Raw genomic sequence first — 57671 nt, 5'->3', positions numbered from 1 at the left:
TTGCGCCTGGATTTTCGATTTTGATGATCGGCCGTATCATCCAGGCTTCGGGAGCGGGTATTATGATGCCGCTGACCCAGACCATTTTCTTCGTCATTTTTCCGATTGAGAAAAGAGGGCAGGCGATGGGCTTGTTCGGCCTCGTCATTTCATTCGCGCCGGCCATCGGACCGACGTTGTCGGGCTGGATTGTGGGGCAATATCCATGGCGCGCATTATTCTATATTGTCATTCCGATTGCCCTGATTGATTTGATCTTTGCTTATTTCTTCCTCAAGAATGTCACAAAGCAGACTTTCCCGAAATTGGATATTTTGTCGGTTATGCTGTCGACATTCGGTTTCGGCGGTATACTGTACGGCTTTTCAAGTGCCGGCACGACCGGATGGGGAAGTTTACCGGTTCTTGTGTCAATCGCCATCGGAGCGGTTTCACTGTTCCTTTTCATTCAGCGGCAAGGCCGTTTGAAGGAACCGCTGCTTGAATTCCGTGTTTTCAAATATAAGATATTCACGTTGTCTACGATTCTCAGCGTCATCGTTTTTATTTCCATGATCGGAAGTGCCACCATCCTGCCGATCTATATGCAGGATATGCACGGTTTCACTGCGCTCGAATCCGGCCTGATGCTGCTGCCGGGCGCCATCATTATGGGAATCATGAACCCGATCACCGGCCGCGTTTTCGACGCGTTCGGCGGCAAATGGCTGGCCATCATCGGCCTCTCGATTGTTACCCTCAGTACTTTCCAATTTACGGTGCTGACTGCTGAAACTTCCTTTACTTATTTAACGGTGATGCATGCCATCCGGATGTTCGGCGTTGCCATGGTGATGATGCCGGTGACGACCGCTGGACTCAATCAGCTGCCAGAAAGGCTGATTCCGCATGGCACTGCCATGAGCAATACGATGAGACAGGTTTCGGGTTCGATCGGAACCGCCTTGCTTGTCACCATCATGACCAGCACTGCGCTCGATCCTGAACAATATGGGGTACAAGGGCTGATTCGCGGTGTGAATATCTCCTTTATCGTAGCTGGAATTCTGAGTCTTATCGGTGTATTTCTTTCCTTTTTCCTTAAGAAAGCAGCGCCGGCAACTGAAGGCGAATAAAACCGGGAATGACGGCAACGTCAACATTTCCCGGGAAATATCAATTCAATTATGAATTTTCATCCGATTGGAAATACGGTTAAATTATCGTTTTGTAACATAATGTACATTTACTTATTCGATTTGCTTTGGTAAGATGTCAGACGACGGATGAGTTAGACATTTATTAGCCTAATTTTCTGATAAAATACTATTTATGAGGTGAAGTTGTGAATATATTATGGGGCATCTTCGGCATTTTCGTCGTTCTGGGACTTGCCTTCCTTTTATCCGACGGGAAAAAATCCATTAAGCCACGGACAATTTTAGGTGGATTAGCGATTCAAATCGGCTTCGCGTTCATCGTACTTGAATGGCAAACAGGACGTAAAGCATTGCTTTGGCTATCTGAGGTAGTCAATAATGTAATCGGTTACGCGGGGGAAGGGATTGCCTTCGTATTCGGTCCAGCAGCCGACACAGAAGGGTTTGGCTTCGTTTTCGCTTTCCAGGTGCTGACGATCATCATCTTCTTCTCTTCTTTAATTTCTGTGCTGTATTATCTTGGCATCATGCAACTCGTTATCCGTTTTCTCGGCGGCGCGATTTCGAAATTGCTTGGAACAAGTAAAGCGGAATCGATTTCCGCTTCGGCGAACATTTTCGTTGGCCAGACGGAAGCACCGCTTGTTGTGCGTCCGTTCCTTGCAGGAATGACGAAATCAGAATTGTTCGCAGTTATGACGGGTGGACTTGCCTCGGTCGCAGGTTCTACACTTGCGGGTTACGCACTTCTTGGCGTTCCTCTTGAATATTTGCTTGCGGCAAGTTTCATGGCGGCTCCAGCCGGATTGATCATGGCGAAAATCATGATTCCGGAACAAGAGGAAATTGAGGAAAAAGAATTCAAGCTTGAAAAAGACAGAGAATCTGCAAACGTAGTGGATGCTGCCGCACGCGGAGCATCTGACGGCTTGCAATTGGCATTGAACGTCGGCGCGATGCTCTTGGCATTTATCGCGCTCATCGCTTTACTCAACGGATTGCTTGGCTTTGTCGGAGGTGTTGTCGGATTCGAAGGTCTGACTATCCAGCAAATTCTTGGCTTCGTCTTTGCCCCGCTTGCTTTTGCAATCGGTGTACCTTGGGCTGAAGCAGTCCAGGCAGGAAGCTTCATCGGACAAAAACTCGTATTGAACGAATTTGTCGCTTACGTTTCCTTTACTGCGGAAATGGCAGACTTGTCACCAAAAACTGTCCTTATTGTCAGCTTCGCACTATGTGGTTTCGCAAACTTGAGCTCCCTGGCAATCTTGCTGGGAGGACTTGGCGCACTTGCACCAAGCCGCCGTCCACAAATAGCAAAACTCGGTATGAAGGCAGTAGCTGCCGGAGCACTCGCTTCACTTTTGAGCGCTTCGATCGCTGGTATGTTCTTCTAATCAATAAAATAATCGGCCACACGCATTTTTGCGTGTGGTTTTTTTGATGGGGAAATTTTGGGGAAGTGATGATAGGTTAGTGGGTTTATGGTTTGTGGGTTTTCGCTTTTCGCCGGGGCGGAAAGCATCCGTTCGAGGGTTTTGGGTGTGCGATATTAGATGATGGATTGTGGCGAATTCAGCGGGCGTGCGGGTAAATCGAAAACCGTTGAATGGATGGCATTTCGCTGGGCGAAATGCGAGGAAGGGCGGGATGGTGATGGAGAATTGGGTTTTTTAGGGGGAATTGGGTTGGAATGCGATGTTTTTTGTATGAGAAGAAGCTGTAAGGGGAAATGCGAGGCTTTTCGCTCGGCGAAAAGCTTCTTTTTGGGGTTATTGGGTGGTGGTGAGAGGTGGAATTGGGTTGGTGGAATTAGGATACGGGCGATTAATTTACTTTGTGGGCGATTAAAAATTTTTGCAGGCGATTAATAGGAAATGCGGGCGATTAGAAAAAAATGCGGGCGATTAAAAAAGTTTGCGGGCGTTCCGCTTAAATTTCCATAAAAAAAGGAAAAGCTTGTCACTTTTCCTTCTTTTTTAAACTATATTTCCAAGCTTTGCTTTCTCCAGAAGTCTCTAAGTCAAATTGAGCCAAGAGTCTTTTAGCGACGGAACTCGATTCCACACCACACCACTCACGAAACGCCTGATTCGTAATATGGGTGTCGATCAGTGAAAAATATTCTCGCAACGCAAATTTATGCGCCTGACGATCCCGGTGCCCACAATCAGGGCATTGCCAGCTTTTCTTTATTCGTTTCATGCCGTACTTCTGACATTCTGTACATTGAATGCCGCGGCGGATTTCATTCGCTCCAATATAATATTTGCTGCATAAAGGGGTTCTCAGATAAGGGGAATTCGCGCTGATAAGCTGCTTTTTGATTTTCGGCAGTTTCGGCGGTTCGGCTTCAAGGGGGAAAGCCTTTAGGATTTGCAATAGATATTCAGGCATCTGGTAGACTTTACAGATGTGTTTGCTTTTTGGCCTGACAATGAATTCACAGCTCTTCGGGGTGAAAATGATAAGTCCGCTGACAGGCAGTTTGATTTTCTTCAGCTGGAACCATGCCGATAGGAATCGGATATTCTTGTTTAACTGGATACGGGGATCCTTCATTACATTTTTGACGTTTTCGTCGTCGAAACGGTAGAATTCACCGGTCTGCTCATCAAAATGGATTTTGCCGCTGATGTTCTTTGAATCCATGATGATGGCGCAGCGTTCGGTCAACAGCAAGCCATCCATCTGTATTTTCCAGTCGTCCATCTCAAGACTGACGTCCCAGAGTACATGGAATTCTTCATGCGAATGAAATTCAACAAAGTGTTTCCTCATCCGATCTTCTCCTCGGACACCTGCTGCAATTTGCCGCTGCTCGCCTGCAAGATAATGTCGCTGTGGGTGTGCATTCGGCAAGCGGCCAATCAAAAATCCGATCGCATCTTCCGTGCACAGCAAATCCAAGCATTCTTTTTCCATATAACACCTCTTTTCCAAATATTACTTGAAGTATAGCATTTGTCTGCGAGAATGAATCGCCCCTTTAAAAATATAGTTGAAAGCAAACCGAAACCGTTGCTCGGATGGCATTTCACTGCGCGAAATGCGATTAGACCCAAAACCACAGAATGCCCTGCATTTCACTGCGCGAAGCACGATAAAACTCGAAATCGACTTTTGCTCTTACCTTCTCAAGACCAACCCCAAACCCTTGACGCAGCGGTGTTTTTGGATTACACTTCTATCTTGGCTTACCTGAATTTATTCAGGCAGAGCGGGTAGGGAGAGGGCTAATTTAATAGAAGGTTATCGATATGTATAATTGGATGGATCGTTTTTTCGGTCTTAAAGAAAATGGTACATCGGTTAGGCGCGAGCTATTGGCTGGGCTGATCGGCTTTTTCACAGTAGTGTATATCATTGCGGTCAATTCGCTGATCCTGTCGGAATCCGGCATGCCGATTGAAGCGGCAATCATTGCGACGATCGGGGCATCTGTTTTTGGTGCGCTCGTCATGGGATTCTGGGGCAATGTTCCGATCCTGCTGATTCCGGGCATGGGCATCAACGCACTGTTTTCGTATACACTGGTGCAGGCGATGGGCCTTACCTGGCAGGAAGCATTAGCGGTCGTGTTCGTTTCCGGCGCGATTTTTGTCGCTGTGGCGTTTACGCGTTTTGCCAAAGTGCTTAGTGCTGCGGTGCCGCATTCGCTAAAAGAGGCGATTACAGTAGGTCTGGGTTTATTCCTGATGCTGCTGGGCCTTGAAAAAGGCGGAATCGTCATCAATGGCGAAGGTTCAATTTTGGCGCTTGGATCGGTTTCCGATCCGCTGGTGCTGTCGACCGCTTTGACGTTCGTAATCGCCATCGTTTTGTTCATCCGCAATGTGCCGGGGAATTTCCTCATCACGATTGTGGCCGGGACAGTGATCGCCTTTTTATTCGGCATGATCGATCTCAGTCAGTTGAATGAACCGGCGATGAGCGCATCAGAAGCGTTTGCCGGATTCGGCGCGTTAAGTTTCACCAGCTTCCTGACCATGGGATTTTGGGTAGCGGTTTTCTCGCTGACAATGGTCCTGGTGTTTGAGAACATCGGACTTGTCCACGGACAGGTCAATTTCATCGAACGTCCGGAGAAATACAAGCGTGCATTCCAGGCAACATCGATCGGCTCGATGGCTTCCGGTGTTTTCGGAACCAGTCCGACAGTTGCCAGCGTAGAAACTTTAGCAGGCATGGCGGCAGGCGGACGCACAGGTTTGACGGCTATTACAACCGGCTTGCTGTTCCTTGGCGCCGCGTTTTTCATTCCTGTCATCAAATTGATCCCGGACAGTGCGATTGCACCGATCCTGATCATCATTGGCGCGTTGATGCTGCAGAACATTAAGGATCTCGACATGAAAGATATGAGCGAGAGCATCCCGGCGTTTCTGATCATCGTCCTTATTCCGTTTACGTACAGTATCGCTGACGGCATCGCCATCGGCTTTATCATGTATCCGTTATTGAAGGTCGGTCTCGGCAAATGGCGCGAAGTCACACCGGCGCTGTATATTATCGCCGCATTATTCCTCGCGAATTATATTTTCCAGTTCATCGGCTGATTAAAGAAAAGCGACGTCACCCGTTCAGCTCTGAAAAGCATAAGACGGATCAGCGTAGCGGCTTTGGCTGCGGAGCTGAGCTGGCTTATGACTCGAAGAGCTGGGTCGCCGGAGTCTGGACAAGGAAACACATTTTTTAAGGATTTTCATACTAGAAAAGTTATCTACTTTCTTGTCCAATAAAAACAAACGCACTTGCCCGATGCAAGTGCGTTTTTTCATTAAATGGAGTTAGAGATGTTACAATAAAACCAATAGCAACCGAAAGGAGTGACCCGTTATGAAATACACGAAATCGAAGATGGAAACTCTTGTGAGTGAAAATCCGGAATTGAAAAAACGCCTGAAAACACTCATGAAGGATATGGACCTGGAAAAGAATTTCGCTTTGAAAGCACTTTACCATTCAGAAGTGACAGACAATGGGCCTTACCAGTCCGCCTATCAGGACCTTGACTTGCTCTAAGGAGCGGGTCTTTTTTTTATGAGCTGAATCTGCGGCGCTGCAGCTCACTCGAAAATCGCTTTTTCCATCCATAAATTCAATTGCAGATTCGTCACAGTCACCGCGACTTTGTCAACATCTTCCGCAGGAGCATCCAGGTAAAATCCGAAATGGTCCCCGTCCTTATAGCTTAATCCGGTCGCGGTGGATGGGGACAGTTGATGAGCGTCCTTACCGGCGGTTGCTTCCGCTTCGATGGAATGCGTTGTACCATCCTGAGTATAGTCATGGGCAATGCCTGAAACCAGGACGGCTCCATCAGGAAGTTCATTTGCGTGTGAGCGGAAAACCACTTCATACCCCATTTCTTCCTGTTCGACTACTTTCATTACGGAAATTTGGCTGTCTCCGTCATCATAGAGGATCTTGCCTTCATTATTTTCCAAATTATTCAGATCGAGTTCAACCGTATATTCCCCTTCAACGGGTTCTGTAATTTTATAATAGTCTTCCGTTTGATCAGCGATATAGGAGATGCCATTCAGGTGCAGATTGACCGCTTCAATGACACGCGGCAGCATAAAAGCACTGACTGCAATAATGGCGGCAGCTAGATACAAAGTATTCATATTCAAATATTTTTTCATAAGAGCCCCCTTCTGGAACAGAAAATTCTGATAACTAAATTTTACCATAAGTTAAAAGAAAAATATCAACCAACACAAAAAACCTTGTCAGGCATAATACCTGACAAGGTCATTTTAATTTCTGGACTTTTGGGTATCTTCGAGCCAGCGCTCCCAATCCTCATACGTAGTACCGATATAGTATTGGTTGGAGGTGTTTTCAAGGTGGCCAAGGCCGCGTCCGCCGATGACGAAATGCAGTTCGGGTTTAACAGCAGCCAACGCGTCTATATATTCATGGGCAATTGGAAGAAGCCGTTCGTGTCCAATGGACATGCAGGCCAATCTGAAATCCTGTTTGCCGACAAGTTCGGGCAGGCCTTCGAGCGGCGTATCGGGTCCTATATACGCGACCGGGTATCCGCGTTCCCGGAGGAATAGCGTAAATAGAAGCAAGCCAAGCTGGTGATGTTCGCCGCTCGGACAGAAAGCCAAAGTTTTCGGCAGCGTTTCTGATGTCGGGAAAATACGGAAAAACTGAGTGAAGCGCTGCAGCACCATATGGCTCAGCATATGTTCATGCGCTACGGTGATGGTGCCATTCTCCCATTCTTCACCGATCCGCACCATCAAAGGCGCCAATATGGAAAAGAATACAGTGCGGTAATGGAACATGGAAAAGTTCAAATCCAGCAAGTACTGGAAACGCTCACTGTCCATTTCAGCTCCGGCATTATAAAGTTCTTCAATCTGCTTCTCGTACTCGATGGAGCCTTCTGGAGATTGAGGCAGCTCAGCAGCTGTCTTCACGAATTTTTTGCGGGAAGCATGGAGTTGTTTGACAGCTTCGCTGATTTTGACGCCGTTTTCCTGAACCTGGATTTTAAGCCACTTCAAATCCTCCAGATTCTGATCAGAATACAGGCGGTGGCCGGATTCTGTGCGAGCTGGAGTAATCGCATTATACCGTGTTTCCCAAGAGCGGATCGTCACTTTGGGCATATCAAGGATCTTTGCAGCAGCTTTTATATTGTACATGGCAGGACCCACATTTCTATAAGTTAGTTGTATATTTATTATACAAGTACTTATACAATGCGTAAAGCTTTAGGGGTCAAGGGTTTTAACCAGTAAAAAAGAGAAAGAGCCAAAGCCCTTTCCCCTCTGCGCCATATTAAGCTGCTGCCGCTTTGACGGCGCGTGAACGCTGCCAAACCAGCGTAATGGAGATCGTGATCATCAGCATAATCAGACCCAGGATGAACGGGAAGATGATGTTGACGTCATAAAGCAAGCCTGCAAGCAGAGGCCCGGCGACATTGCCGATACTCATATAGGCGTTGTTCATGCCCATCGCGAACCCGACTTCGCCGTCCGCCATTTTGGAGATCAGCGTATTCAATACGGGACGCAGGATCGAAGTTGCCAGGAAGATGACAAGTGAAACACCGAAAAACATAGCGTAGCTGCCCGCAAACAACGACAGCAGGAAACCGAAGGCGGCGACACCCAGGAACGTCACAAGGATCGCGACTTCGCCAAAGCGGCGGACGATCCGGTCGACGATGAACAATTGGACGATGACACTGACGACGCCTGTCGCTGTTATCATGAACGCGATGTCTTTGGCGGTTGAATTGAATTGATTGTCCAGGTAGAGTCCGACCACGGATTCATAAGCAAGCAGACCGAAACTCATTACCAGCGTGATGACCAATGGGATGAAATACTGCTTTTTGGTGGAAGACGCAATTTTAGACAGCATCGATTCCGTTTGGGTCATGTCGATCGCAAGATTTGCATCTGCGTTTGCCGCGTCGCTGTCTTTTAACAGGACCAGTGAAAAGACGACAGCGCCGAGTGATACCAGAGCAGACACTAAAAATGGCAGTTTGATGCTGTAATCGGCTAGGAATCCGCCGATTCCGGGACCGACGACAATTCCAAGCGACATCGCCGCTGATACAAGACTTGTGCCTTTTGCCCGCTGATCAAATGTCGTGATGTCAGCGATGTAGGCGAAAATGGCAGGCACCAGCATAGCTGCACCGATTCCCCCGATGACACGGGAAAAGTAAAGTACCCAGATAAAGTCGGAAGCGTAGAAGACGAACATTGACAGGGTTAGGCCGATAAGTCCGTAGATGATCATTTTCCGGCGGCCGTACTGATCCGCCCATTTGCCGGCAATTGGTGAGAACAGGAATTGGGCTGCCGCGAAAATGGCGATCATCAGCCCTGCGGCCATGCCGCCCTGGTTGATGGATTCAAGGTATGAAGGAAGGATGGGGATGATGATCCCGAAACTGGCGATGGCAATAAACATATTGATCATCAGGATGATGATCTTTTTGCGTTGATCTGCTGACATGGTGTTCCTCTTTTCTTATTATGGGTGGAGTTGCCTGGTGGAGTTTCTTCTATATGTATGAAAGGGAAGGGAGAAAGTTCCCGATTACCATTCATTGCCTATAAACTTTTTACACTCAATTTTACATATTATGCCGGCTCCAAGGTGTTGTCAATTACTTGGACCTCGTTCAAATAAAAAACTGAACCTTTATGTCAAAGGTTCAGCTTCAGGGGTTTCATTGGCGGAGTCAACAACCACAGATTTCGCATTATTCGTTTTGCGCCAAGCCATGGCAATCGACAGCGTGACTACCAAAAGACCAAGGCCCAGGATGAACGGATAATTGATATTGATATCATACAGCATACCTGCGGAAATCGGGCCAAGGACATTGCCAAGGCTCATGTAGGCAGTTGCCATACCCATGGCAAAACCTATTTCGCCAGCCGCCATTTTCGATACCAGGATGTTAAGAACCGGACGCAGGATAGCCATCGCCAGGAAAATCACAAGGGAGACGCCGAAGAAAGCGCCATAGCTTCCTGCGGTCAGTGAAATCAGGAATCCGACCGTTGCAAGACCCAGGAATGCAATCATTGTTTTGACTTCACCGAAACGGCGGACAAGACGGTCGACAATAAAGAATTGAACCGTTACGCTGACAATTCCGGTAGCCGTAATCATCATGGCAATATCGGCTGAAGTCGAGCCATATTGCGTCGTCAGGTACATGCCGATAACAGATTCATAAGCAACAAGGCCGAAGCTCATGATAAAGATGATGAGCAACGGAATGAAATATGGCATGCGGGTGGAGCGGCCGATCTGTTCCAGCATCGACTCGTCTTTTGAAAATTCCTCCGCCTGCTTTTTGCTTTCTGCATTAGGGGCAATTTCCTTCAGCATGATCAACGAGAAAACCATGGCGCTGAATGTCACTCCGGCGGCGATCAAGAACGGCAATTTCAAGCTGATGTCAGCGAGGAATCCGCCGAAGCCAGGTCCGATAACAAGTCCGAGCGACATGGAAGCCGTCACAAGGCCGGTTCCTTTAGCGCGCTGGGCTGCAGTGGTGATGCCGGCTACATAAGTGAAGACGCCCGGGATAAGGAAGGCGTCACCGATACCGCCGACAACGCGGGAAGCGTAGATGACCCAAATTGAATCGGTCGAGTAGAACATGAGCATCGAGATCGTCAGTAGCGCAAGACCAAGGATTATGACTTTGCGGGGACCGTATTTATCGGCCCAGTTTCCGCCAAGCGGAGAGAACAGGAGCTGTGCTCCTGCGAAAATCGCGATCATCAGGCCGGCTGCTGTGCCGCCTTGGCCGATGGATACAAGATAGGCAGGGAGAATAGGGACAACAATTCCGAAACTTGCTATAGCAATAAACATATTGATCATCAATATGGACATTTTTTTACGTTGGCTGGTAGACAATTAAAAAAGCCTTCTTTCAATTTAAAATTATTGTACAAACGCTAATCGTTTTGACAACTTTTCATATATTATGATAGAAAAAACGTAAAGTCAATGAGAAAAACTCACATTTTTATCACGAATTTCATAGATAATATTATTGTATAAAAGGAATTTTCTCATAATTTCAGAAACCTTGATTTCAAGCCTTTTTTGATTTCTTCGGGACTCTAAGTTATAGGGAAATACTTAAAAGTTGTTGCGAATTTGTGAATGGGAAGGGTAATCGAGGGGAGATGCCGAAGAGTTTATTTAAACAGCGTTATTTGGGGTATAGGTAAACCGTCTAACGCTATTCAATTCAGTAAGTGAAGGGGATGAAGATATGGATAAACGATTCGAACGCATCAAAGCGACAGCATTGCAGGAACGGGTGGTCAGTGCTGAAGAGGCGGCTTCATGGATACAGGACGGCATGACCCTCGGTTTAAGTGGATTTACACAGGCCGGAGATGCAAAAGCGGTGCCTTTGGCGCTGGCGAAACGTGCGGAATCCGAGAAATTCAAGGTGAATGTCTATACGGGAGCTTCTCTCGGTTCCAATATCGATACAGTGTTCGCGCAGACCGGCATCGTCAACAAGAGACTGCCTTTTCAATCGGATCCGGTGATGCGCAGAAAAATCAATGAAGGGGAAATTCTCTATACCGACCATCATCTGTCCCACACGGCTGAATGGATCCGTGATGGGATCATCACGCCAATCGATTATGCCATTATCGAAGCGATCTCGATCACAAAAGACGGCATGATCATTCCGACGACCTCTGTCGGCAACTCGGCTATTTTTGCCCAATACGCAAAGAATGTCATTGTAGAAATTAATACGGAACAGCCGGAGCGCCTTTACCGGATACATGATATATATGACACAGGCACACACGAAGGCCGCAATCCGATTCCGCTGTCGCATGTTGCCGACCGCATCGGAACGATGGGAATTCCGGTTGATATGGAAAAGATAAAAGGCATTGTTTTTACAGATCAGGTAGATTCGCCGTCGACGATCGTTCCGCCTGACAGTGAAACGGAAGCGATCGCCAGCCATCTGCTGGAGCTGCTGCGATCGGAAATCCGTGCTGGTCGGCTGACGGAAAAATTGGCGCCGATCCAGTCGGGAGTCGGTTCGGTTGCCAACTCGGCTCTGCGCGGGCTCATCGGTTCTGAATTCCATGACCTTGAAATGTATTCGGAAGTGCTGCAGGACGCAGTGTTTGATTTGATCGATGCAGATGTCCTCCGTTTTGCTTCCGGTTCAGCGATTACATTGTCCAAAGAGAAAATGGCACAGGTCTATTCCGATTTCCGGAAATACGAAGATAAGATTATTCTGCGGCCGCAGGAAATCACGAATCATCCGGGGCTTATACGGAGGCTCGGTTTGATTGCGGTTAATACAGCTCTCGAATTTGATATTTACGGCAATGTGAATTCCACGCATGTATCCGGAACGAAGATGATGAACGGCATCGGTGGATCCGGTGATTTTGCCCGCAACTCAAGGTTGTCCATCTTCGTTTCAAAATCGACTGCCAAAGGCGGCAATATCTCAAGTGTCGTGCCGTTTGTTACGCATGTCGATCATACGGAGCATGATGTGGACGTACTTATTACTGAGCACGGCTACGCTGATCTCCGCGGACTGGCTCCAAGGGAACGCGCCGGTCTGATCATTGAAAATTGTGCTGATCCGGCCTACCGGGATCAATTGCGGAATTATTACGAAGAGGCGCTGACTCGCGGCGGACAGACGCCGCACGTACTTGAAAAAGCATTCTCCTGGCATCAGCGTCTGGCTGAAACCGGAAGCATGCTTGAAAAATAATCTCGGCATCCTTCTGCACCCTTGATTGCCGAAAATACATTATAATGAAGCAATCAGTTTGGACAGGAGGATTCACATGGAAAAATTCACTTTCGGTTCGCTGCTGGATGTCATGGGGGAACTGTTCTCCGATGAAATTTCAATTGCAGTAGCGGACACGGAACAGTATATCTATTACAGGCCGAGCAAGCGCATCGATCTGAAGATCAAACCGGGCGATCCGGTGAAGGAAGGGACCATTGCGCATAAAGCGCTGATGACGAATCAGAAAGCTTCCGAGTTCATCGACCGCGAAGTATTCGGCGTTCCCTATCACGGCATGGCTGTTCCGTTTGAAGTAAACGGGGAACCGCAGGGCTGTGTCATGGCGATTTATCCTTCCTATACCGAAGGGAAATCAGTAGTGACAGTAAAGAGCCCGGATGGCTGGAAGCCGGTCCCTTTTGACGATGTCGTCTGTCTTGAAGTCAAAGACCGGAAGACACATGTTCATGCCGCGGGCTTTTCAGGCACCAATAAAAACTCGCTCCAGGAATTCGAATATTCACTGCCGCGGGAAACGTTCATCCGCTGCCACCGGTCGTTCATCGTGAATGTCCATCATATAGAAGAAATCTATCCGGACACCCACTCGACATTTGTGCTCGCAATGGATAACGGCAGCCGCATCCCGGTCAGCCAATCCTATTCGAGTTATTTCAGGAAGCTGCTTGGGTTTTGATAAGTAAATAATTTTCTCGGTTTGGGGAGAATAAAAAAGATAATCGATATTACGTAAAACAGCTTCGAAGGCATTAGCCGTGTCTTGCACGGAGAATGCCTTTGCGACGAAGTGCGCAGCACTGCAGGAGCACATTTTTTTAGGCTGCTCCTGCATCGCTGCGCTAGCTTCGTCGCAAAGCGCTGGCCGGAGGACCTTGGGCCGCGCTTGGCTTGCACTGAGCTAACTCGGACTCGCTACCCTTCGTCCGAGTGGATCTCAGCACTTCGCTCGAAACACATTTGGAAGCCAACTGTGTTTCTAATCCCCTGGGAGTCTTCGCTGTTTTACTCCATATCTAAGCTAGATTTCTATAAGTTCATCTTTTATGAATCTGTATTAAAAAGAAGTTAATTCGACATTCTGTGAAAATCCCTTGCTCAGGCAGGGGATTTTCTGCTTTAGCGCAATAACTGCTTATCCATACATAAATCACTCAAAACGCTCTCTGAATAGTTTAAAATTATCTAATAATTAACACCGGAATCTGCCTTCATTTTCTTCCATACAATGAAAACGCTTTATTTTTCTCGGCAGACGGACTTTATCAGATAAAAAACCTTCCAGAAAGAGAGTGATTGATATGACGAACAACAATAACCGGATCAAAGCAGCAGAACTTCAGGACCGTGTGGTTTCCCCGCAGGAAGCGGCTTCGTGGATACAGGACGGCATGACGCTTGGACTTAGCGGCTTTACACGCGCTGGCGACGTGAAAGCGGTTCCTTTCGCGTTAGTGGAGCGGGCGGAGTTTGAAACTTTTAAAGTGAATGTATTCACAGGTGCTTCACTCGGTTCGGATATCGACCGCCTGTTTGCGGAAGCGGGAATCGTCGGCAAGCGTTTGCCGTTCCAGGCTGAACCTGCCATGCGCAGCAAAATCAATTCAGGTGAAATGTTCTTTGTCGATCACCATCTTTCCCATACAGCTGAATGGGTGCGCTCCAATGTTATTGAACCGATCGATTTCGCCATCATTGAAGCGCTGTCGATTACTGCTGACGGCATGATCATTCCGACCACTTCTGTCGGCAACTCGGCTGTTTTCGCGAAACACGCGCGCAATATTATCGTGGAGATCAATATGGCACAGCCGGAACTGTTCGAAGGATTGCATGACATCTACGATACCGGTAAACAGGGTGAACGCGATCCGATTCCGTTGACGTCTGTTGAAGACCGCATCGGAACAATCGGCATTCCGGTGGACATGGAAAGGATCCGCGGCATCGTCTTTACGGAACAGAAGGATTCCCCATCGAATATCGTGCCGCCAGATGCTGAAACGAAGATCATGGCTGACCATCTGTTGGAATTTTTCCGTTCGGAAATCCGCGCCGGCCGCCTGACTGAAAAACTGGCACCGCTGCAGTCCGGCATCGGTTCTGTTGCGAATGCCGTGCTGCACGGCATGATCGACTCTGAATTTGAAAACCTCGAAGTCTATTCCGAAGTGCTGCAGGATGCGGTATTCGACTTGATCGACGCAGGCAAAGTGGACTTCGCTTCCTGCTGTTCGATTACATTGTCCGAACAGAAAATGAAACAGGTTTTCAGTGAATTTGAAAATTACCGTGATAAAATCGTCATGCGCCCACAGGAAATTTCGAACCATCCAGAGCTGATCCGACGCCTCGGCTTAATTTCCATCAATACAGCGCTTGAATTCGATATTTACGGCAACGTCAATTCGACGCATGTGTCCGGTACGAAAATGATGAACGGCATCGGGGGTTCCGGCGACTTTGCCCGCAATGCGCGCCTGGCTATTTTCGTTACGAAGTCCATTGCCAAAGGCGGCAAGATATCGAGCGTCGTACCATTCGTTTCGCATGTTGATCACACGGAACATGACGTCGATGTGCTCGTGACTGAACAGGGCTATGCGGATCTTCGCGGCCTGGCACCTCGCCAGCGTGTCGAAACGATTATCGAAAACTGCATCCATCCGGATTACAAAGCGCAGATGCGCGAGTATTACGAAGAAGCGCTGACACGCGGCGGCCAGACGCCGCATGTCCTTGAAAAAGCATTCTCCTGGCATACTGCACTTGCGGAAAAAGGTTCAATGCTGCAGGAAAAAGAGCAATTGGTGTAAGCAGAATATATATAATCAAAAAAGAGCCAGCTCCCTCTTAAATAGAAGGGAGCTGGCTCTTGCTATTGGCTATTGCCATAGATTTCGGCAGTGCTGCGGGTATAAAGCTCGATGATATGGCCGAAAGGATCTTCGGCATAGACCAGGTAATGCGGCTTGCCTTTATTGATGTTCCAGATTTTGCTGCGCTGTTTGCCGCCGTGGAGCACCACTTTCTCAATCGTTTCTACGATGTCTTCGACGATCAGGCAAATATGGAAGAAGCCGGCATGCGGATATGATTTTTCATCAGCGAATTCAGGCTGCTGGAATTCGAATAATTCAAGGCCCACGCCACTATTGGTCATCAAATGGACGTTGCGCATCTGTTTTACTTCAGGTCCTTGCAGATCCTGGGTCATCGTAAAGAGCTCTTCATTTCTTTCATCGAATTCGAAAGGGCCGGCCAGTACGTAGAAGCCGAATACTTTACTGTACCAGTCGATGGCCCGGTCCAGATCAGGCACCGCCAGGCCGATATGCGTGACTACAGAAGTCATATGTAAAACCTCCTCTTTAATTTTTCATACCCGCAGGTATAGGCTTTTAAGCCTTCTAAAAGGCAGACTTTTCTGTTTAAACGAAAATAGTTGTTGTAAACATCTATTTTTAGTATTATAATAAGCAATTGTGAAATTCCGAAATGAGGGTTCTAAAATGAAAAATTCCATATATGGATTAACGATAGACCAACTAAAAGAATGGTTCCTGGAAAATGGACAGAAAAAGTACCGTGCTGAACAAGTATGGGACTGGTTATATATCAAACGCGTATCCCAGTTTTCTGAAATGAACAACTTGAGCAAAGAAGTCATTCAGCTGCTGGAAGATAATTTCGCCATCCGTACGCTGGAAGAAGCGGTGAAACAGGAATCTGCTGACGGTACGATTAAATTCCTGTTCCGTCTTCAGGACGGCAACTTGATCGAAACTGTATTAATGCGCTTTAAATACGGAAACTCGGTCTGTGTAACAACTCAGGTCGGCTGTAATATCGGCTGCAGTTTCTGCGCGAGCGGACTTTTGAAAAAGAGCCGCGATTTAAACGCGGGCGAAATCGTCGAACAGATCATGCAAGTGCAGGCGCATTTCGACGCTCAGCAAAAAGAGGAGCGCGTCAGCCATATCGTGGTTATGGGTATCGGCGAACCGTTCGATAACTACACCAACCTGATGGACTTCCTGCATGTGGTCAACTCGCAAAAAGGCCTTGCCATCGGCGCACGCCATATTACAGTCTCCACAAGCGGAATCGTTCCGAAAATCTACGATTACGCAGATGAAGGCCTGCAGGTCAACTTGGCTATTTCGATCCATGCACCGACAAATGAATTGCGTTCGCGCATCATGAAAATCAACAAAGCGTATCCGATTGAAAAATTGATGGATGCCATCGATTACTATTTGGAGAAATCAAACCGACGCATCACGTTTGAATACATTTTGCTGCGTGACGTCAATGACCATGTCGAAGAAGCCAATAAATTGGCGAAACTTCTCGAAGACAAACGCCATCTTTCGTACGTCAACTTGATTCCGTACAACTCGGTCAGCGAACATGACCAGTATCAGCAAAGTACACCGGAAGCGATTTCGGCTTTCTACGATGCATTGAAGAAAAAAGGCATCAATTGCGGCGTGCGCCACGAGCAAGGCGCGGACATCGACGCTGCTTGCGGTCAGCTTCGAAGCAAGCAAATCAAAAAAGAGAAAAAGCCAGCTACAGTTTAATAGCATGAAAAAACAGCCCCCGAATATTTTTTTTTCGGGGGCTGTTTATGTTCAGTATGCAGAATAAGAAGCGCTTTTCTTTATTTCCCTCCAGAAGAAAGGTTAATTCCCTGGATAAAGTATTTCTGGAAGAAGAAGAACAGCAGGATGACGGGCAGCAGAACAAGCAGCGATCCGGCCATCAGATAATTCCACTGCGTGCTGAGCTGTCCTTTGAATACGGCAAGCCCGAGTTGCAGGGTATAAAGATTTTCGTCATTCAAATAGAGCAAGGGGCCGAGGAAATCATTCCATGCACCGTTGAATGAGAAAATCGCTACCGTAGCAAGAGCTGGCTTCGTTAACGGGAGGCCGATCTTCCACCAGATATAGAAATGGCTGGCGCCTTCGATTTTCGCCGCTTCAATCAATTCAGTGGGAATCGTCATATAGAATTGACGCAGCAGGAAAATATAGAAAGCACTTCCGAAGAAATGCGGGACGATCAGCGGATAGTACGTATTGACCCAGCCCAGATTCGCGAACAGCACATATTGCGGAATCAGTGTTACGAATCCTGGAATCATCATCGTCGACAAGACGATTGCAAACCAGATCCCTTTACCGCGGAATGGGATTTTCGCAAACCCATACGCGATAAAAGAGTTGGCGAGCACGCTGCCGATTACAACCAGTGTCGTGATAGTGATGGTGTTGATTGTATAAGTTGTAAATGGAGCTGCCTGCCAGGCTCTGATGTAATTGGTCCATTCCCAGGATTCCGGAAAGAAGGAAGGGGGATAGGACATGACTTCCCCCATCGTTTTAAGCGAAGTGGCAAACATCCACCAGAGCGGTGACAGAATCAGCAGGCTGCCAGCCGCCAATAAAACGAAATTAAACAAACGCCACATATTGTTGCGGTTTCCGCGATGTTCCCAATACCGCGGCTTCGTATTTAATGCAGATCGGCTTTCCGCTTGTTCTGCGTCAGTTAAATAATCTGAACGATCATCTGTCTTAGCCATTTACTTCTCCTCCCCTTCATAATGCACCCAGCGGGGAGCGAGTTTCAGGTTGATGAGGGTAAGCACGAAAACGATGACGAATAAAATCCACGACATGGCCATGGCGTAACCCATGTCAAAGTTTTCAAATGCCTGATTCCACATATAAAGGTTGTAGAATAACAGTGAATTTGCCGGGCCGCCTTCACCGTTGCCGGACATGATATACGCTTCCTGGAAAATTTGGAAACCGCCAATGAGGCTGGTTACGACATCAAAGAAGATGACGGGCGTAATCATTGGAATGGTGATGTGGACAAATTGGCGCCACCGGCTGGCACCATCAATTTCCGCCGCTTCATAAAGGGATTTGGAGACCCCTTGCATACTTGCCAGATAGAGAAGCATGGAACCGCCGACACTCCAAAGTTTCATCAGGATCAGTGAAGGTTTCGTCCAATCCGGATCATACAGCCAATTGGGTCCGTCGATGCCGACCCACCCAAGCAGCAGGTTCACCATACCGGTCCCCGGTTCAAGCAATTGCATCCATAAAAGATAGACGCCGACGCCTGAAAGGACGGCAGGCAGATAATACAATGTCCGAAAAACACGGATGCCTGGAACATCCTGGTTCAGCAACGCTGAAATGAAGATGGCACCGAGTGTCGTCAAAGGAACTGAAAAAGCGACATAATAGATTGTGTTCCAAAGGGAAGTCCTGAAAAGACCATCATCAACGATGAGCGTTTGATAGTTTTCCACTCCGACGAAATCCATTCTTGATGTAATATTATAATCTGTGAAACTTCCGGCTAAAGAAAACAATAATGGCCCAGCGGTGAAAGCGAAGAAGCCGACAATGAACGGCATGATGAAAATATAGCCGTAGATGCTTTCCTTACGCCTGATGGTCAATCTTTTTTTCCCCAAAGGACTTCCCCCCTAGTTTACTGGTTTTTCTGGATCAGATCTTCAACATCCGCCTGTGCCTGTGCCAAAGCTTCTTCGGCGGTCATCGATCCGAGGAAGAATTCATCGACATGCGGATTGATGTAATTATAAAATCCTGGAGCTTCCACCGGTGCTGGCGTCAGCAAGGTGTTTTCCATGCTTTCGACGGCCATCTGATAGACCATCTGCCCTTCTTCAGACAATTCGTCGTTTTCTGCTGCGGCTTCCGCAGCTTCAATATTCGCTACATTATCAAAGTTTTGGACTGCCCAATATTCCTGAGCTTCAGCACCAGTCAGATATTCGATGAATGCCCAGGCAGCTTCAGGATCGCTTGAACCTTCCGGAATTTCTGCGACAAACCCGCCGCCCCAGCTCGTATGGCCGTTTCCTGGTTCATATTCAGGAAGCGGTGCCACACCGAAATTCAGATCTTCGGCATATTCACTGATTTGTGTATAGAAAGTCGGCTGCTGCACCAGCATCGCCAGGTCGCCGCTGAAGAACGGATTGCCTTGCTGGCTGTCGATTTGAGCCTGATATGAATTGACGACATCTTCGCCGATACGGTCTCTCCACGATTTGAGCCAGTTCAACACTTCAGCATTCGTTTCTGTATTGATATTTACGTTATCGACATTATTATCTTCACCGAAATAGTTTTCGCCATTCGCATTTAAGAGCCATACATCATAGCCGACGCCCCATAAAGGATAGAAGCCGAGACGATCATAATCATCGCCGTTTTTCACATCAAGCTTAGCTGCATATTCCTCAAGTTCGGCCCAAGTTGACGGTGGATCTTCAGGATCAAGGCCGGCTTCTTCAAACGCGTCTGTATTATAGAAAAGAACCCGTGTATCCGTGTTGAAGGGAATGCCATAAGAGTCGCCTTCGTAAAGGGTGGCATTCCATAGCTCAGGGTAGAACTTCTCAGAAAAACTGTCATCCATGAACTCAGAGAGGTTCATCGCCTGATTTTCTTTTCCTCGGATGGCGGTGGCGTTGATATCGTTGATGACGACATCAGGAGGATTTCCCGCAGCAATCGCCGCAAGCTCCTTGGTCCAGATGTCACCCCAAGGGCTGTATGTGTGCTTCACTTCGATTTCATCCTGTGAAGCGTTGAAGTCGGCTACGATCTTATCGATGACCGGGCGTCTAAGTTCAGAACCCCAGAATGACCAGAAGTCGACAACGGTTTTGCCCTCCTCATTCGTTTCTTCCTCGCTGCTGTTATTTGTCTGGAAACCTGCACAGGCACTAAGCATTAACGTGGTGCTGGTCAAAACCAGCAGAGGCATACGCAGTTTTTTCATTTGCTCGACACTCCTTCTTTAGTATTTGAAATGGAATCTGAAAAACTTCGCCTTTCGAAGTGATGGTCCTGCGACTTTCTTTTCAGGAAAGTAAAGCGACAATAACAATAATTATGACTAATTAACTAAAAATTCAATTTACTTATTAACGAGAAGTATACAGTACTTCTCTTTCCATTTTCAACCCAGATTTGTAATTTACAAATAACTCTCTATAATTAAAATAAAAATGAGTTAAGGGGAGTCGCATATGGCTGAAATAAAAATCAATAATCTGGGCAAGAGATATGATAAAGGCGCTTTAGCTGTGACCGATTTTAATCTTCATATAAAAGACGAGGAGTTCATCGTTTTTGTCGGACCGTCCGGCTGCGGTAAATCAACAACATTGCGGATGATTGCAGGACTGGAAGAAATTACGGAAGGCGAATTCTTCATCGACGGCAAGCGCATGAATGATGTTGAACCCAAAGAACGAGATATTGCGATGGTTTTTCAGAACTATGCTTTATATCCCCATATGACCGTATATGAAAACATGGCTTTTGGACTAAAATTAAGGAAATTTAAAAAGGCCGAAATAAAAAGTCGTGTGGAAGAAGCCGCTAAGATCTTGGGGCTCGAAGATTATCTCAACCGGAAACCGAAAGCGCTGTCAGGCGGGCAGCGGCAGCGTGTAGCTCTAGGCCGTGCAATTGTGCGGGACGCGAAAGTCTTTTTAATGGATGAGCCTTTGTCGAATCTGGATGCAAAACTTCGGGTGCAGATGCGCGCGGAAATTGCAAAACTGCACCAGCGCCTCAAGACGACCACGATATACGTAACACATGACCAGACGGAAGCGATGACGATGGCTACACGGATTGTCATTATGAAAGACGGTGTCATTCAGCAGGTGGGCACGCCGAAAGAAGTCTATGATTTTCCAGCCAATCGTTTCGTGGGCGGATTTATCGGATCACCGGCCATGAACTTCTTCGAAGGCACCATTTCCAACGGAAACTTTCTTGTCGATGATAAATCAGTGGCGATTCCGTCAGAAACTGCAGCTCTGCTGAAAGACCTGGGCTATGACGGCAAACCGATTGCGCTGGGGATCCGTCCGGAACACATCCATGTGAACAACGAAGACCTGAGCGGTGTGCCGGCAAGTGAATTCGAAGCGGAAATTACGGTGTCGGAGCTGACCGGAGCGGAAACGATCCTCTATGCCGTATACGCAAATCAGGAATTCATCGCTCGTGTGGACGCGGATACTGCTATTGAAGCAGGCCATACCGCCACGCTGGCTTTTGATATGTCGCACGTCCATTTCTTTGATATCGAAACCGGAGCGCGGTTGAAAGCCGGAGAACTGCAAGCGGCTGGAGAAACTGTATAACTCCCTTTGTTGAGCCATTCCTTTTAGAGGAATGGCTTTTATTGATTACATAGAGATATTCCGCCATTTTTAAAAGAATTTTCAAACAATAAAGGGTAACGTGTTTAACTTTTATTCTTTAGGGAAAATAAAGTAATAGACATTTTTGGAAAAGGAGCAGTGATATTGATGGTAAAAATCGCAGTTGAAGAACCGTTTACATCCGTGCAGCAAGCTTTATTGAAAAAAGGGTATAAAGCAGACATGATTGAGGATAAAACCGACGCTACAAGCTATGATTGTGTCGTTGTTCGCGACAAAGAGGATTTTGCCGACTTCCATATGAACGCTCCATTGGTGGAAGCGAAAGGCCGCACGCTTTTCGAAATCGTTGAAGAAGTCGAAGAACGTCTGGTGCGCAGCGGAAAAATTATGCCTCCATCTCCGATCACATCTGATAATAAGTCTGGTGGCGGCGGAGGATTTATCGCCGGCGCAGCAACTGGCGCATTGATTGGCGCAGCTGCCGGTTTAATGCTGGCACCGAAGAGCGGCAAGGAATTGCAGCAGACAGTGAAAGATAAAGCCGCTGAAATGAAAGAAAAGAAAGAGGCGAAAGCGGAATCCGGTGAAAATTCCGGTCCCGGCAAGCTGGACCAAGTAAAAGATAAGCTTGGCCAAGTGAAAGAAAAAACAAACGGCGTGACTGAAAAAGCAAAAGGCAAAGCGGATGAGCTAAAAGCGAAACGCGAAGAGAAAAAAGAAGATAAAGAATTGAAGAAGCAGCAAAAAGCTGTTGAAAAAGAAGCGAAAGAAGAAGAAAAAGCTAAAAAAGAACATGAAAAAGCTGTGAAGCAAGCTGAAAAAGAAGAAAAGAAAGCTGAAAAAGAAGAGAAGAAAGAAAGCGGCGGCATCGAAGTCGTCGAGTTCGGCAGCTCAGCTGTCGAAAAAAATGACAGCGGTGATGTAAACATCCACCCTGCCGGCAAAGATAAGAAGTAATGATGAAACCGGCGCCTCCGGATGGGGGCGCTGGTTTTTTTTCGTTTGACTGGTGAGGTGTGGCTGATTTTAGGGTGGAAATTTATTTATGCCCAACTTTAGTTAAAATACGCCCAACTTTCCCAAGAATACGCCCAACTTCGATGGAAATACGCCCAACTTCATCCCAAATACGCCCAACTCCATATAAATGCGACAAAATAACTTACAGTCGGTAACTGGAATCTTTAAATGTTCCATTTTTATTCAAATCCATACCACCTAACAATCGCGTCACTAATCTTCGATCATCCACACACAAAATCTCCCGCCCCAGCCGGTTCGTCATGGGCTCGCCCGTCAGCAGGAACCAATCGCGGATCGTACGAATGTGAGCGTTTTTATCCAAAACGCCGCAGCCTGGGCACACCCAAGTGCCATATCGCCGCACCATGCCGATCCGGTCACATGCGGCACACCAGACGCCGCGGCGCATCGCCTCGATTGGATATCTTGCATCGTCACAGAGTGGCTTCGGAACGAAATGGACCAGCGCCGCAATCATTATGTCCGCGAGCTCCTTCATTTCATCCAGACTGAAAATGGCTTTCTCCACTGGCAGCGTGTAAAGAAACCGGGGCAGCTGGTGTGAAAAAATGATGGGCTGTGACGCCGGTACATTTTCGGCGATTTGTTTGGAATAGGATAAGACCAGTACAGAGCTCGCCGGAAACAAAATCTCCCGCTCTCTCAGCCACTCTTCCAGCAGCCATTCATTGTCAGCCATCTGTTCGAGTGGCGATTTCCGTCCGATGACGGTTCCGTCGTCTTTCATCTGCAGCATCTGGACAGGGTGGCTGTTAAAAAGCATGCGGCCATTCATGTTCTTCACTTCAAAAACAATTACGCCCCACCGGGTAATCATCACTGAATCCATCTGAAATATACGGAACGATTTCAATCTGACATTATGCAGCATCAGATGCGGAAACGTCAGCCGGCTCGCCGCGTAATAATGGTCGAAACGCTCTTCGCCAGCTTGCCCGGCAACTTCCGCGTAATGATCCTTTTCAACTTGTCCGTACTGCGCATGCCGTTTCGGCAAACGCCGCAGCAATACTTCCAACTCTTCTTTGGTTCGCGATCCCTCGCGCTCTTTCCGAATCACCGGCATCCCTCTTTTTTTGGTTTGAATAAAAAATTATAGAACTTTAAAAGTACAGAAGGTTTTAAATGTGTGAATTGTGGCCCAGATTCGAGTGGCCAAGCTCTTCGGGTCATAAGCCACTATAATGCTCCTGATTTTGCATAGCAGCGCTGTTTCGTCGCAAAGAAATATCGGTTTTTACTTTGACCATAGCACTTAACCAGATCCGTGCCCATCCTTTCATTTAAAATAAAAATTTGATCGCCGTATAAGCCTCAAATGTGAAATTTGGACAATAAAAAATACACCGCCCATAACGGGCAGGTGCATTATAAACTTAAGAATCCAAAGCAACTTCATCTACAGAGTCATGCGGTTCCGGTTCCGGCACACGCGACAGGACGATCAATCCGATGATGAACAGGATGACGAGGCTGAATACGCCAAAGCGGGAGTCGCCGGTCAGTTGAGCGGTGACGGCAACCAAGATGGGACCCATAATGGCTGCGAATTTACCGAAGACGTTATAGAAACCGAAGAACTCATTGGAATTCTCTTTCGGCACGAGCTTGCCGAAGTAAGAGCGGCTCAATGCCTGGATGCCGCCTTGACTGGAAGCGACCAGCATCGCGAGAACCCAGAAGTCGCCGATCGTTTCCATGAACATGGCGTAGATACAGACGACGATGTAGACGCAGATGCCGACATACAGCATCTTTTTGCCGGTAAAACGGTCAGCGAGACGGCCGTAAAGAAGTGCGAATGGTGCAGCGACGACCTGTGTTGCGAACAGGACGATCAGCAAGCTGGTCGAAGTAAGGCCAAGATCCGTGCCATACGCTGTCGACATTGCAATGATTGTGCCGACGCCATCGATGTAAAAGAAATAAGCGACTAAAAACAGGACGATGGCGCGGTATTTTCTGATTTCCTTCAAGGTTTTGCCGAGTCGTTTGAAACTTTGCCCGACCGGATTCGGTTCCCGTTTGATGAAATAACGCTGATGCACATTTTTGAACATTGGAATCGAGAAGCAGACCCACCATACAGCTGTGATCAAAAAGGCGACGCGGCTCGCGTTGGTGACGGATAGCGGCAGCACCCCGTTTTGCGCTAATAAAATAATGGCAATTGAAATGATGAATGGGATGGTGGAACCGATGTAGCCGAGACCGTAGCCGAATGAAGAAACGCGGTTCATGCGTTTTTCTGTTGCAACATCCACGATAAAAGCATCATAGAAAAGGTTGGATCCCGTCGCGCCGAGTGCAGCGAATATGTAACAGACCAGCATCAGCAGCCAATTGTCGCTCGGGACAAAAGCCAGCATTGCGGTCGAAAACGTACCCAGCAGGAAGAAAGCGGTGAAAAATTTCTTTTTCATTCCTTCGTAGTCTGCGATTGTCCCAAGAATCGGACCGATCATCGCCAGGATAAATGTGAAGATGGCAATCGTGTAGCCGAGATAGGCGGTGGAATCGGATAAACTGACTCCCGCATCCGTCGCGGCAGCTTTATAATAGAGCGGAAAGACGGCCGTTGTGATGATGATCGAATAGGCTGAGCTTCCCCAATCGTACAGTGCCCAGCTTTTCTCTGTCTTTGTGAACTTTTTCATCTCCTGATTCCCCTTAGTGAATGATAATTTCATTGTACAAGAACTGCACGGGAAAAGAATCACTTTTGAAGATATTTACTGAAATTTTACATAATTCCAGGCAGAAGGGAAATAAAACATCATGATTTGAGCCGTGCCTTCCATTCCGTTACACTGATAAAAGATTGCGAAATGAGGAGAATGGCTTTTGAAAATGATTTCATGGAACGTCAACGGACTGCGCGCTGTCGTGAAAAAGGGCTTTATGGAGTTTTACGAGGCAGCGGATGCAGACATATTCTGCCTGCAGGAGATTAAATTGCAGGAAGGGCAAATTGAAATGGATCTTCCCGGATACCATCTTTTCTGGAATTACGCGGAAAGGAAAGGCTATTCAGGGACGGCTATTTTCACAAAATATGAACCGCTTTCTGTGACGTACGGCATTAACCATGTAAATCACGAAAGTGAAGGACGTGCCATCACTTTGGAATTCGAAGAGTTTTATTTGGTGAATGTCTACACGCCGAACTCCCAGCACGGGTTGATGCGCCTCGATTTCCGCCTTGAATGGGAAGAAGCGGTGCTCGATTATGTGAAGGAACTCGACAGCCGGAAGCCGGTGATCCTTTGCGGCGACTTGAATGTGGCGCATCAGGAAATCGACTTGAAGAACCCGAAGGCAAATCTGAAAAACTCTGGATTCACACCGGAAGAGCGCGGGAAGATGACGGAATTTCTGGCAAGCGGATTCACTGATTCGTTCCGTTATTTCCATCCTGATTTGAGCGGAGCTTATACGTGGTGGTCATACCGTACCAATTGCCGGCCCCGTAACATCGGCTGGCGCATCGATTATTTCATCGTTTCCGACCGTCTGGCGCCGAAAATGAAACAGGCGGAAATCCATAAAGATATTCTCGGCTCCGACCATTGCCCGATTGAACTCCAACTAAAATGAAAAGAGCGTCCGGAGGAAATTCTCCGGACGCTCTTTTCATTTAAATCCCTATAACGTGCTTTGCCAACCGCTCGCAATTGTTCTGATCGAAATAATCGATGTAGAGTGGTGCTTTCGGGTACCACTCGTTCGTCGTGATATTTTCTTCGACGATCTTTTTAAGATATTGATACACTTCTTCGAGCGAATCGGCTTTATAGCCATAAAGATCTGTGTCGAGGCTCAGGTAAGTCCCGCGCCGCGCCATGTATTCCTCTTTATCGAACATATTGAAGATGATGGGTTTATTGAGATAAAGGAAATCCCAGGAGACGCTTGTGATATCGGTGAGGAGCATGTCATTTTCGACAATGGCTTTTTCAATGGAGGCATGGTTGAAATCCTGGAATTCGATGCCGCTCTCCGGATGGTCCAGGCCGGTAAAGTGCTTTTCGAATTTACGCATGAACGGATGCAGCGCGACGCGCATATGCAGATCGTTTTCGGAAATCAGTTTGCGTATGCCTTCGTGGCTAACAAGTCCAAGCGTGTTATTGAAATAATCGCTTTCGACGAATTCCTCTTCAGTCAAATCGAAAAGCCATTCACGCCAAGTCATCATCATTAAAATCTTACGGACTTGCGGCGCAGGCTTATTTGTCTGGAAACGGTCGAAACGCGGAAATCCGGTGACGATCAGTTTATTCTCCGGAATCTTCCATTGATTGAGCTTCAGATCTTTTTCATATTCCGAAGCACAGTTAAAGTAATCCGTCCGCGCCAATAAAGGAACATCTTCTTTTTGGATCAGAATTCTCTTGAACCCTTCGATTCCGTGGCTGACATGGGTGATGATCGTCTTCCGGTTAAGGAACAGGAATTTATCGACGGATGGCGCAATGTCATACATCAGCGAATGGCCATGGAATGAATAATCAGCTTTGAAGAAAAGGCGGTAGTTCCGGAAACTTCCGAGTGGGACAGCGTTGGCGAGCTGCTTGTCATGTGCGTAGGATTTTTTCGGATCATACATCCAGTATGCAGTGACTTTATCCTGATGATTGGCGATCAGGTATTTATGGAAGACGGCCGCATTGTCCTCGTACTTCTCGCCAAGGTTACCACCGACCAAAACTATTTTCTTATCACCTTTGAAGGTGGGGAAGAAAGAAAGTAAATAAGCTGCCGTAACTTTCAAAAAAACTTTCAGGGGATCAAATCTCCCTCTTTCTTTCAACTCGATGCTCATGTTCAGCCCTGCTTTCATATGGTTGTTCTATTCCTAATTTTTTCATATCCTCGGCGCTTTGTCCATCTGCAGGCAAATAATCATTTTTCATTTAGAGTGAGGTTTAATAATTTGGATAATGGGAAGAATAGTAGGTGATACAAGTATGCGAAGGAGGATTCTATTATGAAGGAAAACAATGAAGAGAAACACCGGAAAATGGGAACCGGAGAGAACGAAGAAACTCTGACGACCCGTCAAGGCCATCCGGTTAAAGACAATCAGAATATACGGACTGTCGGAAACCGTGGTCCGGCTACATTGGAAAACTATCATTTCATAGAAAAAATTTCCCACTTCGACCGTGAAGAAATTCCTGAACGCATTGTCCACGCCAGAGGTACAGGAGCTTTCGGTTATTTCGAAACATATGGTACAGTCGGCGACGAGCCGGTGGAAAAATATACAAGAGCTAAAGTATTTTCAGGCAAAGGCAAGCAAACACCGTTGATGGTCCGCTTTTCGACAGTGGCAGGATCGCGCCACTCCCCGGAAACTGACCGCGACCCGCGTGGTTTTGCGGTTAAGATGTATACAGAAGACGGAAACTGGGACTTGGTCGGCAACAACCTGAAAATCTTCTTTATCCGTGATGCGATGAAATTCCCGGATATGATTCATGCCTTTAAAACAGACCCTGCATCAAATATTCCGGATCCGCAGCGCATGTTCGATTTCGTGGCGCGTTCACCTGAAGCGACGCATATGATCACGCTGCTGTTCTCGCCATGGGGCATACCTGCGACTTACCGCCACATGCAAGGTTCCGGCGTCAACACTTATAAATGGGTGAATGACAAAGGCGAAGCAGTTCTTGTTAAATATCATTGGGAGCCGAAACAGGGCATCCGCAATTTGACACAGAAAGAAGCCAGTGAAATCCAGGCTGAAAATGTGGGCCACGCGACACAGGATTTGTATGAAGCCATCGAAAATGGAGATTATCCGGAATGGGAATTATTCGTTCAGATCATGAGCGATGATGAGCATCCGGAGCTCGACTTCGATCCATTGGATGACACGAAACTATGGCCGCAGGATAAATTCCCATTCCTTCCTGTCGGCAAGATGGTATTGAACCGCAACCCGGTCGATCACCATGCTGAAATCGAACAGGCTGCCTTCGGAACAGGCGTCCTTGTCGATGGTCTGGATTTCTCAGATGATAAAATGCTGCAAGGCCGCACGTTCTCTTACTCAGATACGCAGCGTTACCGTTTGGGCGCCAACTACCTGAAGCTTCCGGTCAATGCACCGAAGAAACGTGTAGCGACGAATCAGCAGCGCGGCATGATGGATGTCAAAAATCCGCATGAAAATCCATCGAATCCTTCCATCAACTATGAACCATCCGTACTGGGCGGCTTCAAGGAAGCGGATAAGGAAGGAACACCGGATCATGAACCGGCTTATAATGACCGTCTTATGAAAGCGCCGATTGACCGTACCAATAACTTCGGACAAGCGGGTGAAACATACCGCAGCTTCGAAGACTGGGAACGCGATGAGCTGATCAATAACCTCGGTGATGCCCTTTCTGTCTGCGACCCGCGCATCCAGGATGAAATGATTGAGCACTTCACACAGGCGGATGAAGATTATGGCCGCCGTGTACGTGAGAATCTTGAGGAAAAACTGGAAGCGATGAAACAGATGAAAAATTCTGAACCAAAATTGATGGGGCAGCCTGCTTCCAACAAATTGGCGCAGGGTGCAGCTAAAAAAGGGCACGAGGCTGAAAAATATTAATAAAAGATGAAAGTCCGGCAAGCCGTTTCGACGGTTTGCCGGATTTTTTTTATTTCTCTCAAACACTTTCGCTTGTTCATCCGTTATCTTAATGAGAGAGGCAATAAATGAGAAAGCGGGGAATGGAATGGATACTGAAACGATGTACGAAAACTTGAAAACTGATCTGATCCGTTTCGCCCGTTCCATTTCCCGGCACGAGCAGGAAGCTGATGATCTGATCCAGGACGCTCTCGAAAAATCGCTCAAGGAAAAAGAGCTGGTGAATCTGCCTGACTATAAGCAGCGTGCTTGGTTTTTCCGGGTGATGAAAAATCGGCTGATTGATGATCGGCGGAAAGACCAGCGCATTTCAGAGTGGGAAGAAGAAATGGATTTTCCGGAACAGGCATTGGCGGTCAACCGGCTGGAGATGACTGAATTGCTGTCGCACCTTACTCCGGAAATGGGCGATCTTGTATTCAAGCGTTATTGGCTGGGGATGACCAGCAAAGAAATTGGGGACCAGCTTCAAGTCCCGGCAGCGACCATCAGGTACAAGCTGCATTTTGCGATTAAAAAATTAAGAGACATATTTGAGGAGGAATAAGGATGAAACAGACAGTCGGCAATGTAGGCGTATTGAATTTATTGAATGCAACAGAACAAAGTGTCCAGGCTTATGAAAAGATCGGAAACGTTGGCCTGGTGCTTTACAGAAGCGGCCAATCGCATCTTTTGGCGGCGCTGAATGTCGGCAATATCGGAAAGACAATCGAAGTGCCGGACGACTTCAATTACTACAATGGTACGCTTGAAATCAATAAGGACTACCTCGATTCAATCGATCAGCCGATGAAGATGGTGCTGAACGGCATGCTGATCATCGCGCACGACGTTCAACCGGACCAGTTGAAGAAAGGGCTGCTCGACATTATTGTAAATGGTGAAATCTATACACCGTCTAAATTAGCTGGACAAGTGAACCAGCAATTTTCACAGGGCAGCCGTACGATAGAAGTTTATGAAGGCGCGCCGCCGCGGCTTGAAAACGGCAGCATCACCTTAAGCAATGCTTTTCTGGAAGCGGCGGATGAGCCGGTGCATCTGGTAGTCAACGGCATGCTGACCATCCCGACGGATATTGATGCAGCTTTATTCGAATCAAAGATCAAGAAAATCGCAGTCAACGGCCTGGTGTCCGTGCATGAAGAGCAGGAAGCGCTGCTGCACCGGAAGATGGATACGGCTCCAAATGGCGTCATCGAAGTGATTCCGGCGGGCTACCGAATCTTGAAGAAAGCGCTGCGCATTAATTCGCGTTCGATCAAGAGCTTCCGCAATGAAAAATTGATGACGAAAAAACCGATTATTTTCGAGGCGGATGTTCCGAGAGCGGCGCTTGAAAATTCAATCGACCGCATCGACTCGAAATCGTTCATCATCTGCAGCGAAGAGATTGAAGATCTTTTGTACGAAAAATTGGAACGGCTGGAAACGGAAGTGCTGTCGTACAGCAATCGTTTCATCTTGATTGAAGGCGAAGAACACTGGTCAAACAGCCAGTTTGAATCTCTGCAGGAGCCAGTAAACCTGGTAGTCGATGGCATTCTGATAATCGATGAAGATGTAGCTGCCGATACACTCTCGACAAAATTGGAAACAATGGATATTTTCGGGGAGGTGCAGGCGGCCACAGCCGAAACCAAAGGGGTATTGCAAGGGAAAGTCCGGGCCAATGCGGGACGGATTTCACTGAAGCAAGAGAAACAGGAGGAGAGCAAACCGCAGGAGTCCAATAATATCGGAGAACTGTCACTGTAGGAGGGAAGTCGGGATGAGCTATGAAGAAGAAGGCGCAGCAACTGTGGAAACCTGGAATATCAAACCGCATGAAAGTTTATGTGGTCGTGAATATACAAATCAAGCAATAAAAAATAACACAGGATTTCGCTGCCGGCGATTCTGGTGACCGAAATACGGCCACAATTTTCGAACGGCGCTGCGGGTCCCGATAATGAGGAGGAAAACTGATGTTTCAAACAGATGAAATGGCAGTTAGACAAAGAATGGAAGACATTCGCTCGGAAGTGGAAGCGTCCCGTACGAAAAGCCGCCGGAAAGACGTGAAGCCGGATCGCAATCCCATCTGGATTGTCCTGATCACTTTGTTCAAAAAATAATAAGGAAAGCGCCGCAAGGAAGATTGCGGCGCTTTTTCTTTTGTCACCGCTTCCGCTTTTCCATGTCCAGACTCCAACGGCCAACTCCTCGAGTCGTAAGCCACTTTGGCTGCATGGCTGGAATGACGCCATTTCGCCAAATCGTCTTACGCTTGTCGGAGCTGAGCGGCCGTTTCCGCTTTTCCATGTCCAGACTCCAGTGCCCAGCCCCTCGAGTCGCTTCAGCCTTGCCGACAATGGCAAAGAACGCCATTACCGTCAAGGCTTCCAGCGCTTGTCGGGGCTACATGGGCACTTCCGCTTTTCTCACTTAAAATCCAACGACGAGTGATTTACGCCGAATACATTCTCTACATCGATCAGAAAGGCGATGCCGCGTCCAGGGGCGTTCAGGTCGACTGCCTGCTCGATGCTGGTGACCACTTTATCTGTATAGCTGGCTGGGACCAAGGTCAATATGACATCTTTTTCAGGGTCGATCGTAAAATTCATAAAAGTCTGGCGTTCATTTACACCGGTGCCGCGGCCGTTTAAAATTGTGCCGCCTTCAGCACCAGCATCCGCTGCCGCCTTGATGACTTTCTGGGAATCACCAGTATTGACGATGGTCACAATCAGTTGAAATTCATGCAGTGCGCTGTCCATGATTTTCTCCCCTTTCTTTTTTCTGCGGTCATCAGGCCGTTTCGTCAAATGGGGAACACCGAGAAGTTTGCTCAAGTGAACCGTGAATCCCAGCCCATAACCTGATTTCCCCAACTTGCCTTCACGGCTTACAGCTTCAGCGACAGGTGCTTCAATTTCTCCATCGACAGCGATGAAGATTACATCTTTTTCATGAGTAACGGGCAGTCCAAGGAAAGTCGGCTTTTCATTTCTTCCGATTCCTTCTCCGTAAACAATGGTGGCTCCGTCTGCCCCGGCTTTTTTCGCTTCGGCAATGACCGGCCGCGAATAACCTCTTTTGACAATCGCAATCATCAGTTTATGGTTAAGATTCATCGGTTCTGTTCCCGCCTTTCCTATTGAAAATAAGCCCCAGAATAAGCACAGAGATGATCGGGGTCAATGCCACAAGCGCAATCAACCCGAATCCATCTGCGAGCGGATCCCGTCCGGCTGTTACAGATGCGACTCCGACGGCCAGGGAAGATATGAACGTGACGGTCATTGGACCGGTGGCCACCCCACCTGAGTCAAAGGCGATGGCAATAAAAATATCGCGTGACAAGAAAATTAAAACAACTACAATCAGATAGCCCGGTATTAAAAAATACCACAGTGAAATTCCGGTCAGTATCCGCAGCATCGATAAAGCGATAGAAAAACCGACTCCGACAGATAATGTGTAAAGCATTAACCGGGCAGAAATATAACCGCCGGTAACTTCATCGACTTCATCATTCATGATGCTGACGGCCGGTTCGGCGAAAGTGGCGGCAAAGCCGAGGATAAAACCGATGGGGATAAGAAACCATTTCGTATTTCCTTCACCAAGAGACTGGCCCATCAACTCACCGACGGGCATGAAGCCTACATGGACGCCTTGCAGAAAAAATGAAAGGCCGAGAAAAGTCAGTATAAAGCCGATGCCGACCTGCTGAAGTCTTTTGAATGGCAATTTCAGCATGAAAATCTGAAAGATTCCGAAGAAAATAAGCAACGGTACCAGAGCAACCGCCACTTCCTTGAGGACACTCCCGAATCCTTCGAAAACATGGATTTCCATCAGAAAATCACCCCCAGAATCATGACTGCCAGTATCGGGCCGATCGAAGCGAGACCGATCAATCCGAATCCTTCTGTTCCATCTTTGGAATCACGCGGCCTCAGAGAAGATGCAACGCCGATCCCCAGCGCAAGAATGAATGGCACAGCCATCGGTCCGGTGGTGACTCCTCCGGAATCAAAAGAAATCGGTACAAAAGCTTCCGGCACAAAGAAAGATAAGAGAAAGACAGCGGCATATCCGGCAAGCAGCACAAAATGCAAGGGGATGTTAAAGAGTGTCCGAACCATTGCCAAAGCGACGAAAATAGCTAAACCCAGTGAAACGGAAAGAATCAGGACAGTCGCGCTTATTGCGCCATCAGACACATTATCGATTTGAGTTGCGAGCACCCGAAGGTCCGGTTCCGCAATCGTTACGACAATGCCAAGCAACAGACCAGTGCCGATGATGAGCCAAGCATTCTTTGTTCTTGGCAAACGTTTGCCGATCAACTCACCAATGGGAAGAAGACCCGCATTCACTCCCAATAAAAACAGGAAAAAGCCGATGCTGACAAAGAAAACACCAACGAGAAATTGAAGCAGGGCCTCCGCTGGCAGACGGATAATTGCAATCTGTAAAAAGATGACTACAATGGTAACAGGCATAATGGCAGCAACAACTTCTTTGAAGGTGTTCTTTACATTATCCATCCTGTCTCTCCTTTTCCACTTTTTCCTGCTATTCCCTATGTAATTTTGCTGTAAACTTAACAAAAATAAGGGTTATTTACAATAAGGGTCAAAAGTGAAAAGGGGAACCAAAAAGTAGGAGGTATAAAATGGGCAAAATGAAAAGAGCTGAACCCAAGCTTCCGGCAGAACTGCCTGAGAGTCTGTTTGAAGAAGCGATGGACGATCATTACATAACAAATTGCCGCATCTCGCAGGAAACAATTGATTTCGCAGCAGAACGTGCATTGCACATCGATACAGTCGTATTCGAGAATGTGAATTTTGTCGATATTGCCTGGCCGAGAAGCGAATTTGTGGATGTGGTATTCATCAATTGCGACCTTTCCAATGCTGACTTCAGCCGGTGCGTATTTCATCGCACCGAATTCCGGAATTCGAAACTGATGGGCACGAATTTTGCAGAAGCAGGCGTCCGTCATACGCTATTTAGTGAGTGCGTCCTCAATTATGCAGCTTTCGGTTTTTCGCTTTGCACTTTTTCGAAATTCGACACTTCCTCAATGCGCCAGGCAGACTTCTACGAAGCCGAATTAAAAAATACCGAATTCACCTCTTGTGACATGAATGAAATCAATTTTGCAGAAACAGACCTGAAAGGTGTCGACCTCAGCAGCAACCGGTTTGAAAATATACAGGTTACAATCGAAAAGTTGGCGGGATGCACAGTTTCGCCTAATCAGGCGCTGGCGTTTGCGCGTCAGTTTGGTATGCAAATAAAAGACGATTAATTAAAGGTGTTCAGTATGCAGCAGCGAAAGCTGCTTTTTTTTATGTTTTATTATGGATATATTAAACATTTATTAATTTAATCTATAAATATCACTTAAATGATATTTTTTATTAATATAATTATTTTGTGGACAGTATTAACTATGAAAAAAATAGTAATTAAACCCTTTGGCGTGGTTATAAGGATTCAAAGATCGAGTATTTTTTAGAAAGTTCACACAATATTCAAAAACATCTAAAAATATTATACAAAGATATTGTAAATATCATTAATGTACAGTATATTTTAAATAGTTAGAATTTTAACAAAGAAGGAGCGTTATTTAAAATGGAAGATTTAAGCAAAAAGATAAAAAGATTGCGTGAAGAAAAAGGGGTATCACCAGAAAAATTGGCAGATGATATTGGATTTGCCAAGAGTACTGTCTGGGCATATGAAAGCGGTAAGAAACAGATTTCTGTGAGCCATCTGGCGCGACTGGCGGATTATTTCGAAGTGTCAGTGGACAATTTACTCGACCGTGAAGAACGGAGAATCGATCTGGATTTACAGAATTTAACGAGTTTTGCAGATTATAATCTGCTGCTGGATGATAAACCATTGAATCACGATGAAATAGCGGAAGCGGCATCCTACATTAAAGTGAAACGGCGCATGGGAAGCTTTGGTATGGCAACTTCATAACTGGCGGCTTTTTTAACGGCTACTCATTCCGATGTCAGGAATGGGTTTTTTTATTGCCTTGTATGCTGTACCGTGCTGTAATGCTGTCAGAATCGTTTTATTCTGTGATAAAGTCAAAATAGGATATAAGCATTCAAATGAGCGGCTTATTGCTCGGGTGCTTAGAGGAATCAGCTAATTTTTTGAAAAGCAGGCGATTAATCCATGGAGCGTTATACTTTATATCAAACATACAGGCTTGGCATCCTCATAGATTTTTTTAAAACCAAGGAATTGATAGCAGAGCTGGACGAATTCATTGAAGAAACCCCGACTGAAGATATTCCCCATGTATTTTATGTCTTGTCGCTTGCAAGTGACAGACGCACGATGATCCAGCTCCTGACCGATCTGTCGCAAGGAGTGGATGATGAGCTCCCCGCCAGTATTATCGTGGGCTTATTATATAGAGATCAGGAACAATATACGACGGAGGAACTTTACCGGAAAACGTCTTTGCTCGCTTCATTGCTCAAAGACCCTGATGGTGATGTAGCCTGGGAATTTCGAACATTGAATGAAGCCAATGAAGAAGCACAATTGGCTTATGGCATGCGGTTCAAGCGGAAGAAGACCAGGGAACGCATGCTGGCGAAAAATGAAAAGGCTTTGCGGGATGCCCTGGCGAAATACGCGAAATATGCGGCTGAATTTGATAATAAAAACTGGGGGAAATGATCTTCACCCAGCGGTCCGGCAAGATGCTTCTACAGCATTCAGCCGGATTTATTTGTTTAACCCGATTTCTGAGGGGAAGATATCCATTAGGAAAAGAAAAACTCAGGAGGGATTTTGCATGCCGAAAACGATATTTATTACAGGAGCAGGAAGCGGACTGGCTAAAGGGACTGCGCTTGGACTGGCAAAGAAAGGCTACCGTGTTATCGCACCTGTTGAAACTGCACCGCAAGTAACTTCATTGATGGAAGCGGCCGAAGCTGAAAATGTGAAATTGGAAATCTTTAAAATGGATATAAAAAATCCACAAGATCTGGCCCAGATGCACGACTACGATTTTGATATCTTCGTGGCGAATGCAGCTGTAAACGAAGGAGGACCACTTGGAGAGGTGCCGATGATGAACTTCAGGGAACTTTTTGAAGTCAACGTTTTCAGTACACTTGAAACCGCTCAGATTGCTGCGCGGAAATTTGTTGAAAAAGGAAAAGGGAAAATCATTTTCATGTCTTCGATGGCCGGCATCATGTCGACGCCGTATGTGGGTCCGTATACCGCAACCAAACATACCATTGAAGCAATAGCCAAAACGATGCGGAAAGAACTGGAAGAGTTTGGCGTGCAAGTGGCGACGATCAATCCAGGTGCTTTTGATACTGGCTTTAATGACCGCAGTGCGGAAGCGAAATGGAAATGGTACGATGAAAAGATTCATTTCACGAAAAAAGAAGATATGGAAGAAGCCGATCAGGCACTTGAAGATCAGTATGATGCGGAAGATATGATCGCCAAGATGGTGGAAGTGATTCCGCAGGACAACCATAAATTCCGTACTGTCTATCCGCAGGAAACCGAGAAGCAGATGAAAGAAGAAGAAGCTAAACATTGGGATCTTGAAATCTGATGGACTGAACTGCCGGGAATTTAATCAATTGCATGAAATTTCAACAAGCGCCGGAGGCTTTTGCCTTCGGCGTTTTTATGGATGCGGGACAGGAAAAAACGGCAGAAATATGGTAAGCTATGCAGTACGAATCGAGTTATAGGAGTGTTAACTATTGTTGGAAAAAGCAAGAGAATTACTGCAGACTTATTTTGGCTATGAAACATTCCGTACCGGGCAGGAACAGGCAATATCCCAAGTTTTTGAAGGCTCGAATTCGATTTGCGTCATGCCGACAGGCGGCGGTAAATCGATGTGCTATCAAATTCCTGCTATGGTCATGGAAGGAACGACCATCGTAGTTTCGCCATTGATTTCATTGATGAAAGACCAAGTGGATGCACTGCTGGCAGCTGGAATCCCGGCTGCTTATATAAATAGTTCGATGGATTTTGATGAAGTACGGGAAACACTTTATGATGTGCAGCGCGGAGTTGTGAAATTATTGTATATTGCACCGGAACGCCTGGACAACGAAATGTTCCTGAATGAATTACAGGGAGTTCATGTGCCGCTGATAGCAGTGGACGAAGCCCATTGTATTTCACAATGGGGACATGATTTTCGGCCGAGCTATCGGCTGATCAGCCGGATGATGGAGCTGTTTCCGAACAACCCGACAGTTTTGGCGCTGACTGCGACCGCAACACCTCAAGTGCGTGAAGATATTTGCCGTATTCTGAATATAGAAGAACGCCATACCATCATGACAGGCTTTGAACGAGCGAATCTGACATTTTCAGTAATCCGCGGGCAGGACAGGGAGCGCTTCCTGAAGGAATATGTCCAGAAAAATGATAAAGAAGCGGGGATCATATACGCCGCAACCCGTAAAACGGTGGATTCTGTCTATGAAATGCTGCTGAAAAAAGGCATCAAAGCCGCAAAATATCATGCAGGCATGCCGGATGATCAAAGAAGGGCCGGCCAGGAGCAATTCCTTAACGATGAAGTGACGGTCATGGTGGCCACCAATGCCTTTGGTATGGGCATCGATAAAAGCAATATCAGGTACGTTGTGCATTACCAGCTGCCGAAGAATATGGAAAGCTATTACCAGGAAGCGGGACGGGCAGGCCGTGACGGACTGCCAAGTGAGTGTATTGTTCTCTATGCATCACAGGATGTTCAAACACAGCGTTTCCTGATCGACCAGGCACAGGATCCGAGCCGGATTCCGGGGGAACTGGTCAAACTTCAGGGCATGGTCGATTATTGCCATACCGAAAATTGCCTTCAGCAATTCATCATTCATTATTTTGGCGACACTGCGGCCGGACACTGCGGCCATTGCGGAAATTGCATCGATGACCGCGAAAGCCTCGATGTTACAAAAGATGTTCAGATGGTGCTGTCGTGCGTCATCCGCATGGGCCAAAAATTCGGTAAGATGATGACTGCACAGGTACTGACAGGCTCGCGCAATAAAAAAATACTGGATTTTGGCTTTGATAAACTATCGACCTATGGAATCCTGAAGCATCACAGCGCCAAGGAAGTTTCCAATTTGATCGAATTCATGATTTCGCAGGAGTTGCTTGCGGTTGAACAGGGTTCATTCCCGACCATCTATGTCCCTGATGGCGGCAGAGATGTACTGCTCGGCAAACGGCAGGTTTTGCGCAAAGGAGCCGTCGTGACGAAGCAGATTTCCGAAAACGACCCTCTTTTCGAAGAACTGCGTAAGATCCGTAAAGAGCTGGCAGACCAAGGCGGCGTCCCGCCATTTGTCATTTTCTCAGATAAATCCTTGCAGGATATGTGCGCCAGACGGCCGAAAACGGCTGAAGAATTTCTTGAAGTCAATGGAGTCGGCGCCAATAAACTCGAAAAATATGGGGAAGCTTTTTTATCCGCCATCCGGGACTTCGAACCCGTTAATAATTGAACGCTTCTGTCTTCGGACAGAAGTGTTTTTTTATTGTTTTTATCATATTAATGAAAGCGCTTGCAGTATTTTTAGACTATTAAAATTTGTTGTAATTTTATATTTATTCAGTTTTTATGATATACTATCCTAATATTATGACACTTCACTGTGTTAGAGGGGGAAACATTATGATAAAAAGAGAGTACCCGAATGCCCAGGGACTTTATAACCCAGATCAGGAGCATGAAGCTTGCGGCATTGGAATGATTGCGAATATAAATGGTGAAAAATCTCACTCGATTGTTCAGAATGCTGTCAATATCCTTTGCAACCTCGAACATAGAGGTGGCCAGTCGTCTGATACGAGTACAGGTGATGGAGCAGGAATTCTTACACAGATTCCCCACCGCTTTTTCCAGAAGCAATGTGAAAAAGAGGGCATTACCCTTCCGGCTGAAGGCAAATATGGCATCGGCATGATTTTTATGCCGCAGGATTACGATATCCGTATGAAATCGAAAGAAATCATTCAGCGGATCATCGAAGAAGAAGGGCAGCAATGTCTCGGTTGGCGGCCGGTTCCAGTCAATGATTCATTTGTCGGTAAAGTAGCAACAAAAACAAAACCGGTCATCAGGCAGGTTTTTATCGAAGCGGCTGACAATCTCGAAGGGCGGATGGACCTTGAAAGAAGGCTTTACATCATCCGTAAGAGAATTGAACAGGAAATGGGTTCTGATCCTGATTTCAGGGATGTCTACTTCAGCAGTCTATCGGCAGGGACAATCGTTTACAAAGGGATGCTAATACCCGAACAATTGGATTCTTTTTACATCGACCTCAACCACCCCGAATTCAAATCGGCGTTGGCATTAGTCCACTCACGTTTCAGCACCAATACATTTCCCAGCTGGCAAAGATCCCACCCGAACCGTTATTCCATACATAATGGTGAATTCAATACATTGCGAGGCAACGTCAATTGGATGCGCGCGCGCCAAGCCTTGTGCAGTTCACCATATTTTAATGATGAAGACTTGAAGAAAGTGCTGCCGGTCATCGATGAGAGCGGAAGTGATTCCTCGATGTTCGACAATTGCTTTGAATTTCTTCATTTATCAGGACGGTCGCTTGCCCATACGGCAATGATGATGGTGCCGGAACCATGGGTTAATGATCCGACCATCAAAAAAGAGAAAAGGGATTTCTATGAATTCCACAGTACCTTGATGGAACCATGGGACGGCCCTGCAGCACTGGTATTCACTGATGGCAATCAAATTGCCGCTTGCCTGGACCGCAACGGCCTTCGTCCGGCACGTTATTATGTGACCAAAAGCGGCATGATCGTTCTGGGGTCTGAAGTTGGCGCTTTGGACATTTTTTCAGACGATATCATCTATAAAGACCGTTTACGCCCGGGTAAAATGCTGCTGGTTGATTTGGATGAAGGAAAAATCATCCCGGATGAAGAGATCAAACTGCAGATTGCAGCTGAACTGCCTTATAAAGACTGGGTAGAACATAATATGTTCGATTTGGAAGATATACCGGATCCTGAAGTTCAAGAGAACTATGACGTTACGGAATCGTTGGTCAAACAGCAATTGGCATTCGGCTATACCATGGAAGAAGTCCAAAAAATCATTAAACCACTTGCGACTGAGGGCAAAGATCCGGTCGGTTCCATGGGTTATGATTCACCGTTGGCCGTACTGTCCAAGAAACCTCAACTTCTTTACAATTACTTCAAACAATTATTCGCTCAAGTCACAAATCCGCCGATTGACGCGATTCGTGAACAAATCATTACTGCAGCCCGGACGACAATCGGAGCGGAAGGCAATTTGGTGGAACCGACTCCGGCAAGCAGCCGGCATATACGGCTCGAAACACCGCTGCTTACAAATCAGCAATTACAAAAATTGAAATTCAATCCTTTAAGTGAATTTAAAGCAGTGACGCTGTCAATTTTATTCCCTGTTTCCGGCGGAGCCGAAGCGATGGAAAAACGGCTTGAAGCCTTATTTAAGGAAGCGGATGCAGCTTTTAAAGATGGTGCTGTCTTATTAATTCTGTCAGATAGAGGAGCCAATAAAGAATATGCCGCGATACCTGCCTTACTTGCAGTTTCCGGTTTGCATCATCATTTGATTCGTGAAGGAATCCGAACGAAAATGAGTATTTTGCTTGAATCGGCAGAACCAAGAGAAGTTCATCATTTTGCGGTGCTTCTTGGATATGGCGCTGAAGGCATCAACCCTTATTTGGCATTTGACACCATCCGTCATTTGATTGAAACGGAAGATATTCAAGACAGGGATTATCTCCAGGCTGAAAGCGATTATATAAAAGCTGTTACTGACGGGATCATCAAAGTGCTGTCGAAAATGGGGATTTCCACAATTCAAAGTTACCGGGGAGCCCAGATTTTCGAAGCTGTCGGCATTCGCCTTGATGTCATCGACAAATATTTTACGCGGACATCATCAAGGCTGGGAGGCATCGGTCTTGATATGATCGGGACTGAAGTGCTCATGCGGCATGCAAGAGCTTACCCCGAACAGGCAGGCAGCGATGGTGAACTGGAATCCGGCGATGAATTCCAATACCGCGAGAATGGCGAAGATCATCAATACAATCCGAAAACGATCCACACGTTGCAGCTGGCCTGCAGAACCAATGATTTTAACGTTTTTAAAAAATACTCAGCGCTTCTGACGGATGAAAAATCGAATCTCCAATCGTTGCGCGGACTGCTGAAGTTCAAGGACCGGGCACCTGTGCCGCTTGAAGAAGTGGAAACTGTTGAAGAAATTTGTGCGCGTTTCAAAACCGGCGCGATGTCTTATGGCTCAATCAGCAAAGAAGCACACGAAGCGCTTGCTGTTGCCATGAATAAAGTCGGAGGACGCAGCAATTCCGGGGAAGGTGGAGAAGAAATTTCCCGTTTCATTCCGGATGAAGACGGCACAAACCGCAGAAGCGCAATCAAGCAAGTGGCTTCCGGCCGATTTGGCGTTACAAGCCATTATCTGGTGAATGCGGACGAAATCCAGATTAAAGTGGCGCAAGGCGCAAAACCGGGGGAAGGCGGCCACTTGCCGGGCAAGAAAGTGTACCCGTGGATTGCGGAGGTCCGTGGTTCGACGACTGGCGTGGAACTGATTTCTCCGCCCCCGCACCACGATATTTATTCCATCGAAGATTTGGCGGAATTGATCTTTAACCTGAAAAATGCCAATCCTTATGCACGCATCAGCGTAAAACTGGTTTCGGCAGTGGGAGTTGGAACGATAGCGGCCGGGGTTGCAAAAGGGCGCGCGGATCTGGTGCTGATCAGCGGATACGACGGCGGCACGGGAGCAGCTCCGAAAACGAGTTTGAAACACACTGGCCTGCCGTGGGAGATCGGACTGGCGGAAACGCACCAGACTCTTCTATTGAACGGATTGCGTGACCGAATTGTCGTGGAAACGGACGGCAAAATGATGACAGGACGTGACGTTGTGATGGCGGCTCTCCTGGGAGCCGAGGAATATGGCTTTTCAACAGCGCCACTTGTCGTGCTTGGCTGCGTCATGATGCGCGTCTGCCATATGGATACGTGCCCTGTCGGTATTGCAACTCAAAATCCGGAGCTCCGGAAAAAATATGGCGGAGACCCGGAACATGTCGTCAACTTCATGCGCTTTATCGCTCAGGAGGCACGCGAATTAATGGCTCAGCTCGGATTCCGCTCAATCAATGAAATGATCGGCAGAACGGACGTTTTGGAAGTGAATGAAGCCATCGACCATTGGAAAGCAAAAGGCGTCGATTTCTCTGCGCTGCTTTACCAGCCGGATCTTCCGGACAAAGTCGGGCGATACGCTACGGTCAAACAAGATCACGGACTGAACCAAACCTTGGATTACCAAGAACTTCTGCCGCGCTGTGGCAATGCGATAGAAACGGGTGAGCCGGTTGAAGTGACGACAGCCATCCGCAATATCCATCGTGCCACAGGAACGATCATCGGCAGTGCGGTTTCGAGACGCTACGGCGCTGAAGGGCTGCCTGAAGATACGATCAACTTGAATTTCCAGGGCTCAGCCGGCCAAAGTTTCGGTGCATTCATTCCCCGCGGGATGACAATGACATTAATCGGAGATTCAAATGATTTCGTTGGAAAGGGCTTGTCAGGCGGGAAGATCATTGTAAAACCGGCAGCCGACTCTACTTTTATTCCTGAAAAAAATATCATTATCGGAAATGTATCTTTCTACGGCGCATCCGCTGGAGAAGCTTATATCCACGGAATAGCGGGAGAGCGTTTTGCTGTCCGAAACAGCGGTGCTGATATTGTAGTTGAAGGCGTCGGCGACCATGGCTGTGAATATATGACCGGCGGCCGAGTAGTTATCCTTGGCAAGACGGGCAAAAACTTTGCGGCTGGAATGTCCGGGGGCATCGCCTATGTGCTGGATGAAGGAGAACGTTTCAGCCAGCATTGCAATACGGATATGGTCTACCTGCAGCCTTTAGCGGAGCCGCAGGAAATTGAAGAACTGCGTGAAATGATCGACAGACATTTCCGCTATACGGGAAGTTTGAATGCTAAACGGATTTTGAAGCATTGGGAAATATTCTCGGCAAAATTCATCCGTGTCATTCCAAAAGCTTATTTGCAGATCAATGAACGCATCAGCAAACTGCAGAACAGCGGCATGACAAAATTTGATGCCGAAATGGCAGCTTTTGAAGAAAGCAAGATGTCCGAAAGCATAAAATAGAAAATTTCTTTTAATAGAATTAATCAGGGAGGGATATGATGGGGAAAAGCACCGGATTTATGGAATATAACAGACAGACGCTGAACGAACGTGACCCCGCAGAACGGACGCGCGACTGGAATGACTATACGATTCCGTTAACTAATGAAGAAGTTCAGAAGCAGGGAGCGCGTTGCATGGACTGTGGTGTACCAACATGCCATACCGGCATGGAATTGGAAAATGTGACGACCGGCTGTCCGGTCAATCACCTGATTCCTGAATGGAATGATCTGGTTTACAGAGGGCAGTGGAAAGAAGCGCTGCACCGTGAACATTTGAAGAATAATTTTCCAGAGTTCACAGGGACAGCTTGTCCGGCACCATGCGAAGGGTCATGTGTGCTCGGCATCAATGAACCGCCGGTAGCCATCAGAACAGTTGAACGGTCGATTATTGAACGTGGTTTTGAAGAAGGCTGGGTCGTGCCCGAACCGCCTGAAACGCGCACCGGCAAACATGTGGCGGTCATCGGCTCAGGTCCGGCTGGACTTGCAGCTGCGGCGCAATTGAACAAAGCGGGCCACTGGGTTACCGTCTTTGAAAAAAATGATCGGGTTGGCGGCTTGCTGACGTACGGAATACCTGAAATGAAACTGCCTTATGAAATGGTGGTCCGCCGGGTGGAAATTCTGAAACAGGAAGGCATCACTTTCAAAACGAATATTGAGATCGGCAAGAACTATGCCGCTGATCAATTGAAAGAGGATTTTGATTCGATCATCATGTGCACCGGTTCAACGGTTCACCGTGACCTTCACGTGGAGGGTCGGGAGCTTGGCGGCATCCATTATGCGATGGATTTTCTGCATGCCAGCACAAAGAGCTTATTGGATTCGAATTTCGAAGACGGGAATTTCATCTCAGCTGAAGGCAAAAACGTCATTGTCATAGGAGGCGGCGATACTGGTACAGATTGTCTTGCTACAGCTGTACGCCACGACTGTGAGAGTCTTGTCCAATTCGACGTCTATGACAAAAAAGGTGCAATACGTGATGAGCAGGGCAATCCGTGGCCGCAATATCCAAAAGTTCACCGCATCGAATACGGCCATAAAGAAGCTGCAGCCACTTTTGGGGAAGATCCGAGGGCATATGCTGTAATGACGAAAAAGTTTGTTGGAGATGACACAGGAAATGTCAAAGAAGTCCATACAGTCAATGTGAAATTGCGTATTGATGAAGAAGGCAATCGGGTACGGGAGGAAATTCCCGGCACAGAAAAAATATGGAAAGCGGATTTGGTGCTGATTGCCATCGGATTCAGCGGACCCGAACAAGCTCTGATTCAGCAGATGGATGTCGCGACTGAGCCAAATTCATGTGTGAAAGCGGAATATGGAAAGTATGCAACAAGCGCTGAAGGGATTTTTGCAGCTGGCGATATGCGCCGCGGACAAAGTCTGATTGTCTGGGCAATCAACGAAGGGCGAGAAGCCGCAAGGGAATGCGACCGTTATTTAATGGGCGCGACAGTACTGCCGTAAAGAGATAAGCCGGAATAATTCCGGCTTGTTTATTTTGTAAAATTTTCAAGTTCATATTGTTCTTTATGCCTAGTTCATTTATACTTATACGTGAGGTGCTTGCAGTATAATAGGTACATTTTCTATGGATAACCCTTATTATATTCAAGCTTTATCAGGGAAAAGGGGAGGAAACAGAATGTTGAAGAAATATTCAATCACTGCACTTTTTTCATTGCTATTGATTTTTACTGCATTTACGGGCGGAGGGTTTGCTGAAACGACCGGACAGCCAGCCGTAAATTCAGAAACAGCAACCGCTTTGGCAGAAGTATACAGAGTGAACAACGAAATTTATGCAGAAATCGCTAGAGTGCAGGCATTGGCAGAAGAAATGTATGAAGATTATTTAGTAGAGGTTTCCGGAGTTTCTGACAAACAGAAAAAATCCGATGCATGGAATAATTATGATTCGAAAGTTGAAGCAGAAATTGCTGCTTTGAACACAAGAACACAGGCTATGACGTTCCAAGGGATGGAAAAGGCAACAGCTTCCGGCCTGGACGTTGAAATGGTATGGATTCCAGTTCAATTCGCTGATCGTGAAAGAATGATCGATCCGATTAAAGTGATTGGTTGGTAAAACCTATTGTCATAAAAGGCTCAATTAAAGTACTATGGAAGTATAGCGCTAATATACTTCACATAGTGCTTTTTTTTAGGAGGGGCGTGTATTGGTGAAAGGTTTGGATATACTGAGAAATGAATACCTTGAAACAGTCCAAAACCGATCAACTACCTTGAGTCTTCTTGGGCGTGGTGGCGGTATGGAATTAATGAAGCAAACTGTCCAAAAAGATAAGCTCATGATCCTTTTTCCTAGTGAAGAGACAGATATCCATGAATTTTTCTATGTACTGAAAGGTGAATTGGAATTACAGGTCAATGGTGAAACTATTCATGTTGGCCCAGATGACTTGATTTCAACAAATGATTTGGACGAACCAGTTCAAATGATGGCAAAATCAGAAGTTTCGATTCTCTCTTTATCTAATTCATTAGTTTTTCATTCAGTTAGCGAAGAAATAAAAGAGCTTCAACGAGTCGGTGGGTTAGTAGAGAAAAAAGATAAATATACGCATAAACATAGTTTGCGTGTGTCCCAGTTTGCTGTTAAAACTGCCAAGAGAATGAAATTGGACAGACAAAGAATGGACGATCTATTCATCGCTTCCATCCTTCATGATATCGGTAAAATAAACATTCCGGAAGAAGTTTTGAATAAACCGGGTAAATTGACGAATGAAGAATTCGACATGATTAAAAAGCATCCGGGGGATGGCGCAGATATGCTCCGGAAAACAGCTTATAAAAAGCTTGCTGATATAGTGGAACAACATCATGAGCGCATTAATGGCAGAGGCTATCCATTCGGTTTGAAAGCGGACGAAATTCTGCTGGAAGCAAAAATCATTGGTGTCTGTGATACGTTCGATGCGATGACTGAAGATCGCTCTTACCGCAAAGCTTATACCTCTGAGTATGCAATGGAGGAAATCCGCAGCCTTTCTGGCATCCAATACGATCCAGAAGTTGTGGAGGCTTTCGAAAAGGTGCTGCAGCAGGAAGGCAAAATTTAATAGGATGAATTTCCCTACACAAGACACCTGGCAGAAAATCAGTGTGTCTTTTTTAGTAGGGAAAAGGTTTAAGTTACCCTGGAATAGTAAATAATAAGAACACAGTGTATTTAAATACTGAGGAGGAGAGATTCCAATGGCAAAACGTTCAGGCGGTATGTTCGGGAAATTAGTCTTATTAGGTATAGGAGCGGCAATCGGTTCCGCTATGGCTCAGAAAAAAGTGGACTCCAACGGCACTTCTGCCGGAACATCCGGAACTTCACAATCCGGCAATATGAAAGAAAACGTGAAAAAAGGTCTGGACCGTTTCAATGAGCAGTCCGGTGGATTGGTTGATAAAGCAAAACCTTATGTCTCGAAAGCGGTTGACCAGGTCAAGAATGCAATTGACAGCCAGCAAAAGATGATGGACCAGGAAAAGGATATGCTCGATAAGGCAGATAAAACCCTGCAGGATGAAGTTGGCGAGAACTCAAAATCCGGTTCGTCTTCATCAACAAACACTGGCTCTTCCAAACAAAGTGAAGCCGGCAAAACAGGCAGCCCGTTCAATGATTCGACGCCGAGCGGCGGAGCATTTGGCGGCAGCACAGAATACACCGATTCCTTAAAAAAAGGGATTGACGAAGATTCGTCGAAAAAGGATAAGAGCGATACAACTTTCGACAAGTAAAGAAGGATACAACAGGGAACTACCACTCGCAGCTAGTGAGTGGTAGTTTTTTTAACAGAATTAACGGAATATTATGAAATGAAAAGAGGAGGCCAATTATGTTTCAATCTTATACAGTAAAACCTTTTTACGATGAAATGTTTGAAGAAGATAAGCAGCCGAAGCCTCATTACAGAAATTTCTTTCAATTGCTCCAGCATTTCAGTGAGGAGGAATTGCGCGAAAAGCATGAGACCGCTCAATTATCTTTCCTCCGGCAAGGCATCACGTTCACTGTCTATAATAATAATGTAGGAACTGAAAGAACTATGCCTTTCGATTTTGTGCCGATCATCATTCCGCCTGAAGAATGGGAAGTTGTCGAAAAAGGGATGATTCAGCGTGCAGAAGCATTAAATCTTTTTCTTGAAGATGTCTACGGAGATCAAAAGATTCTTCAGGACGGCATTGTACCAAGAAATCTGATTGAAGAAAATCCGTATTATTACGAAAAACAGGTAAAAGGAATTGAAATTCCTCTGAAAAACCATATTTTCCTCGCGGGAATCGACCTGATTCGGGATGAACACGGTAAATACCACGTGCTTGAGGATAATCTTCGCAATCCGTCAGGAATGTCCTATGTATACCAGAACCGGTATGTAATGAGGCAAGTTTACCCTGAATTTTTTGCTAAACATTCTGTTCAAACTCTTGAACATCAAATGACCCATATGCATCAAGCCATCCTTGACCATGCGCCAGCCACTCAAAAAGGCAAGCCTTTTGCTGTGCTGCTGACACCAGGAATGTACAATTCGGCTTACTACGATCATCTTTTCCTTGCCCAGCAAATGGGCATCGATCTGGTAGAAGGCCGCGATTTGGTCGTTAAGAAAAATATCGTATATATGAAATCGATTCGCGGTTTGAAAAGAGTGGACATCATTTATCGCCGCATCGATGATGATTTTCTGGATCCCGAAGCATTCAACGAAGATTCGGCATTAGGGGTACCGGGTTTATTGCAGGCCTATCGAAACGGCAATGTCGCCATTCTCAACGGGATTGGCAATGGCGTTGCGGACGATAAGGCGATTTATGCTTACGTGCCCGAAATGATCCGCTATTATCTGGACGAGGAGCCATTGATCGATAATGTGAAAACCTATCTTCTGGAAAATGAAGAAGAGCGGGAATGGGTGCTTGATCATCTTGAAGAGCTGGTGGTGAAAAATGTAGGTGCTTCCGGCGGATACGATATGCTGGTCGGCCCCCACGCTTCCAAAGAAATGATCGAGATATTCCGTGAGAAGATCATTGAATCGCCTCATCAATATATCGCACAGCCTACCATTAAATTATCCCGTGCTCCCGCTTATCAGGGTGAAAAATTTTATCCGTGTCATGTGGATTTGAGGGTTTTTGTGATGCGCGGAAAAGAAACGAACGTCCTGCCGGGCGGCTTGTCCCGTGTCGCTCTTAAAGAAGGCTCATTGGTCGTCAACTCTTCACAGGGCGGCGGCGGTAAAGATACGTGGGTCTTTAAGAAAAAAGAAGAAGGAGGAGATTCCTGAATGCTGAGCCGAGTTGCAAATTCCTTATACTGGATGTCGAGAAACGCGGAACGCGCCGAGAACAACGCGCGCATTTTGGATGTACAATTATTGCAGATGATTGAAGCATCTGACGAAGAATTGGTCAGGGATGATGATTGGAAGCTTATATATGAAATTTGCGCTTCAACAGATATGATGGAATATATCAAGTCCTTGCCTGCTTATAATGAAGATCAGCTTGTTTATTATCTTGCCATGGAAGAAGAGAATTTCAACTCTGTGGCAAGCTGTGTCCGTTTCATCCGTGAAAATGCCCGTGTCAGCCGGGACCATATTACAGATGATTATTGGGAAGTCTGGAACAGATGCTATTTGACGCTGCAGGATATGGATACAGAAAATCTTTCTGTCCGTGAAATGCAGCAATTTTTACAGAAAGTCAAAAACACTGCATTAACTTCCCAAGGCATCGTGGAATCATCCATGTCACGCGGCGTAGAGTACCAAATGATCAAAATTGGAAAATGGCTGGAACGGGCTGAAAAAACCGCGCGAATCCTTAACGTGGTTTGTGAACGTACACTGGCGAGGTCTGCAGCGCAGCAGTCGGAAGATTATTATTACTGGCTTGCGGCTCTCCGTATGACAAATGGGTACGATGCGTACTTGAAGGCGAATCCGCCAAAAATGGACCCTTCCCTTGTGCTGACTTTCCTGGTTTCCAATTCAAGCTTCCCACGGTCTATCCGCTATTGTCTGGATCATATGCGGGAAGCGATCGTCAAATTGGAAGACGGCAAAGTATCCCATTATTCATGGGAACTGTTTGCGAAAATTGATCAGCTGACTGCTGATTTTGATGATTTTAATTTTCAGGATTTAGAACAGCAGGACATGATGAATTTTTTAAATGAATTCCAAAATGGCTGCAATGAAATCGGCCAGATTTTTTCCAAGACATACTACCTTATCGATCCTGACAGCGAAAACTACAAGAGCACCCAAACCCAGACGGAGAGTGCGAAAGGAATCACTTCTATGAAATATAAAATCGAGCACACCAATATCTTTAAGTACGACACGGTTGTAGACCAAAGCATGAATTCCATCCGGTTGAAACCGAGAACAGATGAAGTTCAGCGACTGCTGTCTTATCGTGCTGACATCACCCCGGCCTCATTGACAAAGGAACACATCGATATATGGGGCAATAACGTTGAGACCTTTTTCATCGCGGAACACCATCAGCATCTGGAAGTCAAAACAACTTCCATTGTCAGTATCCAAAAAAGCCCGTTCATCCATCAAATCGATTATTCACCGGAAATGCGCGCAATCTTTCATTCCAAATTATTCGGAGAGCATTATTTGGCATACTTAAGCAACACTGCCTATACCTATTTGAATCCGGAACAGATTGAGCAGGTAGACCGGGAGCTGGGGAAATTCGATAACCCCGTTCAGTACGCCTTAGATGTCATGAATTACATTCATGATCATTTCACTTATAATGGCGAGTCGACGGATGTATCCACAAAAGCATCGGAATCCTTTGATTTGCGTAAAGGAGTTTGTCAGGACATCACCCATGTCATGCTGGGAATTTTGCGTAGCAAGCATATTCCAGCACGTTATGTCAGCGGTTATCTGTATGTCGGTGAAAACTCGGCACTGGTCGGCGATGCGGCCAGTCACGCATGGGTGGAGTTTATGGTGCCGGGAGTCGGATGGGTCGGACTCGATCCGACAAACAATGTGGAAGCGCTCGAAAACCATATCCGTGTCGGCGTTGGACGCGACTACAATGATGTAAGTCCTGTTCAAGGCGTTTACCGCGGTGGCAGCCAGTCTCTTGATGTTAAAGTTTCTGTCAGTCTGCTGGATCAATAAAAGCTTAAATTAAACTTAATAATCGTTTATTGGAGAATGCGTAAAATCCATGCCATAATGGAACTATCTGACGTTTTGGACGGAGAAGGAGAATTATACATGGACAGCAAGGATTTCAAAGATTATAAAATAAGTGAACCGATTTTAAAGGCACTTGAGGGACTTGGCTATAAAGAGCCGACGGAAGTGCAGGAAAAAGTGATTCCTGTGGCATTGCAGAAAACAGATATCGCTGTAAAGTCACAGACGGGGAGCGGGAAAACCGCTGCATTCGGCATACCGATCTGTGAAATGGTCGAATGGGAAGAAAACAAACCGCAGGCGCTGATTCTGACACCTACTCGTGAACTGGCGGATCAGGTCAAAGAAGACATCACCAATATCGGGCGCTTCAAACGCATTAAAGCAGCAGCGGTCTACGGCAAGCAGCCATTTGCCTACCAGCAGGCCGAATTGAAACAGAAATGCCACGTGGTTGTAGGTACTCCAGGACGTGTGCTCGACCACATCGAACGCGGTACATTGAAACTCGACCGCATCGAGTATCTGGTGCTCGATGAAGCGGACGAAATGCTGAATATGGGTTTCATCGAACAAGTGGAAGCCATCATCAATAAGGTGCCGAAACAGCGTATGACAATGCTGTTCTCTGCGACATTGCCTGAAAACGTGGAGAAATTGCAGCAAAAGTATATGAATCAGCCAGAACATATTGAAATTGCTTCAACTGAAACATTGAAAAACCAAATTGAACATTATTTGATCCGCGTTGCAGAAAAGCAGAAATTCGCTTTATTGCGTGATGTGACCATCGTTGAAAATCCGGACAGCTGCATCATTTTCTGCCGGACTAAAGATAATGTCGATTTTGTGATGGAGCAGCTTGAAAAGCATTATTATACCTGTGATAAATTGCACGGCGGTATGGTGCAGGAAGATCGTTTCGCTGTAATGAATGACTTCAAACGCGGAGAATTCCGCTATCTGGTCGCTACAGATGTAGCGGCAAGAGGCATCGACATTGACAGCATCACGCATGTTGTCAACTATGATATTCCCCTTGAGAAGGAAAGCTATGTCCACCGTGCAGGCCGCACAGGACGCGCCGGAAAAACAGGCAAAGCGATCAGCTTTGTGACGCCGCATGAAGATAAGTTCCTGGCTGAAATCGAGGCATATATCGGATTTGAAATTCCTGAAAAAACCGCGCCTTCCATAGAAGAGGTGCGTGCAGCGGAAGAAGCTTTCACTGAAAAACTTGAAAGCCGCCCGCAGCTTAAACGCAACAAGAACGAGCAGGTAAACAAGGATATTATGAAGCTCTATTTCAATGGCGGTAAAAAGAAGAAGTTGCGTGCTTTTGATTTTGTCGGAACACTGACAAGCATTCCAGGTGTTACAGCTGAAGACATCGGCATCATCAAAATTCAGGATACGGTGACGTATATCGATATCCTGAACGGCAAAGGCCCGATGGTTTTGAAGGAAATGAAAAATAAAACTATCAAAGGCAAAACATTGAAAGTCCATAAAGCCAAGAAATAAAGCGAAAGGGGCGGCCTCTAATGGGGAGCCTCTTTCGCTTTTCTTGAAATGCTGATTTATCAATATTTGTTAAAGCAAAAAACAGCTGTGCAAAATTTCTTTTGCACAGCTGTTTTGTTTTTATTTAGTGATCAAGACTTGTCCGACTGTTCCATCAGCACTTTTGCCTGAAACACGGAATTTCAATCCGTATGAAGGGACATTGCGTCCTGCATCGACTAGGCCGGGATTAGTGTAATCCGCGCTGTCATCGAATAGTGGATTGCGTTTAGTATAATTGTCTCTCAGTGTCACACCAAGCAAGTCACTGTAATCAAGATACATTTTGCTTGATTTTTCTAAGCTGAAAGCAGCGTCGTTCAACTGAAAGCGTGTATCAGCAACAGATCCGTCACTCCAGAAATTGGTGTGCTGATCTGCATCCACTACCCCAAGGAATCCGTCGCCCGGGTGATCGCCTGTCCAGTTATTATCATAAGATGGATCGACATACCATACCAGCATACCCTGATCGAAACTCATCAGGCTTGCACCACGGCGAATGTTGGCAAGACCTTCATCAACCCCGTTATGCGAGCGCCACTCCAGTAGATAGTAATGCTCAGAATAAACCAAGCCGCTATCCTTTTTAAAACCATCAAGCACAAAGGCTGATTCGCCTTCAGCATCATCAGAAAGAATTGCAGTGCCATCTGCAGAAACAGTTAAGTCATCTGCATAGAATCCAGGAAGGGCTACATAGCCATCTGACCAATAGTTCAATTCAACAGTGACTGTTTGTCCAGCATATGCCGAAAGGTCGAAACTCGCATCAACCCAGCCGTTGGAAGAACCGGTAATTCCGTGGCCTGGATTCTGCTCATAAGGATTTGTAGTCGTCGTGATATTTCCTTCAATCGATTCGCCGTTCACTTTAACTGAAGCATAATCCCAATCCGTTTCAATATCGTACCAGGCTTTAAAGTTCAAAGCCGCTTCAGTAGCATTGGTCAAATCAACTTCAACTGACATCGAGTTGTCCAAGTTATTGCCTTTGCCGCTGAAGTATTCGTTTTCACCGCTGAACGGCTCGTTCACCACAGTTGCTTTGTCAGGAAGATCAATGCGTACTGCATCGTTATTTGTTCCTTTTGTAACACCTTCATCCAATAAAACAGAAGTTCCGGCAGCAGTAATGTCTTCCGCGTTCAAAGTTGAGCCGCTGAGCCAGCTTCCGCCATGAGCATTTTGAAGGAATTCTTTCGCATATGGGCTGAATCCAGTAGGCTGCGTACCTGGAATAGCGCCTGCCCAGCTTCCGCTAGACATGATCGACCAGTAAGAAACCGGTTCGCCAGCTCCTGTGTACTGTGTATCGTATTCATCCGGCAGACCCAAGTCGTGGCCGAATTCGTGTGCAAATACGCCCACTGCACCATCTTCAGGTTCAATAGTGTAATCGTAAGCTCCGAGTAAGCCACCGAAACGGTCACTGTTGGAAGTTCCGCCTGGAACAGCTTTAAGAGCTCCGAGATTCCAGCGGTGGGACCAGATTGCGTCGCCGGCCAATTTACCGCCGCCAGCTTCTTCACCAACGCCCGCATGGACGACCATCAAGTGATCGATAATACCGTCAGGCTCATTATAGACGCCATCGCCATCATAATCGTCACGGTCCCAGACGTCATATTCAGAAAGGTCCACGTTTGGATCTTGTCCGGCTTTTGTTAAAGCTTCCATTACTAAATCGCGGGGTCTAGCATCGCTGTCATCGGCAGTTGGGTAGTTACCGCCATAATAAGCTGCTGGGTGGTCAGCTGTATACCATCCGGCTACTGTGCCATCCAGTGTATAGCTGCCGCCGGATTGCTGCTCGTAATATTGTTTCATGGAAATAATATTTTCACCATTCGGCCCTTCATAGCCGTCAGAACCGAAAACCATGTCCTGGAAATGGCTGATCGGATAATCTTCATAGAACATATCAGTTTCTTCTTTAGTAATCGAGCTGGCTGGATAATCCGGGAAGTCGATAGCAAGTACAAGTACTTTATCTTCACGAACTTCACCGCTGTAAGCTTCTTCTTTTACTGAATCGACTGTGTTTTTCTTGGCCTGGCCAAGCTTATTGCCTTTGCCGCTTGTCATGCCATTGTTATTAGCTTTATCTTTCAAGTGGTTTTCATGCTTTTTCTCAAAAGGCGTATTTGCCTTGTCGTTGGAAGCACTTGCTTCTTTAGCAGCTAAAAATGTTTCGAGAGCTTTGTTTGCTTCTGCTGGACCGGAATCTTTTGCCAAAGTGCCATTTTTCTTCAGCATTTCGATCAGCTTTTCATCATTGGCAATTCCTGCATCGATGGGTGCCCCGCCAAGAGTGCTCTTGAATTGTGTTAATAATTCTTCTGATTGGGCTGTGGAGGCGGTCGCAAATCCGCTGCCCGTAAATGCAGTAAATCCAAGAACCGCTGCAATAGCCGTGCTGGTCAGTATTTTTTTATTCAAAATTTTTCCCCCTATAAAATTATTGTAATTTTCTCAACTTTTAAAATGTAATGTAAAAAAAGAGAAAAAACTAGTAGCAATTACAAAAATGATTAATATTAACTATTAAATAGAAACATTTAACGTTCTTTTTTTGATTATTTTAAACAACAGTTAGTAATTTTAGGAAGAAGGGTAATAAGATATTTAATACTGCTAATTTTAGACTTTCATCTAACTTATAAATTTTTGTAACAGCAAATCATTTCAATAGTTTTATTATTTATTATATTGTATAATTTTTATATAAATAATGTATAACTAAAGAAACATAAATGGGGTAATCATATGTCGAAGAGAATCATTATAATCGGAGCTGGTCCAGGAGGACTTGCAGCTGGCATGCTGATGGCAGCAAAAGGATATAAAGTGGATATCTATGAAAAAAACGAACGGGTCGGCGGGCGCAATGCGGCCTTGAAAATCGGTGATTTCACTTTTGATACCGGTCCAACTTTTTTAAGCATGCTTCATATAGTGGAAGAGCTGTTTGAAGTTGCTGGACGAAAGCTTGCCGATTACATGGAGCCTGTCGAACTGGACCCGATGTATGAATTGATTTTTGAAGATCAAAAATTAGTCATGACACGCAATGCCGAAGAAATGAAAGCCAAAATTGATAAAGATTTTGAAGGCGGCGGGGAAGGTTATGAACGGTTCATGAAAGAGACCGGCCGTAAATTGGAGGCTCTTTCACCAATCCTGCAGACAAGAATGGATAAGTTTTCACACATGATCCAGCCTAAAGTGCTTAAGGCTTTGCCGGAACTGGAAGTGAACAAAAGCCTTTACGATGTGCTTTCACGCTACTTCAAAGATGAACGGTTAAAGCTCGCTTTTGCATTCCAGTCCAAATACCTTGGCATGTCACCATGGGAATGTCCAGGTGCTTTTACGATTTTGTCTTATATGGAGCACGCTTATGGAATCTATCATCCGATCGGTGGCGTCAATCAGCTTTCTGAATCGATGGCGAAAGTGATCCGCGAGCTTGGCGGTAAAATCCATACAGGCACAGGTGTGAAAAAATTATGGCTTGAAGGCCGTACCGTAAAAGGCGTGGATCTTGAGGACGGAAGCTGCGAAGCCGCTGATGAAGTCATCATCAATGGGGATTTTGCCCATGTCATGACCAATCTTGTTGAGCCAGGGATTCTGAAGAAATATACGCCTGAAAAACTGGAGAAGAAAAAATACTCCTGTTCCACTTTCATGATTTATTTGGGATTGGATAAAAAGTATGATCTATCTCACCATACAATTGTCTTTGCCAAGGATTACAAAAAAAATGTGGAAGAAATTACAGATTCTAAGCTTTTATCAGCGGATCCTTCCATCTATATCCAAAATGCCAGTGTCACAGATCCGACACTCGCACCTGAAGGGAAATCAGCACTTTACATATTGGCACCGGTCCCGAATAATTTCAGTGATATCGGATGGGACAATGAACAGCAGGAATTCAGGGAACTCGTATTGAATATAATTGAGGAGAAGACGGAATTTAAAAATCTGCGTGAACATATCGAAGTGGAAAAAGTGTTGACGCCGTTCGGCTGGGAACATGACTATTCCGTTTATAAAGGCGCAACATTCAACCTGGGGCATCAATTGACTCAAATGATGATATTCCGTCCTCACAATGAATTCGAAGAACTTAAACAATGCTGGCTGGTGGGTGGCGGAACGCATCCAGGAAGCGGCTTGCCGACCATATTGGAATCCGCCCGCATCACTGCCAACGGCATTTTGAAAAAAGATGGAAATGAAGGAATACCGATTCTTCCGTTGCCTCAATTGGAGGGATTTGCATGAAAATCGGGATAATCGGCGGCGGCATCGGTGGATTGATGGGTGCTTTGTATTTAAGTAAACAAGGGCACGACGTGACAATCATTGAAAAGGAAAACCGCCTTGGCGGCCGTATGAACTTCGTTGAGCGTGATGGTTTCAAAATTGATGAGGGACCGACAATTGTTTTATTGCCGGAGATGTTTCAGGAATTGTTGGCTGAAGCGGGGATCCCGAAAGAAAAATATGAATTGTTGCTTTGCGACCCTCTTTACACCATCCGTTTCAATGACGGAAAAGTATATACGAAATACCCGGACAACAAGCGGCAAATAGAAGAAGTGGCAAATGTATTCCCCGGACAGGAAGAAGGCTTCAGACGTTTTATGGAAGAAGGGCGTACTCGGTTTGCCATCGGTAAATCCGCTTTTCTTGAGCATTCTTTCGTCGATAAAAAAACATTTTTCACTCCAGGAAACGTTAAGAATCTATTGGCTTTGAAACCTCAGCTTTCCATAAAACAGTTGATGGCCCGCTATTTTACAGATGAACGTCTTCAATTGGCCTATACGCTCCAGTCACTTTATATCGGGGGAGATCCGTACAGTGCTCCTGGTATGTATTCGCTGGTATCTTTCAGCGAACATGAGCACGGCGTCCATTATTTGAAAGGCGGTTATGCGAGTATCGTGCCGCTTTTGGAGGAAAAGCTGCTCACCCTCTCGAATGTCACTGTCCGAAAAGGTCAAAAAGTGAAACAGATCCTAGTGGATAATGGGAAAGCAACAGGAGTGGAGTTGGAATCCGGAAGGGAAGATTTTGACGCAGTAGTCTACAACGG

The 57671-nt window shown here is 46.3% G+C and carries 49 protein-coding genes (2 of these 49 running past the window's edge); 32 read left to right on the top strand and 17 right to left on the bottom strand.

Features of this window, described 5'->3' with window-relative positions; all coding sequences use genetic code 11:
- The 3 genes from D2910_RS05735 to D2910_RS05725 form a co-directional block, all read left to right on the top strand.
- On the top strand, window positions 1-1115 hold the 3' portion of the coding sequence (locus D2910_RS05735) for an MDR family MFS transporter (RefSeq protein ID WP_117313055.1). 235 nt of this gene lie to the left of the window's left edge; only the last 1115 of its 1350 coding nucleotides appear in the window; its start codon lies off the left edge, out of view; its stop codon occupies window positions 1113-1115.
- Window positions 1116-1324: 209 nt separating this feature from the next.
- On the top strand, window positions 1325-2536 hold the full coding sequence (locus D2910_RS05730; protein WP_117312701.1) for a NupC/NupG family nucleoside CNT transporter: 1212 nt from the start codon (window positions 1325-1327) through the stop codon (window positions 2534-2536).
- Between the two features lie 159 nt (window positions 2537-2695).
- Window positions 2696-3010: a hypothetical protein gene (locus tag D2910_RS05725; protein ID WP_117312700.1), complete on the top strand. Its 315-nt coding sequence runs from the start codon at window positions 2696-2698 to the stop codon at window positions 3008-3010.
- Between the two features lie 91 nt (window positions 3011-3101).
- Here D2910_RS05725 and D2910_RS05720 read toward each other — a convergent pair whose 3' ends face one another.
- Window positions 3102-4064 (bottom strand): nuclease-related domain-containing protein, encoded by a 963-nt coding sequence (locus tag D2910_RS05720; protein ID WP_240633556.1) that lies wholly within the window; start codon window positions 4062-4064, stop codon window positions 3102-3104.
- Window positions 4065-4399: 335 nt separating this feature from the next.
- On the opposite strand from D2910_RS05720, the gene D2910_RS05715 reads away from it, so the two are divergent.
- Both D2910_RS05715 and D2910_RS05710 read left to right on the top strand, forming a co-directional pair.
- Window positions 4400-5698, top strand: a complete 1299-nt coding sequence (locus D2910_RS05715) for an NCS2 family permease (RefSeq protein WP_117312699.1) — start codon at window positions 4400-4402, stop codon at window positions 5696-5698.
- A gap of 280 nt (window positions 5699-5978) precedes the next feature.
- Window positions 5979-6164 carry a hypothetical protein gene (locus tag D2910_RS05710; RefSeq protein ID WP_084243877.1) on the top strand — a complete coding sequence of 62 codons (186 nt, stop codon included), beginning with the start codon at window positions 5979-5981 and terminating at the stop codon, window positions 6162-6164.
- A gap of 44 nt (window positions 6165-6208) precedes the next feature.
- Here D2910_RS05710 and D2910_RS05705 read toward each other — a convergent pair whose 3' ends face one another.
- The 4 genes from D2910_RS05705 to D2910_RS05690 all read right to left on the bottom strand — a co-directional run bounded on the left by D2910_RS05705 (window position 6209) and on the right by D2910_RS05690 (window position 10565).
- The gene (locus tag D2910_RS05705) at window positions 6209-6790 is read right to left on the bottom strand and encodes a hypothetical protein (RefSeq protein ID WP_117312698.1); all 582 of its coding nucleotides are present in this window, start codon (window positions 6788-6790) and stop codon (window positions 6209-6211) included.
- Between the two features lie 114 nt (window positions 6791-6904).
- Window positions 6905-7807, bottom strand: coding sequence for a MerR family transcriptional regulator (locus tag D2910_RS05700; protein ID WP_117312697.1), 903 nt, complete (start codon window positions 7805-7807; stop codon window positions 6905-6907).
- Between the two features lie 136 nt (window positions 7808-7943).
- Window positions 7944-9140, bottom strand: coding sequence for an MFS transporter (locus D2910_RS05695; RefSeq protein ID WP_084243880.1), 1197 nt, complete (start codon window positions 9138-9140; stop codon window positions 7944-7946).
- A 189-nt stretch (window positions 9141-9329) separates the two neighbouring features.
- Entirely contained in the window at window positions 9330-10565 is a 1236-nt protein-coding gene (locus D2910_RS05690; protein WP_084243881.1) for an MFS transporter, read from the bottom strand.
- A 364-nt stretch (window positions 10566-10929) separates the two neighbouring features.
- Between D2910_RS05690 and D2910_RS05685 the strand changes: the two genes are divergently transcribed.
- The 3 genes from D2910_RS05685 to D2910_RS05675 all read left to right on the top strand — a co-directional run bounded on the left by D2910_RS05685 (window position 10930) and on the right by D2910_RS05675 (window position 15287).
- On the top strand, window positions 10930-12429 hold the full coding sequence (locus D2910_RS05685; protein WP_117312696.1) for a succinate CoA transferase: 1500 nt from the start codon (window positions 10930-10932) through the stop codon (window positions 12427-12429).
- A gap of 76 nt (window positions 12430-12505) precedes the next feature.
- The gene (locus D2910_RS05680) at window positions 12506-13150 is read left to right on the top strand and encodes a LytTR family DNA-binding domain-containing protein (protein WP_084243883.1); all 645 of its coding nucleotides are present in this window, start codon (window positions 12506-12508) and stop codon (window positions 13148-13150) included.
- 622 nt (window positions 13151-13772) lie between these two features.
- On the top strand, window positions 13773-15287 hold the full coding sequence (locus D2910_RS05675; protein ID WP_117312695.1) for an acetyl-CoA hydrolase/transferase family protein: 1515 nt from the start codon (window positions 13773-13775) through the stop codon (window positions 15285-15287).
- 62 nt (window positions 15288-15349) lie between these two features.
- Here D2910_RS05675 and D2910_RS05670 read toward each other — a convergent pair whose 3' ends face one another.
- Window positions 15350-15826 carry a VOC family protein gene (locus D2910_RS05670; RefSeq protein ID WP_117312694.1) on the bottom strand — a complete coding sequence of 159 codons (477 nt, stop codon included), beginning with the start codon at window positions 15824-15826 and terminating at the stop codon, window positions 15350-15352.
- A gap of 157 nt (window positions 15827-15983) precedes the next feature.
- Between D2910_RS05670 and rlmN the strand changes: the two genes are divergently transcribed.
- Window positions 15984-17057 carry a dual-specificity RNA methyltransferase RlmN gene (gene rlmN, locus D2910_RS05665; RefSeq protein WP_084243886.1) on the top strand — a complete coding sequence of 358 codons (1074 nt, stop codon included), beginning with the start codon at window positions 15984-15986 and terminating at the stop codon, window positions 17055-17057.
- Between the two features lie 80 nt (window positions 17058-17137).
- Here the strand turns inward: rlmN and D2910_RS05660 are convergent, their stop codons facing one another.
- The 3 genes from D2910_RS05660 to D2910_RS05650 all read right to left on the bottom strand — a co-directional run bounded on the left by D2910_RS05660 (window position 17138) and on the right by D2910_RS05650 (window position 20316).
- Complete coding sequence (locus D2910_RS05660; protein WP_205854596.1) at window positions 17138-17950, bottom strand: carbohydrate ABC transporter permease; 813 nt, start codon at window positions 17948-17950, stop codon at window positions 17138-17140.
- Window positions 17951-18064: 114 nt separating this feature from the next.
- Window positions 18065-18976, bottom strand: coding sequence for a carbohydrate ABC transporter permease (locus D2910_RS05655; protein ID WP_240633555.1), 912 nt, complete (start codon window positions 18974-18976; stop codon window positions 18065-18067).
- A 17-nt stretch (window positions 18977-18993) separates the two neighbouring features.
- The gene (locus D2910_RS05650; RefSeq protein ID WP_117312692.1) at window positions 18994-20316 is read right to left on the bottom strand and encodes an ABC transporter substrate-binding protein; all 1323 of its coding nucleotides are present in this window, start codon (window positions 20314-20316) and stop codon (window positions 18994-18996) included.
- A gap of 250 nt (window positions 20317-20566) precedes the next feature.
- Here D2910_RS05650 and D2910_RS05645 point away from each other — a divergent pair, with 250 nt between their 5' ends.
- Window positions 20567-21697, top strand: coding sequence for an ABC transporter ATP-binding protein (locus tag D2910_RS05645; RefSeq protein ID WP_117312691.1), 1131 nt, complete (start codon window positions 20567-20569; stop codon window positions 21695-21697).
- Between the two features lie 168 nt (window positions 21698-21865).
- Entirely contained in the window at window positions 21866-22678 is an 813-nt protein-coding gene (locus D2910_RS05640; protein WP_084243889.1) for a YkuS family protein, read from the top strand.
- 205 nt (window positions 22679-22883) lie between these two features.
- Here D2910_RS05640 and D2910_RS05635 read toward each other — a convergent pair whose 3' ends face one another.
- Entirely contained in the window at window positions 22884-23825 is a 942-nt protein-coding gene (locus tag D2910_RS05635) for a nuclease-related domain-containing protein (RefSeq protein WP_165850140.1), read from the bottom strand.
- A gap of 316 nt (window positions 23826-24141) precedes the next feature.
- Complete coding sequence (locus tag D2910_RS05630; RefSeq protein WP_101802293.1) at window positions 24142-25422, bottom strand: MFS transporter; 1281 nt, start codon at window positions 25420-25422, stop codon at window positions 24142-24144.
- Between the two features lie 187 nt (window positions 25423-25609).
- Here D2910_RS05630 and D2910_RS05625 point away from each other — a divergent pair, with 187 nt between their 5' ends.
- The gene (locus D2910_RS05625) at window positions 25610-26362 is read left to right on the top strand and encodes an exodeoxyribonuclease III (protein WP_117312689.1); all 753 of its coding nucleotides are present in this window, start codon (window positions 25610-25612) and stop codon (window positions 26360-26362) included.
- A 40-nt stretch (window positions 26363-26402) separates the two neighbouring features.
- On the opposite strand, the gene D2910_RS05620 is transcribed toward D2910_RS05625, so the two are convergent.
- The gene (locus tag D2910_RS05620; RefSeq protein ID WP_084243894.1) at window positions 26403-27590 is read right to left on the bottom strand and encodes a CDP-glycerol glycerophosphotransferase family protein; all 1188 of its coding nucleotides are present in this window, start codon (window positions 27588-27590) and stop codon (window positions 26403-26405) included.
- A 165-nt stretch (window positions 27591-27755) separates the two neighbouring features.
- Between D2910_RS05620 and D2910_RS05615 the strand changes: the two genes are divergently transcribed.
- The 5 genes from D2910_RS05615 to D2910_RS16835 all read left to right on the top strand — a co-directional run bounded on the left by D2910_RS05615 (window position 27756) and on the right by D2910_RS16835 (window position 31540).
- The gene (locus D2910_RS05615) at window positions 27756-29378 is read left to right on the top strand and encodes a catalase (RefSeq protein ID WP_240633554.1); all 1623 of its coding nucleotides are present in this window, start codon (window positions 27756-27758) and stop codon (window positions 29376-29378) included.
- A gap of 91 nt (window positions 29379-29469) precedes the next feature.
- Window positions 29470-29967 carry an RNA polymerase sigma factor gene (locus D2910_RS05610; protein ID WP_276310418.1) on the top strand — a complete coding sequence of 166 codons (498 nt, stop codon included), beginning with the start codon at window positions 29470-29472 and terminating at the stop codon, window positions 29965-29967.
- A gap of 2 nt (window positions 29968-29969) precedes the next feature.
- Window positions 29970-31181 carry a hypothetical protein gene (locus tag D2910_RS05605; RefSeq protein ID WP_117312687.1) on the top strand — a complete coding sequence of 404 codons (1212 nt, stop codon included), beginning with the start codon at window positions 29970-29972 and terminating at the stop codon, window positions 31179-31181.
- A 13-nt stretch (window positions 31182-31194) separates the two neighbouring features.
- Window positions 31195-31329 carry a hypothetical protein gene (locus tag D2910_RS17085; RefSeq protein WP_276310417.1) on the top strand — a complete coding sequence of 45 codons (135 nt, stop codon included), beginning with the start codon at window positions 31195-31197 and terminating at the stop codon, window positions 31327-31329.
- A gap of 61 nt (window positions 31330-31390) precedes the next feature.
- Window positions 31391-31540 (top strand): hypothetical protein, encoded by a 150-nt coding sequence (locus D2910_RS16835; protein WP_165850139.1) that lies wholly within the window; start codon window positions 31391-31393, stop codon window positions 31538-31540.
- Window positions 31541-31583: 43 nt separating this feature from the next.
- On the opposite strand, the gene D2910_RS05600 is transcribed toward D2910_RS16835, so the two are convergent.
- From D2910_RS05600 to D2910_RS05585, 4 genes are read right to left on the bottom strand one after another with little or no spacing between them, the layout of a single operon-like run.
- Window positions 31584-31802, bottom strand: a complete 219-nt coding sequence (locus D2910_RS05600) for a hypothetical protein (protein WP_133299071.1) — start codon at window positions 31800-31802, stop codon at window positions 31584-31586.
- A gap of 44 nt (window positions 31803-31846) precedes the next feature.
- The gene (locus tag D2910_RS05595) at window positions 31847-32542 is read right to left on the bottom strand and encodes a P-II family nitrogen regulator (RefSeq protein ID WP_117312685.1); all 696 of its coding nucleotides are present in this window, start codon (window positions 32540-32542) and stop codon (window positions 31847-31849) included.
- Window positions 32532-33269, bottom strand: a complete 738-nt coding sequence (locus tag D2910_RS05590) for a DUF1538 domain-containing protein (RefSeq protein WP_117312684.1) — start codon at window positions 33267-33269, stop codon at window positions 32532-32534. The genes D2910_RS05595 and D2910_RS05590 overlap by 11 nt, the downstream gene beginning before the upstream one ends.
- Complete coding sequence (locus D2910_RS05585) at window positions 33269-33964, bottom strand: DUF1538 domain-containing protein (RefSeq protein WP_117312683.1); 696 nt, start codon at window positions 33962-33964, stop codon at window positions 33269-33271. Before D2910_RS05585 ends, D2910_RS05590 begins: the two co-directional genes overlap by 1 nt.
- A 128-nt stretch (window positions 33965-34092) precedes the next feature.
- Here D2910_RS05585 and D2910_RS05580 point away from each other — a divergent pair, with 128 nt between their 5' ends.
- The 13 genes from D2910_RS05580 to D2910_RS05520 all read left to right on the top strand — a co-directional run bounded on the left by D2910_RS05580 (window position 34093) and on the right by D2910_RS05520 (window position 52519).
- On the top strand, window positions 34093-34734 hold the full coding sequence (locus D2910_RS05580) for a pentapeptide repeat-containing protein (RefSeq protein WP_117312682.1): 642 nt from the start codon (window positions 34093-34095) through the stop codon (window positions 34732-34734).
- A 329-nt stretch (window positions 34735-35063) separates the two neighbouring features.
- Window positions 35064-35420, top strand: coding sequence for a helix-turn-helix domain-containing protein (locus tag D2910_RS05575; RefSeq protein WP_101803187.1), 357 nt, complete (start codon window positions 35064-35066; stop codon window positions 35418-35420).
- A gap of 204 nt (window positions 35421-35624) precedes the next feature.
- Entirely contained in the window at window positions 35625-36137 is a 513-nt protein-coding gene (locus D2910_RS05570) for a hypothetical protein (RefSeq protein WP_084243903.1), read from the top strand.
- A gap of 118 nt (window positions 36138-36255) precedes the next feature.
- Entirely contained in the window at window positions 36256-37041 is a 786-nt protein-coding gene (locus D2910_RS05565; RefSeq protein WP_084243904.1) for an SDR family oxidoreductase, read from the top strand.
- A 154-nt stretch (window positions 37042-37195) separates the two neighbouring features.
- Entirely contained in the window at window positions 37196-38968 is a 1773-nt protein-coding gene (gene recQ / locus D2910_RS05560; RefSeq protein ID WP_117312681.1) for a DNA helicase RecQ, read from the top strand.
- 170 nt (window positions 38969-39138) lie between these two features.
- Window positions 39139-43725: a glutamate synthase large subunit gene (gene gltB / locus D2910_RS05555; protein ID WP_117312680.1), complete on the top strand. Its 4587-nt coding sequence runs from the start codon at window positions 39139-39141 to the stop codon at window positions 43723-43725.
- A 38-nt stretch (window positions 43726-43763) separates the two neighbouring features.
- Window positions 43764-45251 carry a glutamate synthase subunit beta gene (locus D2910_RS05550; protein WP_117312679.1) on the top strand — a complete coding sequence of 496 codons (1488 nt, stop codon included), beginning with the start codon at window positions 43764-43766 and terminating at the stop codon, window positions 45249-45251.
- Window positions 45252-45429: 178 nt separating this feature from the next.
- The gene (locus D2910_RS05545; RefSeq protein WP_117312678.1) at window positions 45430-45873 is read left to right on the top strand and encodes a hypothetical protein; all 444 of its coding nucleotides are present in this window, start codon (window positions 45430-45432) and stop codon (window positions 45871-45873) included.
- A gap of 94 nt (window positions 45874-45967) precedes the next feature.
- Entirely contained in the window at window positions 45968-46870 is a 903-nt protein-coding gene (locus tag D2910_RS05540; protein WP_117313052.1) for an HD domain-containing phosphohydrolase, read from the top strand.
- A gap of 136 nt (window positions 46871-47006) precedes the next feature.
- The gene (locus D2910_RS05535; RefSeq protein ID WP_084243910.1) at window positions 47007-47546 is read left to right on the top strand and encodes a hypothetical protein; all 540 of its coding nucleotides are present in this window, start codon (window positions 47007-47009) and stop codon (window positions 47544-47546) included.
- 98 nt (window positions 47547-47644) lie between these two features.
- Complete coding sequence (locus D2910_RS05530; RefSeq protein ID WP_117312677.1) at window positions 47645-49102, top strand: circularly permuted type 2 ATP-grasp protein; 1458 nt, start codon at window positions 47645-47647, stop codon at window positions 49100-49102.
- Window positions 49103-50974, top strand: coding sequence for an alpha-E domain-containing protein (locus D2910_RS05525; RefSeq protein ID WP_084243912.1), 1872 nt, complete (start codon window positions 49103-49105; stop codon window positions 50972-50974).
- Between the two features lie 99 nt (window positions 50975-51073).
- The gene (locus D2910_RS05520; RefSeq protein ID WP_117312676.1) at window positions 51074-52519 is read left to right on the top strand and encodes a DEAD/DEAH box helicase; all 1446 of its coding nucleotides are present in this window, start codon (window positions 51074-51076) and stop codon (window positions 52517-52519) included.
- Window positions 52520-52639: 120 nt separating this feature from the next.
- Here the strand turns inward: D2910_RS05520 and D2910_RS05515 are convergent, their stop codons facing one another.
- Window positions 52640-55000 (bottom strand): immune inhibitor A domain-containing protein, encoded by a 2361-nt coding sequence (locus tag D2910_RS05515; protein ID WP_377280281.1) that lies wholly within the window; start codon window positions 54998-55000, stop codon window positions 52640-52642.
- A 327-nt stretch (window positions 55001-55327) separates the two neighbouring features.
- Here D2910_RS05515 and D2910_RS05510 point away from each other — a divergent pair, with 327 nt between their 5' ends.
- On the top strand, window positions 55328-56854 hold the full coding sequence (locus D2910_RS05510; RefSeq protein ID WP_117312675.1) for a phytoene desaturase family protein: 1527 nt from the start codon (window positions 55328-55330) through the stop codon (window positions 56852-56854).
- On the top strand, window positions 56851-57671 hold the 5' portion of the coding sequence (locus D2910_RS05505) for a phytoene desaturase family protein (protein ID WP_117312674.1). 637 nt of this gene lie beyond the right edge of the window; the window shows 821 of its 1458 coding nt (coding positions 1-821); the start codon lies at window positions 56851-56853; the stop codon falls past the right edge of the window. Before D2910_RS05510 ends, D2910_RS05505 begins: the two co-directional genes overlap by 4 nt.

The sequence above is a fragment of the Planomicrobium okeanokoites genome, assembly GCF_003428875.1.
GTDB classification, from domain to species: domain Bacteria; phylum Bacillota; class Bacilli; order Bacillales_A; family Planococcaceae; genus Planococcus; species Planococcus okeanokoites.
Note: the sequence above shows the minus strand (reverse complement) of the source record. Positions and strands in the feature narration are given on the sequence as shown.

Coding starts and splice junctions, on each gene's coding strand:
- D2910_RS05725 (WP_117312700.1), top strand. CDS start 2,696: ATGATGGATTGTGGCGAATTCAGCGGGCGTGCGGGTAAATCGAAAACC.
- D2910_RS05720 (WP_240633556.1), bottom strand. CDS start 4,064: ATGGAAAAAGAATGCTTGGATTTGCTGTGCACGGAAGATGCGATCGGA.
- D2910_RS05715 (WP_117312699.1), top strand. CDS start 4,400: ATGTATAATTGGATGGATCGTTTTTTCGGTCTTAAAGAAAATGGTACA.
- D2910_RS05710 (WP_084243877.1), top strand. CDS start 5,979: ATGAAATACACGAAATCGAAGATGGAAACTCTTGTGAGTGAAAATCCG.
- D2910_RS05705 (WP_117312698.1), bottom strand. CDS start 6,790: ATGAAAAAATATTTGAATATGAATACTTTGTATCTAGCTGCCGCCATT.
- D2910_RS05700 (WP_117312697.1), bottom strand. CDS start 7,807: ATGTACAATATAAAAGCTGCTGCAAAGATCCTTGATATGCCCAAAGTG.
- D2910_RS05695 (WP_084243880.1), bottom strand. CDS start 9,140: ATGTCAGCAGATCAACGCAAAAAGATCATCATCCTGATGATCAATATG.
- D2910_RS05685 (WP_117312696.1), top strand. CDS start 10,930: ATGGATAAACGATTCGAACGCATCAAAGCGACAGCATTGCAGGAACGG.
- D2910_RS05680 (WP_084243883.1), top strand. CDS start 12,506: ATGGAAAAATTCACTTTCGGTTCGCTGCTGGATGTCATGGGGGAACTG.
- D2910_RS05675 (WP_117312695.1), top strand. CDS start 13,773: ATGACGAACAACAATAACCGGATCAAAGCAGCAGAACTTCAGGACCGT.
- D2910_RS05670 (WP_117312694.1), bottom strand. CDS start 15,826: ATGACTTCTGTAGTCACGCATATCGGCCTGGCGGTGCCTGATCTGGAC.
- rlmN (WP_084243886.1), top strand. CDS start 15,984: ATGAAAAATTCCATATATGGATTAACGATAGACCAACTAAAAGAATGG.
- D2910_RS05660 (WP_205854596.1), bottom strand. CDS start 17,950: ATGTGGCGTTTGTTTAATTTCGTTTTATTGGCGGCTGGCAGCCTGCTG.
- D2910_RS05650 (WP_117312692.1), bottom strand. CDS start 20,316: ATGAAAAAACTGCGTATGCCTCTGCTGGTTTTGACCAGCACCACGTTA.
- D2910_RS05645 (WP_117312691.1), top strand. CDS start 20,567: ATGGCTGAAATAAAAATCAATAATCTGGGCAAGAGATATGATAAAGGC.
- D2910_RS05640 (WP_084243889.1), top strand. CDS start 21,866: ATGGTAAAAATCGCAGTTGAAGAACCGTTTACATCCGTGCAGCAAGCT.
- D2910_RS05630 (WP_101802293.1), bottom strand. CDS start 25,422: ATGAAAAAGTTCACAAAGACAGAGAAAAGCTGGGCACTGTACGATTGG.
- D2910_RS05620 (WP_084243894.1), bottom strand. CDS start 27,590: ATGAGCATCGAGTTGAAAGAAAGAGGGAGATTTGATCCCCTGAAAGTT.
- D2910_RS05615 (WP_240633554.1), top strand. CDS start 27,756: ATGAAGGAAAACAATGAAGAGAAACACCGGAAAATGGGAACCGGAGAG.
- D2910_RS05610 (WP_276310418.1), top strand. CDS start 29,470: ATGAGAGAGGCAATAAATGAGAAAGCGGGGAATGGAATGGATACTGAA.
- D2910_RS05605 (WP_117312687.1), top strand. CDS start 29,970: ATGAAACAGACAGTCGGCAATGTAGGCGTATTGAATTTATTGAATGCA.
- D2910_RS17085 (WP_276310417.1), top strand. CDS start 31,195: ATGAGCTATGAAGAAGAAGGCGCAGCAACTGTGGAAACCTGGAATATC.
- D2910_RS16835 (WP_165850139.1), top strand. CDS start 31,391: ATGTTTCAAACAGATGAAATGGCAGTTAGACAAAGAATGGAAGACATT.
- D2910_RS05595 (WP_117312685.1), bottom strand. CDS start 32,542: ATGAATCTTAACCATAAACTGATGATTGCGATTGTCAAAAGAGGTTAT.
- D2910_RS05590 (WP_117312684.1), bottom strand. CDS start 33,269: ATGGAAATCCATGTTTTCGAAGGATTCGGGAGTGTCCTCAAGGAAGTG.
- D2910_RS05585 (WP_117312683.1), bottom strand. CDS start 33,964: ATGGATAATGTAAAGAACACCTTCAAAGAAGTTGTTGCTGCCATTATG.
- D2910_RS05580 (WP_117312682.1), top strand. CDS start 34,093: ATGGGCAAAATGAAAAGAGCTGAACCCAAGCTTCCGGCAGAACTGCCT.
- D2910_RS05575 (WP_101803187.1), top strand. CDS start 35,064: ATGGAAGATTTAAGCAAAAAGATAAAAAGATTGCGTGAAGAAAAAGGG.
- D2910_RS05570 (WP_084243903.1), top strand. CDS start 35,625: ATGGAGCGTTATACTTTATATCAAACATACAGGCTTGGCATCCTCATA.
- D2910_RS05565 (WP_084243904.1), top strand. CDS start 36,256: ATGCCGAAAACGATATTTATTACAGGAGCAGGAAGCGGACTGGCTAAA.
- gltB (WP_117312680.1), top strand. CDS start 39,139: ATGATAAAAAGAGAGTACCCGAATGCCCAGGGACTTTATAACCCAGAT.
- D2910_RS05550 (WP_117312679.1), top strand. CDS start 43,764: ATGGGGAAAAGCACCGGATTTATGGAATATAACAGACAGACGCTGAAC.
- D2910_RS05545 (WP_117312678.1), top strand. CDS start 45,430: ATGTTGAAGAAATATTCAATCACTGCACTTTTTTCATTGCTATTGATT.
- D2910_RS05535 (WP_084243910.1), top strand. CDS start 47,007: ATGGCAAAACGTTCAGGCGGTATGTTCGGGAAATTAGTCTTATTAGGT.
- D2910_RS05530 (WP_117312677.1), top strand. CDS start 47,645: ATGTTTCAATCTTATACAGTAAAACCTTTTTACGATGAAATGTTTGAA.
- D2910_RS05525 (WP_084243912.1), top strand. CDS start 49,103: ATGCTGAGCCGAGTTGCAAATTCCTTATACTGGATGTCGAGAAACGCG.
- D2910_RS05520 (WP_117312676.1), top strand. CDS start 51,074: ATGGACAGCAAGGATTTCAAAGATTATAAAATAAGTGAACCGATTTTA.
- D2910_RS05510 (WP_117312675.1), top strand. CDS start 55,328: ATGTCGAAGAGAATCATTATAATCGGAGCTGGTCCAGGAGGACTTGCA.